Source organism: Vreelandella maris (assembly GCF_013371085.1).
Classification (GTDB): domain Bacteria; phylum Pseudomonadota; class Gammaproteobacteria; order Pseudomonadales; family Halomonadaceae; genus Vreelandella; species Vreelandella maris.
Window position 1 is genome coordinate 1 of record NZ_JABWCV010000004.1, and the last position, 57142, is coordinate 57142.

General features: G+C 54.5%; 54 protein-coding genes and 1 tRNA gene (1 of these 55 cut by a window edge). 32 read left to right on the forward strand and 23 right to left on the reverse strand.

Going from position 1 to position 57142, the window contains the following annotated elements; translation table 11 throughout:
* The first annotated feature begins 121 nt into the window (after positions 1-121).
* Both HUO07_RS03900 and HUO07_RS03905 read left to right on the forward strand, forming a co-directional pair.
* The gene (locus HUO07_RS03900; RefSeq protein WP_176302465.1) at positions 122-1078 is read left to right on the forward strand and encodes an MFS transporter; all 957 of its coding nucleotides are present in this window, start codon (positions 122-124) and stop codon (positions 1076-1078) included.
* A 93-nt stretch (positions 1079-1171) separates the two neighbouring features.
* Entirely contained in the window at positions 1172-2149 is a 978-nt protein-coding gene (locus HUO07_RS03905; RefSeq protein ID WP_176302466.1) for an XdhC family protein, read from the forward strand.
* 8 nt (positions 2150-2157) lie between these two features.
* On the opposite strand, the gene HUO07_RS03910 is transcribed toward HUO07_RS03905, so the two are convergent.
* The 8 genes from HUO07_RS03910 to paoA all read right to left on the reverse strand — a co-directional run bounded on the left by HUO07_RS03910 (position 2158) and on the right by paoA (position 11131).
* Positions 2158-2856: a DUF4405 domain-containing protein gene (locus HUO07_RS03910; protein ID WP_176302467.1), complete on the reverse strand. Its 699-nt coding sequence runs from the start codon at positions 2854-2856 to the stop codon at positions 2158-2160.
* Between the two features lie 15 nt (positions 2857-2871).
* Complete coding sequence (locus HUO07_RS03915) at positions 2872-3345, reverse strand: cytochrome P460 family protein (RefSeq protein ID WP_176302468.1); 474 nt, start codon at positions 3343-3345, stop codon at positions 2872-2874.
* Between the two features lie 163 nt (positions 3346-3508).
* Positions 3509-4570: an alpha/beta hydrolase gene (locus tag HUO07_RS03920; RefSeq protein ID WP_176302469.1), complete on the reverse strand. Its 1062-nt coding sequence runs from the start codon at positions 4568-4570 to the stop codon at positions 3509-3511.
* Positions 4571-4814: 244 nt separating this feature from the next.
* Positions 4815-5900 (reverse strand): alpha/beta hydrolase, encoded by a 1086-nt coding sequence (locus HUO07_RS03925; protein ID WP_176302470.1) that lies wholly within the window; start codon positions 5898-5900, stop codon positions 4815-4817.
* A gap of 109 nt (positions 5901-6009) precedes the next feature.
* Positions 6010-7215 (reverse strand): (R)-mandelonitrile lyase, encoded by a 1206-nt coding sequence (locus HUO07_RS03930; protein ID WP_176302471.1) that lies wholly within the window; start codon positions 7213-7215, stop codon positions 6010-6012.
* A 101-nt stretch (positions 7216-7316) separates the two neighbouring features.
* On the reverse strand, positions 7317-9518 hold the full coding sequence (paoC, locus tag HUO07_RS03935; protein ID WP_176302472.1) for an aldehyde oxidoreductase molybdenum-binding subunit PaoC: 2202 nt from the start codon (positions 9516-9518) through the stop codon (positions 7317-7319).
* Between the two features lie 3 nt (positions 9519-9521).
* Positions 9522-10472, reverse strand: a complete 951-nt coding sequence (locus HUO07_RS03940; RefSeq protein ID WP_176302473.1) for an FAD binding domain-containing protein — start codon at positions 10470-10472, stop codon at positions 9522-9524.
* Positions 10469-11131 (reverse strand): aldehyde dehydrogenase iron-sulfur subunit PaoA, encoded by a 663-nt coding sequence (gene paoA / locus HUO07_RS03945; RefSeq protein ID WP_176302474.1) that lies wholly within the window; start codon positions 11129-11131, stop codon positions 10469-10471. The genes HUO07_RS03940 and paoA overlap by 4 nt, the downstream gene beginning before the upstream one ends.
* 559 nt (positions 11132-11690) lie before the next feature.
* Between paoA and HUO07_RS03950 the strand changes: the two genes are divergently transcribed.
* From HUO07_RS03950 to HUO07_RS03960, 3 genes are read left to right on the forward strand one after another with little or no spacing between them, the layout of a single operon-like run.
* On the forward strand, positions 11691-12095 hold the full coding sequence (locus HUO07_RS03950; RefSeq protein WP_176302475.1) for a (R)-mandelonitrile lyase: 405 nt from the start codon (positions 11691-11693) through the stop codon (positions 12093-12095).
* 48 nt (positions 12096-12143) lie between these two features.
* A complete protein-coding gene (locus tag HUO07_RS03955) occupies positions 12144-12881 on the forward strand; it encodes an SDR family oxidoreductase (RefSeq protein WP_176302476.1) in 738 nt (245 codons plus the stop codon).
* A 17-nt stretch (positions 12882-12898) separates the two neighbouring features.
* Entirely contained in the window at positions 12899-13789 is an 891-nt protein-coding gene (locus HUO07_RS03960) for an aldo/keto reductase (RefSeq protein WP_176302477.1), read from the forward strand.
* 77 nt (positions 13790-13866) lie between these two features.
* Here the strand turns inward: HUO07_RS03960 and HUO07_RS22120 are convergent, their stop codons facing one another.
* From HUO07_RS22120 to HUO07_RS03975, 4 genes are all read right to left on the reverse strand, one after another.
* On the reverse strand, positions 13867-14094 hold the full coding sequence (locus tag HUO07_RS22120) for a BPSL0761 family protein (RefSeq protein WP_340162487.1): 228 nt from the start codon (positions 14092-14094) through the stop codon (positions 13867-13869).
* 76 nt (positions 14095-14170) lie between these two features.
* A complete protein-coding gene (locus tag HUO07_RS03965) occupies positions 14171-15124 on the reverse strand; it encodes a TraI domain-containing protein (protein WP_176302478.1) in 954 nt (317 codons plus the stop codon).
* Positions 15111-16331 carry a tyrosine-type recombinase/integrase gene (locus HUO07_RS03970; RefSeq protein WP_176302479.1) on the reverse strand — a complete coding sequence of 407 codons (1221 nt, stop codon included), beginning with the start codon at positions 16329-16331 and terminating at the stop codon, positions 15111-15113. The genes HUO07_RS03965 and HUO07_RS03970 overlap by 14 nt, the downstream gene beginning before the upstream one ends.
* Positions 16324-16563: a hypothetical protein gene (locus tag HUO07_RS03975; RefSeq protein ID WP_022520247.1), complete on the reverse strand. Its 240-nt coding sequence runs from the start codon at positions 16561-16563 to the stop codon at positions 16324-16326. The genes HUO07_RS03970 and HUO07_RS03975 overlap by 8 nt, the downstream gene beginning before the upstream one ends.
* A 104-nt stretch (positions 16564-16667) precedes the next feature.
* On the opposite strand from HUO07_RS03975, the gene HUO07_RS03980 reads away from it, so the two are divergent.
* A complete protein-coding gene (locus HUO07_RS03980; RefSeq protein WP_217908772.1) occupies positions 16668-16940 on the forward strand; it encodes a helix-turn-helix domain-containing protein in 273 nt (90 codons plus the stop codon).
* Positions 16941-17132: 192 nt separating this feature from the next.
* On the opposite strand, the gene HUO07_RS03985 is transcribed toward HUO07_RS03980, so the two are convergent.
* A tRNA-Met gene (locus HUO07_RS03985) sits at positions 17133-17209 on the reverse strand.
* Positions 17210-17479: 270 nt separating this feature from the next.
* Here HUO07_RS03985 and phbB point away from each other — a divergent pair.
* Positions 17480-18226, forward strand: coding sequence for an acetoacetyl-CoA reductase (phbB, locus tag HUO07_RS03990; protein WP_176302480.1), 747 nt, complete (start codon positions 17480-17482; stop codon positions 18224-18226).
* 99 nt (positions 18227-18325) lie between these two features.
* Here the strand turns inward: phbB and HUO07_RS03995 are convergent, their stop codons facing one another.
* Entirely contained in the window at positions 18326-21142 is a 2817-nt protein-coding gene (locus tag HUO07_RS03995; RefSeq protein WP_176302481.1) for a DUF349 domain-containing protein, read from the reverse strand.
* Positions 21143-21336: 194 nt separating this feature from the next.
* Here HUO07_RS03995 and minC point away from each other — a divergent pair, with 194 nt between their 5' ends.
* The 4 genes from minC to sbcB all read left to right on the forward strand — a co-directional run bounded on the left by minC (position 21337) and on the right by sbcB (position 24886).
* Positions 21337-22086 carry a septum site-determining protein MinC gene (minC, locus tag HUO07_RS04000; RefSeq protein WP_176302482.1) on the forward strand — a complete coding sequence of 250 codons (750 nt, stop codon included), beginning with the start codon at positions 21337-21339 and terminating at the stop codon, positions 22084-22086.
* A gap of 158 nt (positions 22087-22244) precedes the next feature.
* On the forward strand, positions 22245-23063 hold the full coding sequence (gene minD, locus HUO07_RS04005; RefSeq protein ID WP_008958738.1) for a septum site-determining protein MinD: 819 nt from the start codon (positions 22245-22247) through the stop codon (positions 23061-23063).
* Positions 23060-23317, forward strand: a complete 258-nt coding sequence (gene minE, locus HUO07_RS04010; protein WP_008958737.1) for a cell division topological specificity factor MinE — start codon at positions 23060-23062, stop codon at positions 23315-23317. The genes minD and minE overlap by 4 nt, the downstream gene beginning before the upstream one ends.
* Positions 23318-23392: 75 nt before the next feature.
* Positions 23393-24886 carry an exodeoxyribonuclease I gene (gene sbcB, locus HUO07_RS04015; protein ID WP_176302483.1) on the forward strand — a complete coding sequence of 498 codons (1494 nt, stop codon included), beginning with the start codon at positions 23393-23395 and terminating at the stop codon, positions 24884-24886.
* A 27-nt stretch (positions 24887-24913) separates the two neighbouring features.
* On the opposite strand, the gene HUO07_RS04020 is transcribed toward sbcB, so the two are convergent.
* Together HUO07_RS04020 and HUO07_RS04025 are read right to left on the reverse strand one after the other, a co-directional pair.
* On the reverse strand, positions 24914-27808 hold the full coding sequence (locus HUO07_RS04020; RefSeq protein WP_176302484.1) for an insulinase family protein: 2895 nt from the start codon (positions 27806-27808) through the stop codon (positions 24914-24916).
* Between the two features lie 8 nt (positions 27809-27816).
* Complete coding sequence (locus HUO07_RS04025) at positions 27817-28494, reverse strand: SOS response-associated peptidase (RefSeq protein ID WP_176302485.1); 678 nt, start codon at positions 28492-28494, stop codon at positions 27817-27819.
* A 191-nt stretch (positions 28495-28685) separates the two neighbouring features.
* On the opposite strand from HUO07_RS04025, the gene HUO07_RS04030 reads away from it, so the two are divergent.
* A complete protein-coding gene (locus HUO07_RS04030) occupies positions 28686-29300 on the forward strand; it encodes a TetR/AcrR family transcriptional regulator (RefSeq protein ID WP_101147675.1) in 615 nt (204 codons plus the stop codon).
* On the forward strand, positions 29297-29962 hold the full coding sequence (locus HUO07_RS04035) for a 1-acyl-sn-glycerol-3-phosphate acyltransferase (RefSeq protein WP_176302486.1): 666 nt from the start codon (positions 29297-29299) through the stop codon (positions 29960-29962). Before HUO07_RS04030 ends, HUO07_RS04035 begins: the two co-directional genes overlap by 4 nt.
* Before the next feature lie 23 nt (positions 29963-29985).
* Here the strand turns inward: HUO07_RS04035 and HUO07_RS04040 are convergent, their stop codons facing one another.
* Positions 29986-31260, reverse strand: a complete 1275-nt coding sequence (locus tag HUO07_RS04040; protein ID WP_176302487.1) for an HlyC/CorC family transporter — start codon at positions 31258-31260, stop codon at positions 29986-29988.
* Positions 31261-31364: 104 nt separating this feature from the next.
* Positions 31365-32162 carry a cytochrome C assembly family protein gene (locus HUO07_RS04045; protein ID WP_176302488.1) on the reverse strand — a complete coding sequence of 266 codons (798 nt, stop codon included), beginning with the start codon at positions 32160-32162 and terminating at the stop codon, positions 31365-31367.
* Positions 32163-32408: 246 nt separating this feature from the next.
* Between HUO07_RS04045 and ffh the strand changes: the two genes are divergently transcribed.
* The 11 genes from ffh (at position 32409) to HUO07_RS04100 (ending at position 43466) form a co-directional block, all read left to right on the forward strand.
* Entirely contained in the window at positions 32409-33836 is a 1428-nt protein-coding gene (gene ffh, locus HUO07_RS04050) for a signal recognition particle protein (RefSeq protein WP_071695239.1), read from the forward strand.
* A gap of 289 nt (positions 33837-34125) precedes the next feature.
* Positions 34126-34374: a 30S ribosomal protein S16 gene (rpsP, locus tag HUO07_RS04055; RefSeq protein WP_007111767.1), complete on the forward strand. Its 249-nt coding sequence runs from the start codon at positions 34126-34128 to the stop codon at positions 34372-34374.
* A 61-nt stretch (positions 34375-34435) separates the two neighbouring features.
* On the forward strand, positions 34436-34981 hold the full coding sequence (rimM, locus tag HUO07_RS04060; protein ID WP_176302489.1) for a ribosome maturation factor RimM: 546 nt from the start codon (positions 34436-34438) through the stop codon (positions 34979-34981).
* Between the two features lie 101 nt (positions 34982-35082).
* Entirely contained in the window at positions 35083-35844 is a 762-nt protein-coding gene (gene trmD / locus HUO07_RS04065) for a tRNA (guanosine(37)-N1)-methyltransferase TrmD (protein WP_176302661.1), read from the forward strand.
* A gap of 142 nt (positions 35845-35986) precedes the next feature.
* A complete protein-coding gene (gene rplS / locus HUO07_RS04070; protein WP_027957738.1) occupies positions 35987-36343 on the forward strand; it encodes a 50S ribosomal protein L19 in 357 nt (118 codons plus the stop codon).
* A 135-nt stretch (positions 36344-36478) separates the two neighbouring features.
* Positions 36479-37360, forward strand: coding sequence for a site-specific tyrosine recombinase XerD (xerD, locus tag HUO07_RS04075; RefSeq protein ID WP_176302490.1), 882 nt, complete (start codon positions 36479-36481; stop codon positions 37358-37360).
* Positions 37335-38114: a DsbC family protein gene (locus tag HUO07_RS04080; protein ID WP_176302491.1), complete on the forward strand. Its 780-nt coding sequence runs from the start codon at positions 37335-37337 to the stop codon at positions 38112-38114. Before xerD ends, HUO07_RS04080 begins: the two co-directional genes overlap by 26 nt.
* A 133-nt stretch (positions 38115-38247) precedes the next feature.
* Positions 38248-39564, forward strand: coding sequence for a homoserine dehydrogenase (locus HUO07_RS04085; RefSeq protein ID WP_101147680.1), 1317 nt, complete (start codon positions 38248-38250; stop codon positions 39562-39564).
* 5 nt (positions 39565-39569) lie between these two features.
* Positions 39570-40958, forward strand: a complete 1389-nt coding sequence (thrC, locus tag HUO07_RS04090) for a threonine synthase (protein WP_176302492.1) — start codon at positions 39570-39572, stop codon at positions 40956-40958.
* Between the two features lie 22 nt (positions 40959-40980).
* Positions 40981-42792, forward strand: a complete 1812-nt coding sequence (locus HUO07_RS04095; protein ID WP_176302493.1) for a single-stranded-DNA-specific exonuclease RecJ — start codon at positions 40981-40983, stop codon at positions 42790-42792.
* Between the two features lie 44 nt (positions 42793-42836).
* Entirely contained in the window at positions 42837-43466 is a 630-nt protein-coding gene (locus HUO07_RS04100) for a YitT family protein (RefSeq protein WP_176302494.1), read from the forward strand.
* Between the two features lie 95 nt (positions 43467-43561).
* On the opposite strand, the gene HUO07_RS04105 is transcribed toward HUO07_RS04100, so the two are convergent.
* From HUO07_RS04105 to HUO07_RS04115, 3 genes are all read right to left on the reverse strand, one after another.
* Positions 43562-45274 (reverse strand): pentapeptide repeat-containing protein, encoded by a 1713-nt coding sequence (locus HUO07_RS04105; RefSeq protein ID WP_176302495.1) that lies wholly within the window; start codon positions 45272-45274, stop codon positions 43562-43564.
* Between the two features lie 210 nt (positions 45275-45484).
* Positions 45485-48049: a heavy metal translocating P-type ATPase gene (locus HUO07_RS04110; RefSeq protein WP_176302496.1), complete on the reverse strand. Its 2565-nt coding sequence runs from the start codon at positions 48047-48049 to the stop codon at positions 45485-45487.
* Complete coding sequence (locus tag HUO07_RS04115) at positions 48046-48474, reverse strand: MerR family transcriptional regulator (protein ID WP_176302497.1); 429 nt, start codon at positions 48472-48474, stop codon at positions 48046-48048. Before HUO07_RS04115 ends, HUO07_RS04110 begins: the two co-directional genes overlap by 4 nt.
* 265 nt (positions 48475-48739) lie before the next feature.
* On the opposite strand from HUO07_RS04115, the gene HUO07_RS04120 reads away from it, so the two are divergent.
* From HUO07_RS04120 to HUO07_RS04155, 8 genes are all read left to right on the forward strand, one after another.
* Positions 48740-50092 carry an OmpP1/FadL family transporter gene (locus tag HUO07_RS04120; protein ID WP_176302498.1) on the forward strand — a complete coding sequence of 451 codons (1353 nt, stop codon included), beginning with the start codon at positions 48740-48742 and terminating at the stop codon, positions 50090-50092.
* A 163-nt stretch (positions 50093-50255) separates the two neighbouring features.
* A protein-coding gene (gene prfB / locus HUO07_RS04125) for a peptide chain release factor 2 (protein ID WP_101147687.1) occupies positions 50256-51354 on the forward strand; the annotation gives its coding sequence in 2 pieces (ribosomal slippage) (positions 50256-50330 and positions 50332-51354; 1098 coding nt in all).
* A gap of 33 nt (positions 51355-51387) precedes the next feature.
* Positions 51388-52899 carry a lysine--tRNA ligase gene (lysS, locus tag HUO07_RS04130; RefSeq protein WP_176302499.1) on the forward strand — a complete coding sequence of 504 codons (1512 nt, stop codon included), beginning with the start codon at positions 51388-51390 and terminating at the stop codon, positions 52897-52899.
* 83 nt (positions 52900-52982) lie between these two features.
* Positions 52983-53369 (forward strand): hypothetical protein, encoded by a 387-nt coding sequence (locus tag HUO07_RS04135; RefSeq protein ID WP_176302500.1) that lies wholly within the window; start codon positions 52983-52985, stop codon positions 53367-53369.
* A gap of 245 nt (positions 53370-53614) precedes the next feature.
* Positions 53615-55018: an MFS transporter gene (locus HUO07_RS04140; protein WP_176302501.1), complete on the forward strand. Its 1404-nt coding sequence runs from the start codon at positions 53615-53617 to the stop codon at positions 55016-55018.
* A 41-nt stretch (positions 55019-55059) separates the two neighbouring features.
* Positions 55060-55368 (forward strand): BolA family protein, encoded by a 309-nt coding sequence (locus tag HUO07_RS04145; protein ID WP_035564934.1) that lies wholly within the window; start codon positions 55060-55062, stop codon positions 55366-55368.
* Positions 55365-56243 carry a hypothetical protein gene (locus HUO07_RS04150; protein ID WP_176302502.1) on the forward strand — a complete coding sequence of 293 codons (879 nt, stop codon included), beginning with the start codon at positions 55365-55367 and terminating at the stop codon, positions 56241-56243. Before HUO07_RS04145 ends, HUO07_RS04150 begins: the two co-directional genes overlap by 4 nt.
* Positions 56233-56709: a GNAT family N-acetyltransferase gene (locus HUO07_RS04155; RefSeq protein ID WP_176302503.1), complete on the forward strand. Its 477-nt coding sequence runs from the start codon at positions 56233-56235 to the stop codon at positions 56707-56709. Before HUO07_RS04150 ends, HUO07_RS04155 begins: the two co-directional genes overlap by 11 nt.
* Positions 56710-56747: 38 nt before the next feature.
* Here the strand turns inward: HUO07_RS04155 and zapB are convergent, their stop codons facing one another.
* Positions 56748-56942, reverse strand: coding sequence for a cell division protein ZapB (zapB, locus tag HUO07_RS04160; RefSeq protein ID WP_008959905.1), 195 nt, complete (start codon positions 56940-56942; stop codon positions 56748-56750).
* A 134-nt stretch (positions 56943-57076) separates the two neighbouring features.
* Positions 57077-57142 carry the end of a 16S rRNA (guanine(966)-N(2))-methyltransferase RsmD gene (gene rsmD, locus HUO07_RS04165; protein WP_176302504.1) on the reverse strand. It continues 567 nt past the right edge of the window, so 66 of the gene's 633 nt are visible here — the last part of the coding sequence; the start codon falls outside the window, past its right edge; its stop codon occupies positions 57077-57079.

The following is a 57142-nucleotide window of genomic DNA, read 5'->3' on the forward strand; positions in this document are numbered from 1 at the left end:
TTGAAGGAAAAGCGTCGGCTTAATACGCGTTACGACAAGCTGGCCAGTAGTTTCAAGGCCATGGTGACACTGGCTTGCATTGAGCAATGCATGAGAGCCAACTTTTCAGACAGAACCTAGCTTGGGGCTGGTACTAGGGGGTGTATTTGCTGATCAGCTCTCTTGGCGAGTGGGGTTTTTTATGAATGTTCCCATTGGCTTGGCTCTGATTACCATGGCAATGCGCGTATTGAGCGAGACCTCACGACAAAAAGGGGCTTTTGACGTGGTAGGCGCAGTCAGCTCTACCCTCGGTATGGGGGCATTGGTTTATGCCATTGTTCACTCCACTGAGGTGGGCTGGTTGGCAATGAGCACCTTGGGAGTGTTAGCCATCTCGATTGGGTTGCTTGCACTTTTTATTGTTACTGAACAGCGCGTAGCTCAGCCAATGCTACCCTTAAGGCTCTTCGCCAGTCGTGAAAGGGTCGGTGCCTATTTAGGGCGTCTACTGTTTCTTGGGGCGATGGTAAGTTTTTTCTTTTTTTCCACTCAGTTTATGCAGCTCGTGTTGGGCTTCTCGCCATTGCAAGCGGGTATTGGCTTCTTACCTATGACCATACCCACCTTTGTCGCTGCACTTTCGGTGCCTATATTGACACGCCGTTTTGGCAACGGTGGCGTGTTATGCCTTTCTTTAGTGCTACTCACTGTGGGTATGTTTTGGCTTTCGCTAGCCGATGAGAATGCCAGTTATTGGTCTGGAATAGCGTTGCCCATGTTATTGATTGGACTCGGAAACGGCTCAGCATTGGGCCCGCTGACCGTCGCCGGTGTTAGCCAAGTCCACTCTGACGATCAAGGTGCAGCTTCAGGCATGGTCAACGTGGCCCACCAAATGGGTGGAACACTGGGGCTTGGTATCTTGATCGCTTTTTTTGCCCATGCCAGCAATGCACCTTTAACGGGAATCACTCTGCTCAGCCATCAAATCTCAGTGGCTGTTTTGGGAGGCAGCATTATGGTGTGCCTAGCCCTATTGGTGGCGCTATTCATGATCGTGCCAGCATCAAACGCAGCAACGAGAGCATTTAGTTAATCAGCAGTTTAACTAAATGACGTTTAACACGATGGCTTCTAGGTTTTGATGCATTGGCTGCCTTCCCTTTTAGCCAGTTGATGCGAGGTGAAAATGCAGCATCTTGATCTAAAGGTTATCGAGCAGGCACTTGCTTGGGCACGTGACGGTGCCACCGTGTGGCTATGCACGGTGATGGCAACCTATGGCTCCTCCCCACGTCCACCGGGCGCTTTATTCGTTGTCAGTAGCGAGGGGCAGTATGTTGGGTCGCTGTCAGGTGGGTGTGTTGAGGAGGACTTTCTTGAACGGCTGGCCGCGGGTGAGTTTGACACACCAATGACCGCTCTTCGCTATGGTGAGGGCGGTGCTGAAGGCGCAGGCGTTGTCCTTCCTTGTGGGGGTATTCTCGATGTTCTTATTGAGCGACTGCCACCTGAGCAAGATGCTTTAGCTCACCTTGAAGTATTCCGTGACACCTTGCTAGGCCAAAAAGCATTGGCGCGGTGTATTGAACTTAACAGCAATGCGAGAAGCTTCGTTGTTGATGATGGCATTGGGCCGCGAGTGACCTGGGACGCGAATACCAATGTGGCGCACATCCGTTTAACACCAGCTACCCGTTTAATTATTGCGGGAATATCGCCTGTCTCCGAGGCCTGTGCTCAATTCGCGCTTGGGTTAGGGTATGAGGTGATTATCTGCGACCCGCGTGAGGAGGTGCTAGCTGGTTTTGATGTGCCAGGTGTGGAAGTGCGTGCCCAGCTTCCTTCTGTATTCATTGCATCGGGCGGTTGTCATGCCGCTACCGCTATCGTCGCGCTGACGCATGATCCTCGCATTGATGATCTAGCCATGATTGAAGCCGTGCGCACTCCTGCTTTTTATATCGGAGTCATGGGGTCACAACGAACTTCTCACGCTAGGGCAGAGCGGCTTCGTCGTTCAGGTGGGCTCAACGAAGCTGAAATAGCAAGTCTGCATATGCCCATAGGCCTGTCGTTAGGTAGCAAAACACCTGCCGAAATAGCCCTTGCTGTGATGGCTGATGTATTACGCGTTCAGCGGGGTAAAACGCGTAATAGCCTCTGAATGTGTCTCTAAAAATGGGGGATTGACCTACCTGCCTTGCGTTTGCGCCACTGCAACCCTTGTGACGAGTAATAGGACAAGAGCATGAAGAGTCCGGCGATCGCTATGCAGTGAATGAAAAAGCCTGCCACTGATTCTTCGAAGTTCCACCAGACGAGTGTCATTTGCATGGATAACTTACTCCCAAGCCCCAGTTCAAAAGAACTCCACACACCATGTGCCGCAATCATTATAGCTATTAATCGAAGTACGACAGTTCGCGTACGGCTATCGCGTTGAAGGCCCAAAGCGTTACGAGCGAGTCCCATGAGTAATGGCCAGCGTAACCCGAGATGGATAGCCACGATGACGAGTGCCCAATAAGCTGCCATCGTGTGTATTTGCATCACTGTAAAGCCGCCATAAGCTGACATGACACTAGATAAAGCATTAGAGATCAGTATGCTAGTGACGATCAGTACCAACATCACAACCATCAGTATGAACGTTACAACGGTGTTGAAAAGCTCACGTGATGCACGCCGTGCCTTAGGGGTCGTGCGATACCAACGCCGATTAAAAAAGTTGTGAATAATAAGGAGAAGAAACAGTGCAGTCCCAGCTACTTCATGGGCAAGATTACCAAGCCACCAATAAGAAAAGCCAAACAGCAGCAGACCTGCCGCAGTGAGGTCAAATATCAGCCTCATCAAAAAAATTGAACTCACGTGGTGCTCCTAACATTACTCGACAGGTGAACCATCAAATCGGGGTATCCGATAGCCAGTAAACAGGTAATCACTCGACGCCTGTCGACGGTGGCAAGATTGGCAGCGGGCTGTATTTTCATCGGTATTAATTGATCTATCTGGCCAAAACCATTGAAACTGCCAGTCGTCGGTTCTACGTGACGTATCGTAGTCATCACCAAAGCCTTCGCCTTTCTCCATGATAAAGTAGCGATAGAGTTCGCCATCTCGATGGTCAACGAGCACAAAATGCGTTCCGTAGGGTATGGAACGTCCTTCCTCTACGGCTTCCATGGCTTCGGGGGTGGTCATGATATGTTCCATCACATTGCCACGCCTTACGGTTGTGTAGTGCACCAACTCATCAAGATCAGGAAACTGGACACGGTTTTCCTCGGCCTGCAGTTGCCCGCTGGGTAAATAGAGAATTGAAGCAAACAAGGCAAAATAGGGGGCATACTTCTTCATTTCAGTACTCAATAAGGGATGAAGTCAGGAAGTTAATGTTCGCCTACACTTGGGTATCACTGGTTCCTATAAGCCGGTTTCGATGTGATGACTGCAACACCTTCATTGGCCATATGAGCGAGTCGGGCCACAGATAGCAGCCCGACCGTGATGCAATTCTCTATTACAATGTTCGGGCATAGAATTCAGTCAGTTCATCGACGGCGCTATCGACATATTCGGGAACCCAGTAGGTTTCGATATGTGTCGCACCATCAACTAGGAACAATTCCTTATTCTCTGTGCCGGTGGCCATGCTGAATGCATCCTCGGTCATGTAGAGGGTTTCGGCCTCGCTACCGGCGATCATTAAGAGCGGCTGGTCGATCAATTCGATCTGGTCAGTAGCGTCCCAGCGCATCAAATCTAGCAAACTGCTCTGAGTGTATCGGGCAGTCGAGTTCGGATGTGCATGGGTTCTACCGTAATAGATAGCCCCCTGGCTATAGAGCTCAAAGGGAAGCTCTGCAATCTGTTCGTCAGTCAGTTCAGTGAAACCTTCAGCTGCATACAGCACTTCTCCGCCAGCCGCTTGCTGGTCGCGAGCTTCCGAAGCCTCCTGCAGTCGCTCTTGGATCGTGTCCATTTGCGAATCCACATAGCCATTGCGACGAACGCGGCCCGAGTTGAACATACTGAGCGTTGCAACTGACTGGAAGCGTTTATCCGTTTTGGCGGCTGCCAATGAATATCCACCACCGCCACAGATGCCGAGTAAGGCTAAGCTTTGCTCATTGGCGCCCGGATATTGAGTGATGAAATCCGCCATGCCATGGATGTCTTCAATGCGGTTTGTGGGCGTGTCCACATTGCGCGGCTCGCCACCACTCTCACCCTGATAGGCCGCGTCCGCGGCAATGGTGATGTAGCCCTGTTCCGCTAGGCGTTGTGCATACAAACCTGCCACTTGTTCTTTTATCCCGCCATTTGGGTGTGCCACTACTACCGTTGGATAGCTCTGTTCTGGATCATAACCAGCGGGGGTGTAGACGTTAGCTGCAATATCTACCCCATTGAGTTCATAGCTGACCGGGTGAATATTGACCTCGCCATTTACGTTTTCAGTAATCGCGTCCTCGTAGGTCAAGGTAAATGGATTGTCTTGGTAATCCGCCGCCCAAGCACCGCTCGCAGTGATACCGGTCATTGCCGCCATGACTGCAGCCTGTAATACAGTGTGTTTCATATAGTTCTCCAGATGATTAAACAAACGATACCCAGAGCGCACTATTGGTGATGAGCGCGCTTTTAATAGCAGCGTAAGGGAGTTGACTGATGAGAATAAGTCCAATATCTGGGATGAGCTGATGAGGTGAAATCATGAATACTTCGAGCAGCATTGCTGTCGGCTGCAGGGAGAACAGGACTTCCTTGTCCTGTTGCGATATTAATGCCGATGCCGATATTAACTAGCGTTGAGTTGGCAAGCGTTAATCCAATCCTTTCTCGGCCAGAAACTCAGAAACCTGATCCGCAATTTCGACGTTGTTCAGATCCGAGAAGGGGAAGTGGGTATTACCCTCAATGCCAATCTCAGGCAGGTGAACGAGTGTAACGTCGCCCCCATGTTCGTTGACGGCATCTCTCCACTCACGCGCCATCTCTAGTCTTACCCGCCAAGCGTCTTGGGTGGGGATATCGGTGGGCTCTGCAGGAATATTGTCGCCATAAAAAATAATAATGGGGATCTCGGTTAATTTTTCGAAATCTTCCATTGGAATCGCTACCCCTTCCAGCGTATCGAAGGAGCTTTCTTTAGGAGCAGGTACTTCACCTTCTGGGAAGACAAAGTTACTGCCTGGCTCAAAGGCAACGATGGCTTCGATATCATCATTCTTGATGGCTGCAGACCATCCCATGCCGCCACTGTGAGAGTGTGTAAACAGGATGCCTTGGCCAATCTCGTCAAACAGGGCTGAGACGGCGTCGGACATGATGTCAATATCGAATGGACCGGTATCGGGTGTCATGGAACGGAAGTACTGATCGAGCGTCTCCTCATCGGTCGGGAACTGTACGCCTTCGAAATAATCTGGCCAGACGCCCACGCGAAACTGCCCAAACCAAAACTGCTCATCAGGGGTGGGGTTGATTTCGGTACCGACCGTGCTGCGTCCAGCGTTACCACGACGCGGTTGGTCAATTACATAAACCGGGTATTGGCGACGAAGAAAGATATTTTGGAAACCCTCACGCCCATCCGGGGTGGACTCCCATGTCTTGGAGAATTGCCCAAAGCCGTGCCACATAACGATAGGCAGTTGCCGAGCTTCGTCTGGAATCTGGTAAAACGTATAAAGGTGGTCTCCTCGAAAGGTTTGACCATCAGGTTGAGTAGGGTTCAGTGGGTCAAACTCTCCTGGCTCAGTTGTTATGGTACCACCCACGGTGAAACTGCCTTGCTCCTGGATCACCAGAGGTTCTTGAGTATCAGGTTCGGCCGCGAGGCTAAACGGTGAACTCAAAGCACTGACAATAAAGGCAGCCGTTAATGGCGTTGTCCATCTAGATTTCATACAAGCCGACTCCTTAGAACGTTGTTATCTGTATAACTCCTCCAGCGCTTGATGGAGGAGCTTTTGATGGGATTATTCGTGCGATGGCTGAGTCAATCCGATCACCTATTTAGACGTTGCACTTACTCTCAGCGCTCTCTCCTTGTGCATACTCTTCGTCAGTGACGAGTTCCATCCACGTCACCGAGGTGCCATCCTGCGCTTCTGATACGGCAAGGTGAGTCATCGCTTCAGACGCAGAAGCACCATGCCAGTGAGGCGTATTCGGTGGTATGACAACGATGTCGCCGGGCTTAACCTCTTGGACAGTTTCGCCTTCACTTTGCACCCAGCCGCATCCGTCGGTGATATAAAGCGTTTGACCGAGAGGGTGGGTGTGCCAAGCCGTTCGTGCGCTCGCCTCAAAGCTCACTACGCCTCCCCCGAGGCGGGCGGGTTGGGGGGCAGAAAAGCGTTGGCTAACCTCAGCTACTCCCGTGAAATTATCCTCACCGCCTGTCGTGGTTTCTGCATTCGTGCTGGGCACAACCGTAATGTTGGCTGACGTCTCGGCTTTCTCACGCGCCGACAATACTTCTTCAAGCACCGGGACTGCGGAGACCGCGTTTGGCCATCCAGAATAGTAAGCGAGGTGGTGAATTGCTTCCTTCGCTTCAGCTGGTGTTAGCCCATTATCCAGCGCTCGGTTGAGGTAGGCGGGGAGTTGTTCGGCCTTACCGGTAGCGGCTAGGGACGCGATAGTCACCAAGCTACGGTCTCGGGTGCTGAGCGTGGGTCGACGCCATAAATCGTCAAACAGTACCTCATTGGTCGCCTTTGCGAGTTGTGGCACTGTCGCAGTGATGCCATCCGACATGTCACGCTGACGCGCCGCTTCGGCCTCAGAGTTAAGTTCCAGTGGTGTGCCATCGGCCTCTACTGGCATCTCAATACCTTGATCCTGAAAGACCTCGTGCATCTCATAGACAGCGGCGATGGCATAGGGCCAACCAGCGTAGAAAGCCAGATGGGTGGCGATTTCGCCGATTTCAGCGGGGGTGAGGCCATTTTCCAGGCCGATGCGTGTATGACTACCTACCGGCCCGGTTTGCCCCATGGAAATCAGAGCGGACAGCACGACGAGGCTACGATCTCGGGGGGCGAGGGCCTCGCCGGGCCAGACGCGCCCGAACAAGACGTCATCCGTGTATTGGCCTAGACCAGGCGCTACTTCGTAGACCTCGTCCGGCGCGATACGGCCTGAATCAGACTCTTGTGCCTCGGCGTGAGAAAGCGCGGCGAAGGAAAATAGGAGTGGAAAAGCAAACTTCATCATACGGCGACATCCTTTGCATTAAGGGTTGTTATATACACGGATTTCATACTGCTCAGAATTGTGCTTGGAAGCTAACGAGGCTTCCGGGATTGCTAAATGTTTCAGGCGATTTCCGGTAGACGGTCTAGGAACTTATCGAGTGTTATGGGGTAGTCGCGGACTCGCGCACCGGTAGCGTTATAGACCGCGTTGGCGACAGCTGCGCTGACCCCACAAATACCGAGTTCGCCGACCCCTTTGGCCTTCAGGGGTGTCGAATAGGGGTCTTCGCCTTCAAGGAAGATTACCTGCTGTTCGGGGATGTCGGCATGCACCGGCACCTCATAGCCAGCGAGGTCATGGTTGACGAAGAAGCCATGTCGGGTATCCACCGCCAGCGATTCCATCAGAGCTGCACCCACGCCCATGGTCATCGCTCCTATCACCTGGCTACGGGCGGTCATGGGGTTAAGAATGCGCCCTGCATCACAGACCGCCAGCATTCGTCGGACGCGGATTTCACCCGTCGTCGCGTGGACGGCCACTTCGACAAAATGCGCGCCAAACGTGGCCAGTTGATACTCTTCACTTCGAAAATCGCCAAATTCAATACTGTCTTCAGCCGTAATAGAGCCAGCAGATGCGAGCTCGCTGAGCGCTGTTTGCTGATCGTTATAGCGAACATAACCTTCTGAAAATTCAAGTGCCTCAGGATCAACAGCTAAACGCTCTGCAATTTTTTTGCGTAACGCTAAACAGGCGGCATAGACCCCTGCCGTCGAGCTTGCCGCACCCCATTGGCCGCCTGAGCCAGCAGAAACAGGATGTCGAGAATCCCCTAAATCAACGTTAACCACCTCCAACGATACGCCCATCATTTCTGCCGCCGTCTGAGCGATGATGGTGTACGAACCGGTGCCAATGTCCGTCATGTCCGTTTCCACCCGTATAGAGCCATCGGGTCTTACACTGACACGCGCCCCTGAGGTTTCTGCAGGGGCATCGCGATAGGCGCCTGCCACACCATGCCCAATTAACCACGCCCCTTCACGTCGCGAGCCTGGGGCTTTGTTGCGAGATGCCCAATTGAAGACTTCGGCGCCGCGCTGTAAGCACTCAATAAAGTGACGCTCCGAAAACTGACGTTCAGGATGACTAGGGTCGACCTGCGTATCGTTAATAATCCGAAACTCGACAGGATCCATACCTAGCTTCTCAGCCATTTCATCCATCGCAATTTCTAGCGCCATCAGGCCTGCTGTTTCGCCGGGTGCGCGCATCGCATTGCTTTCTGGAAGATGAATTTCCAGCGCTCGATTAATGAGAAGCCGGTTTTCACCTGCATAAAAACGGCGAGTGGCCCTGGCGCCGTTTTCACCATCACCACCGGGAAGCGTGTTGGTGGCGTTATCGTGCCCGATCGCGGTGATTTTTCCCTCTTGGGAGGCTCCAATGCGTATTCTCTGGATCGTCAAACCGCGATGGGTCGTGTTATTTGCGGACATTGGCCTAGGGAGCGCGAGCTTAACCGCACGCCCGACCTTTCTAGCAGCAAGCGCAGCCATCACCGCATCGGCGCGTAAAAATAGCTTCACCCCGAAACCACCGCCTATATAAGGCGAATCGAGACGAAAGTTTTCGGCGGGCAAATCAAACGTGGTAGCGAGTGCTTGACGGCTCCACTCAATCATCTGATTCGATGTCCAGAGGGTCAGATGATCTCCATCCCATTGGGCAATGGTCGCGTGTGGCTCCATTTGGGCATGGCATTGCCCTGGGGTGGTATAGGTGGCATCAAGTGTCACCTCAGCTGACGCATAGGCGCTTTCGAAGTCGCCAATATTATCAATGGGTTCTACGTCATCACTTAACCGCTCTTGCCGTACGGCAGCTAGGTCGTAGGTGGCATCTTGGTCTTCCTCATACTCGACGCGAATCAAGGCAGCTGCGGCGCGGGCTTCTTCGAAACTGTTAGCAACCACCACGGCAATTGCCTGGTGATAATGCTGAATCTCGCGTCCGCCGAAGAGATACGCCACATTCCAGTCGACCTTGGGAAGGCGCTCCATTTCCAAGGTGGTGACAATGCCCACAACCCCCGGTGAGGCTTGCGCTTCATCAATATCCATCGAGACGATACGGCCTTTTGCGATGGCCGAGCCAACGGGGTAGCCGACGAGCTGATCTTTCGCCACACCATGACGCTCGTAGGCGTAGGGCGCCATACCGGTGGTTTTGAGAGGGCCGTCGATCCGACGTAATGGTTGCCCAAGCACTTTCATGCGATCGGACACGTTCTGTTCAGCGGGACTGTCGAAACGCATGGCTTACCCCCTGGCTTCGGCGAGCACGGCGGTAAGCGTACGCTCAGCCAATGTCACCTTAAATTTGTTATCTTCAGTGGGTGTCGCACCCTCCAAAAGACGTGATATGACGGCTCGGGCACCGTTTGGCATGGCGGCCTCGGCGGCCTCATTTCGCCACGGTTTGGGGGCCACGCCACCCAGTGCGATGCGACCGGAGCCATCCGGCTGAATCACAGCGGCAACCGATACTAAAGCGAAGGCGTAGGATGCACGATCACGTACCTTGTGGTAGAAGTGCTGCCCGCCAAGTGGCCTGGGAAGGACAACGGCGGTGATGAACTCGTCTGGTGCGAGTACTGTCTCGATATGCGGGGTGTTGCCAGGAAGAAGGTGAAAGTCAGCGAGGGGAATGGCGCGAGTGTCGCCCTCGGCATTCACTGTCTCCACCACTGCATCGAGCACACGCATGGCGATTGCCATGTCACTTGGGTGAGTAGCGATACATACTTCGCTGCCGCCGATGATCGCGAGTTGACGGCTGTAGCCTCCTTGCGCGGCGCAACCCGTTCCTGGGGCGCGCTTGTTGCAAGCCATGTTGGTGTCGTAGAAATAGGGACAGCGTGTGCGTTGCAGCAGGTTACCACCCGTCGTTGCCTTGTTGCGTAGCTGGCCCGATGCCCCCGCGACGAGCGCACGACTCAGGACACCATAGTCACGGCGCACGCGTTGGTCGGCGGCAAGATCAGTATTGCGTACTAGCGCGCCAATGCGCAGGCCTCCCTCTGCCGTCGCTTCGATGGTATCGAGCCCTAGTCCGTTCACATCGATGAGATGCGAGGGTGTCTCGATTTCCAGCTTCATCAGATCAAGAAGGTTTGTCCCGCCAGCGATGAACTGGGCTCCTTCCTGCGCGGCCGCTGCTGCGGCTGCTTCTTGGGGCGATCCTGCTCGTTCGTAGCTAAATGCTCTCATGCCTTCTCCTCCGCGACGTGCTCTATGGCATCAAGAATGTTCGCGTAGGCGCCGCAGCGGCAGAGGTTACCGCTCATACGTTCGCGTATCTCAGCGGACGTGATTTGTATCTCTCCGGTGATATCTTCAGTCACATGGCTTGGGATGCCAGCCCGGATTTCTTCGAGTGTTGCCTTCGCCGAGCAGATTTGACCAGGGGTGCAGTAACCACACTGATAGCCGTCATGTTCAATAAAGGCGACCTGCATCGGGTCAAGACCCTCTGGTGTGCCAAGCCCCTCAATCGTTGTGATTTCATCACCCTCATGCATTACCGCAAGGGACAAACACGAGTTAATACGCCGACCATTGACCATAACGGTGCAGGCTCCGCATTGGCCATGGTCGCAGCCTTTTTTCGTGCCGCTTAGTTGCAGGCTTTCGCGCAGTGCATCAAGAAGGGTGAGGCGATTATCGGCAGTTAACTTCCGGGCCTCGCCATTCACAGTGAAACCGACCTCTGTCATTGCTGAGGCTGGAATAGTGGTTACTGAAGAAGCTTGCCCCGTATTTTTTCCCTGGGCGAAGGAAAATTTAGGCAAGGCAAGAGAGGCTGTGGTCGTGGCGCTCCCGATCAACAGGTTGCGCCTGGTGATTTCGAAGTCGCTTAGCTTTGACATGGGGCATCCCTATCGCTAGCAAGTCGGCATGAAAGTCGATCCAAATGACATGGTGTCTTTGGGAAATGAGTTCATAACGTTCATTTGTCTTCAGCTACCAACTTAGCTAAACCAAATCCATTCAACTATCGCTAAAATCCGGATGAGCTTATGTGCTCAATTCATTAATCAGATGATGGCTTTGGGTTTCTATGCGGTTAGGCAAGTTGGATATTCCTTGAAAGCTTCGCTACGAGTTCAATCAGTTAACGGTGATAAAGCCATTAGGGCGTATGCCCAGTAGCAGTAGGGTTGCCAAATAGCTTAAACCGTTATGGAGAACATATCTTCCATACAGCTAGTAAGGTGCGTCATAAGCGTCACCCTTGATGGGGCAAATGGACGAGAAGGAGGGGTAGGTTGGTTTGTGGATTAATGAATTTTAGACATAAGACCAAGTCATTATAAGCCTCTAATCATATCCATGTGAGTGTCCTAAACTGTGAGACACGCTACTCCCTCTTGACCTCGCTGTCTGTTCCAGGCTCGTCAAAACACTCCAATGACCAAAGGTATTCTCATGGATATCCAGCGCAACGCCTCCAAGTCATCTGCCCAAGGCCCCGAAGAATATTTCACTGGGGCAGTGCGTATTGATTCGCCTTTCCAAGCCCCTGAACCAGCTAAAACCGGCGGAGCTATCGTCACTTTCGAACCTGGAGCCCGAACGGCTTGGCATACCCATCCACTAGGGCAAACATTGATTATTACGGCCGGGCTGGGTTGGGCTCAGCGGGAAGGTGAGCCAAAACAAGAACTACGCCCAGGCGACGTGGTGTGGTTTGGACCAGACGAGAAGCATTGGCATGGCGCCACTGATAGCAACGCTATGACGCATATCGCGATTGCTGAATCGGAGAATGGTTCGCCCGTCACTTGGATGGAAAAAGTAGCGGATGAGGATTATCTCAGCAGCGTTTCTTAAGCAAAGAACCAACTAGAGTCATTACTTTATTTAGAAGGAGAACTCACAATGGAAGGTATCAAGGATAAAGTCGTTGTCATCACAGGGGCTAGCAGTGGTCTTGGCGAAGCGACCGCACGCCGATTGGTGAATGGGGGCGCAAAGGTAGTGCTCGGCGCGCGTCGTATGGAGCGTTTACAGTCGCTGGCCCAGGAGCTCGGCCTGGATGAGCAGGCGGTGGTTAAGACCGATGTCACCCAGCGGGATCAGGTGGAAGCGCTGGTAGAGCGCGCCATCCAGCTGCATGGTCGTATCGATGTCATGCTCAATAATGCCGGTGTGATGCCGCATTCGCCTTTAGAGCGCCTGAAGGTCGAAGAGTGGGATCAAATGATCGACGTCAATATCAAGGGTGTGCTGTATGGCATCGCGGCAGCAATGCCGCATATGACCGCCCAAAAGAATGGGCAGATCATCAACGTTTCATCGGTCGCTGGCCATAAGGTTGGCCCTGGCAGTGCTGTTTACGCGGCCACTAAGCATGCCGTTCGTGTCATCTCCGAAGGACTGCGCCAAGAGGTCAAACCTTACAATATCCGTTCGACGATTATCTCGCCTGGCGCTGTCGATACAGAACTACCGAATAGTATCTCGGAAAATGACGTGTCCGAGGCGATCCATGATTTCTATGAACAGTATGCGATACCCGCCGACTCGTTCGCACGCTCAGTGGAATTCGCCATGAGCCAGCCCGAGGACGTGGATATTAACGAGATTCTATTCCGGCCGACCAGCCAAGTGCTATAAAGAAGATAGGAAATGCTATGACCATACCCCTTCTTACCTTGAACAATGGTGTTGAGATGCCTGCCTTCGGACTGGGCGTTTATCGCTCTCGTCCTGAGGAAACTACCGGCGCAGTGTTGTCTGCGTTTGAGGCGGGCTATCGCCATGTCGATACTGCCGCCGCTTACATGAATGAACAGCAGGTGGGTGAAGCGTTCCGATCAAGCGGTCTCGCTCGCTCAGACGTGTTCATCGAGTCCAAGCTCTGGCTCTCAGATTATACCTATGACGGTGCGATGCATGGGTTCGAACGTTCGCTACGCAAGCTGGACATGGAACACATCGATCTCTATCTGCTACATCAGCCAGCTCCGACAGAATTCGAACGAACCTTGGGGGCATGGAAGGCGCTCTGTGAGATTGTGAAAAGTGGCCGTGCTCGTGCAGTTGGTGTGTCGAACTTCAACGAAGAAGAGCTTAAGCGCATCATTGATGAGACCGGCGTGGTTCCTGCGGTAAACCAAGTGGAGCTGCATCCGTTTTTCACTCAGAAGAAACTGAGTCAATTTCACCAGGAGCAGGGCATTCTGACTCAGGCATGGTCGCCCAGTGGCGGCGTTAATCGTTACTTCACTGAAGACCCTAAGCCGGAAGACGACCCGCTGACGCATCCCACAATAATACGGATTGCAGACCAGCACGGTAAATCACCGGCCCAAGTGATTCTGCGCTGGCATATCGAATGGGGCCATTCAGTGATCCCCAAGTCGGTACACACTGAACGGATCAGAGAGAATTTCGATATCTTCGATTTTTCGCTTTCCACCGAAGAGGTCGCTTTGATCGACGCACTTGATACTGGGCGCCGTGGCGGGCCAGACCCCAAATCGCTCAGTACTAAAACGGTAAATTTTTCTATACCAGAGTGATGCCGTCGTTTAGATAGAAGATAAGAACCGAGCTTTGCTCGGTTCGACGTCACCCCCTGATTGAGTAGCGCTACACTTTAGAGTCTCTCAATCGCAGAGCTGAAAATAGGCTGGAATATAGTCCCATCAGTAAGGTGCTCTTCCAGTTGGCCAGCGTCTAGCATCTCTATCTGTGACGGGTAATGCCTTAATAGCTGCTTTGCTTGCCTGCGGGTGGTTTCTGGAAAGTTAGTGTTACGGCTTAGCTCGATCAGGAATTCTCGGGTCTGGATGACCGAACGTGTGCGTTCACTTGGCATGGTCATAAAAAAGTTCTCCAATAGCTTGGTAAAGCCGACGCACAAAAAGCTGACGGCTCCGGTCGAAAAGTATAAGTGTGCTTCAGTGTGATGCCGCTGCAGATAACTGAGGCTGCCAAAAAAGGTTTTGCCCGAGTCGGCCAAATCCCTTGTTAGTTTGACGGCGAAAAGCTCGCTGTTGGTTATCGGCCATCGCGCTTTGCCCATCCGCGTCACGAATATAACGGGCCAACGTCATTGCTGCGGGTTGTCCGTAACGAGCGCTTGGCGAAGCACATGTCCACAAATGGCGAAGTGTCATCGCAATGTCGGGTTCATGTGCATCCAAGTATGTAAGCCCGTAGGCACAAGCCTCTAGCGTAAACACGTCATGGCTACAGAGCTTCCAGGCGGCATTTGGCTTGCCCTTGGAGTCATAAGTATATGTCTTACCAATATCGTGCAATAGTCCTCCCACGAAACAGGCTTCCTGCATGAGTCGAGGCATGGTCGGCTCGTTAAGGCGCAGCATAGCCACTGAGTGGTTGGCAACTTCCAGCGAGTGCTTTAGCAAACCACCTGGATACGCATGGTGATAATTGACGCTGGCCGGCGCATTCAAAAAAGCTTCAAGACGATCCTTCCGTTCCAGTACCCGTGTCAAAAACACTCGAAGGCAGTCTGATCGAAGCGACTGTACGGTCGCGACTAACTTGTCGAATACCTCTGGCATCGGGGAGTACACCCGTGGCAACGATTGCAGGGTATCCATAGAGGTCACTTCATCCCGGGACGCCCTGCGGAACTCATCGAGAATGAATTGGCCTGATAAACACTTCACGCCGGAGGCGGTAACAAAATCCAGATGGCCGATGCGCTCAGGTACTGTTGTTTTGCTCAAGTTGAGCATCGCGATTTGATCCCCCACGCAATCGCTTAGCCGCAGCCTTAAGAAAGGCGTTTTCGCGTTGTCGAACTCCACCACGCGCCCAGTAAGGCGATAAGTGCCCGTGAAGGTACGAGACAGGTGAGTAGGGGCGTTATCAAGCCGTTTCATGATGCTGCTCCTTCTGGGGCTTAGTGGGCGTGGTGTTGCCTAACAAACGCTCAAAGGCAGAGCCATCCATACGGGTGGCATTGGGGACGTAACGCGAATAAACCTTGAACAGCATTTCGGTGGAACTGTGACCCAGCATGCGCGCTACCCATTCTGGGTTTTCACCAGAAGCCAAAAAGAGTGTCGCGGCAGTATGGCGTGTTTGATAAGGACGGCGTTTGGTCAGCCCAAGAGACTTGAGCAAGGGATACCACACGCGCTTCGTCACATTATTGTGATCAAGTGGCTGCCCCAACTGATTGCAGAACACGTACTTACTCATATGCCCAGTGGCGGCGTACTGCGTTTTGAGAGCGTCGTGCACCTGCCCGAACATGGGTATTTCTCGTTGCGACCCATCGGTCTTGGTGTATTCCGTTTCACCATTTATCAATGTTTCGCGTACTAAGATTTCCCGCTTAGCAAAATCAATATTTTTCCACTTCAACCCATCGACCTCACCGGTGCGCATGCCGGTAAAGAAGCGCACCGTGTAATAGTTGCAATAGTCTGCGCGGACGTTATCGATGATGCGTTGCACCTCATGTAGCGAAAACGGCTCGATGTGCGTCTTCTGGAGCTTTAACGGCTTAATATTTTTGTACGGCGTCTCGAAATCGAACCGCTCGGCCGCTTCATCGAGCACCATACGCAAAATGGACATATGGCTGTTGATCGTTTTAGGCGATACCAATCCAGTGGCACCACGGCCCCTGCGCTTGGCTAGTTTGGTGCGGAACGCAAGGATGTCAGCCTTGGTGATATCTCCGACGTGTTTTTTCCCAAACGCTGGCTTCAACGAGCTATCCAAGATCGAACTCACATTGCGGACGTGGGAAGCACGCCACTGGATTTTGCTCTCGTCGAACCACTGATTAGAAAAATCATTAAAGAGCGGTGTGTCTAAATCGCTGACAACTTGAAGTTTAGCTGTATTGGTAGGCTGACAAGTCTTCAATTTCTGCAAGTTGCTGCTATTAGGAAAGAATTCTGCATAATTGAATTCGCCGAGCAGCATTTTTGCTTCCATGCGCTGTAAAAGCTGCTCCAACTGCTTACGATTTTTTGCGTTGTCGTCTAGAAGCGTTTGTTCACGAAAACGTTGCCCGTCATACCTGAAGTCGATAAAAAGCTTTTTGCTCTCTTGGCGGACGCGAACCTTACCCATGGCATACGCCTCCGTTCGCCATTGGAATGGCGATTGCTTGCTCACGAGGGGTCGCTTTCAGCATTTCTTCCTGAATAGTTTCCCAGATATAAAGGATTTTCCGACGCCCAAAGGGGCGGATATAATGAGTGCCTTCAATGAGCACACTATCTTTGAGTTGCTGGCGGATAGTACGCGCATCGTACTTGATAAGTGATGCTAGCTCTTCTGTTGTCAAAAAAGTGCAGGCCATGAGACTATCTCCTTGATCAAGTGATCATTTGATAATATTTTTAATCGTTCGGTTATAAATATAAACGATCAAATGATTATTTCAACACCTTTTTGATAACTTTAATGATCATATTGGACAAAGAGATGATTCGGTATCACTTAAAAGAGCTGATTGCGGAGAAAGAATTTGAAGAACGGCGCAGGATTACGATAGGCGAGATAGCAAAAGAAACGGGTATTAATCGGATGACGTTGTCTAAGATCATCAACCATCCAGGGCATAGTACGGTGACGGATAACCTAGATAAGCTCTGCGACTACTTTGATTGTGAGATCGAGCAGCTGGTAACTCATATCAAGGAGGCTAAAGATAGATCTACGCCATTGTCCGACTAAGAACGTAGTATGGAAATTAATGGTGAGGTAGGAATTTGCCGTCAGGTGCCTGAAGGTCATGCAAATTTTTGATCTTCAGGGGCAATGAAAATATTGGGCACGGTGTGGGCACAATATGGGCACAGAGGAATTTGAAAAGGCGGGCAACAAAAAAGGCAGACCAGTAAATAACTGATCTGCCTTTCAAAATATTGGTAGCGGGGACCGGATTTGAACCGATGACCTTCGGGTTATGAGCCCGACGAGCTACCAGACTGCTCCACCCCGCATCAACGTGTGGCGTATTCTACAGAGATTTCTCATGAAGTCAATAAGGGGATTAACACGTTCGGCTTATGGCAGTAGCGAGCATCCTGCTGCAACATAAAAGGAGTGCAGCTATGCTTAGGTAGCTATAACAAAAAGCTTACGTTGGTGCATTGCTCAAGCCAGTAATGCACTAGGGTAATACAAGCGCAACCGCGCTTATTCACAATGGCTTGTGATACAAACTATATGCTTTTAGACCCAAGCCGTTTGTCATTTCAGGGAGGTAGTCAATGGCCAATCAAGCCCCCGTCGCCTGGGTAACTGGTGGAACTGGTGGTATCGGTACGGCAATTTGTCGTTCGTTGGCAGATGCGGGATATTTGGTCGTCGCGGGTTACCACAACCCCGATAAGGCCAAAACCTGGCTAGAAACACAACGTGCTGACGGCTATAACAATATCGAATTGTCTGGTGTCGACCTTTCTGACCACAACGCCTGCCTGGAAGGTGCCCGCGAAATTCATGACAAGTATGGCCCCATCAGTGTGTTAGTGAACTGTGCGGGGATTACCCGTGATGGCACCCTGAAGAAAATGTCTTACGAGCAGTGGTACGAAGTGCTCGATACCAACCTCAACAGTGTTTTTAATACCTGCCGTAGTGTTATTGAGATGATGCTTGAGAATGGCTATGGCCGGATCATCAATATTTCATCCATCAATGGCCGTAAGGGGCAGTTTGGTCAGGTGAACTACGCGGCAGCGAAAGCCGGCATGCACGGCTTGACCATGTCGCTGGCACAGGAAACGGCGACCAAGGGGATTACGGTTAATACTGTATCGCCTGGTTATATCGCTACCGATATGATCATGAATATTCCAGAAAAAGTGCGCGAAGCCATTCGGGAAACAATCCCAGTGAAGCGCTATGGCAAGCCAGAAGAGATTGGCCGCTTGGTCACTTTCTTAGCCGACAAGGAATCAGGATTTATTACCGGTGCTAACATCGATATCAACGGCGGTCAGTTTATGGGCTAGTGGTTCGCCATCGGCTGATAAACACTAGCTCCTTTACTCAGAGGAGAACGCAAACGGGAGGCGCTCAGCCTCCCGTTGTTATTGATATTTCGTCATTTGTTAAGGCAGGGGAATTCTTGCCAAGCGGCTTAGCAGGTTATCCAGCTCTTCTACTTCTTCAGCCCATAGTGCGGCAGGCATCGGTCCCAGTGCCAAAAGCGCGGCTAGAATGTCGGTGACTTCTTCATCACGACTGCGCTCCTGGCTGAAACCCTCGTTCAAGCGTTCTACCTGGATGGCTAGCCGCAGCGGCTCATCGCTTTGCCGCACGCTACCAACGGCCAACATAGAGAGATGTACCCTCAAGCGGGCGAGAGACTCCGCCAGCTTGGCATAGTCATTATCAGATAATGGCACCGCTACACGATGGCGCTGCTGATTGCGGATGGCGTGTGCCTCTTTAAAGGCCGCCGGAAGGGAGGCGCTGAGTAACGCTTGCACATCTACCTCGTTGGGAGTTCCGTCGCTCAGGTAATTCTGGTCGGCGGCCAAGTGAGCATTCACTAGCGGCATAATCGCGTGCCACTGCTGAACCGTATTGACGACGGCGAGCCGATTTAAGCGTTCGCGACGTGCCCGCACAATGCCGCTCATGCGTCGCTGCATGCCTTCGCTGCGACGATTGCGTGGCAGCGGCTCGAGCTGGTTGGCCTGGTTTAGAAAGTTATCCAATGTGGCGGCTTCGCTGGCCTCAATGGGCTGCCAGCTATCCATTTGATCGATGAGCGTTTGCATCTCATCAAGCTGCTGTTGTTGGCGTGCCGCTTGCTCATTTTTATGCGCATCGCGCTGGGCAAAAAGCTGGTCGCACTCATGCCGAAAGGTTTGCCACAACGTTTGCTCTTCGCCTTTGGGGGCTCGCCCGAGCGCTCGCCACTGCTGTTGTAGCTGCTTGGTGTGGTGAATGCGTTGTGCCAACGGTTGGCTGTCATCACTGCGCAGTGCAGTTACCTGACTGATCAGCTCCCGTTTCTGTGAGGCAATCGTGTCGGCGCGCTGATCAATTAGCGCCTGTAGCTGATGACGAATAGTGCCAAAGCGGCGACCAACGGCTTCTGAGCGGTCACGGGGCACTGGGCTGTAGTGACGCCATTGGTGGCGTGCCTTGTCGCGAATTTGCCGCAGTACATCGGGGTCGGCGTTTTCAGCTGGCTGGGCCAGCAAGCTTTCGAGTTGATCGCATAGCGCTTCGCGGGCTTGAAGGTTGATCTCGCGCTCTTTGCTAAGCTGATCCCGCCAAGGAGCGAGGCGCTCATGAATACGGTCCGAGGCGCTGCGAAAACGAGCAGACTGTTCGCGGTTGGCCGCTGCATCACCTAGTGATTTCCACTCTTTAACCAACTGACGATGGTGACGGTCAAGCGCTTCTTCCGCCATATGCTGATCGTTGGCTAGCGCTTCAATGCTGACGCAGAGCTGCTCACGCTTTGGTCCGGCGACAAATCCACGCCAATCGCGTAACTCCGCTAGCCGTGCTGCTAAGTGCTTCAAGCGAGTTTTGAGCGGTTGAGCGGCAGCGCTTTCTAGCCCTTCGATACGAGGTTTAAGCCGCTGGTGAAGACGGCTGGCACTTTTGAAGGCGCCACGTTCTAGCAAGTGTTCAAAGGAGTTGAGTTCGCCCGCATAGGTCGTGAGTGTGGCTTGATCTTCCGCCGGAGGCGATGGGGCGGTAGTTTCGTCGCTAAGTACCGCATGGGCACGGCCCAGTAGCGCGGGGGGCGTTAACGTGTCGGGCCATTGGCACTCGCTAACCTGTGCCGCCAAGGTGGCGTGGTCACCATTAGCCAGCGCTGTTTCCATATTGGCGCTAACCACGCACCAGCGTTGCCAAGCTTCCAGGCATTGATCGTAGTGTTGAATCGCTACTGTATAACGCTGGCGTATAGCGTCGCTCGGCGGATGCATATCGGAAAGCGTTTGCCAGCGCTGGCCGAGTAGCTGGCGCTGAGCGCGCAGGCTGTCTATGTCCTGTACGGTCATGGCAGACGCGTGACGTAGGCCGTCGAGGGTTTCTTCAATTCCTTCAAGTAACTGTTCGCGCGTGTTTTCGGCTTCGTCGCGGCGCTCTGCGCTCTGTTGGCGAGCCTGCTCTTGAGTCTCATGATCGTGCAGTGTTTTGCGGCAATTGAGCAGCGCCTGGTGAAAACGCCGCTCCTGCTCAATGCTTGGCGGTTGAGTGAGTTGTTCCCATTGCCGTTCAAGATGCCGGAAACGGCCGCCGTAAAGTGGCTCCCACGGCGCGCGGGCATGCTGTTCAAGTTGGCTAAGCAGCGTTTCACGCTGCTGTGCTTCAGCTTCTAGCCACTGTGCATCGCTACGTAAGCGGTTAAGGCGTTCCCGCGCTAAACGAACCACTTGGCGGTCACGACGTGCTTCTTTCAATAAGCGTTTGAGTCCCTCTTCATCCTCAATGCGCTCAGCAGCCTGGTGACGAACCGCGGCCACGCCGTTATGGCAGGCCTGATGTATCAGGTCGTTCTCATCAGTAAGCTTGCTCAATGCCATTAAGCGTAATGTTAGATTGTCGGCCTGTAAGGCCACTGCGTTTAACGCTCGCGGCTCTTCAACAAGCTCAACCAGCGCTTGACGCTGCTGCAGGTCGGTATGGCCTTCACGGCCGCTTAGCCGTTGGCAAACCGCATTGAACCAGGCTTCATTTTGCTGATGATGCGGATAAGCATCGACTAAGCCTGCGCAGTCATCCAGCGCCAGTAGCGCAGCAAGGCGTATCTGGCTATCGGGATCTTGAGAGAGCGACTGCAGCGCTTGGCGCTGTTCTGATTGTTCAGGGTCGAGTCGCTGGAGGGCCTGACGACGTACTTCGGGGTCGGGATGCTGCCACCGAGGTGCGAACAGGCGTCTTAACAGTCCGTGCATGGATCATCCTGCTGGTGCGTAGCGTGAAAAAAATCGTTAGTCAGCAATGCGGCGGTTGCAGTCACCGGCGCTGTCGCTTAGCTTGGCCTTACTATCTTGTAATAAGCATGGTGTGGTAAGCGACTATTTTCTAGACCACAATGCATGATAGTACGCTACCTTTATCTTATCTGAACATGACAGGGAGTTCGGCCATGAGCCTTAACGTGGATAGTGCCGCAGTGGCCTTTACCTTCAAAGGCGGCATGCTGCCGATGACCGTCATGGAGCTAAGTAGCGCTGACCCGGAACGAATCCGGCAGCAGTTGGCTGGCAAACTTTCCCAATCGCCTGCTTTCTTTCAGCATACACCGGTTGTGCTCAGCGTGGAAAAGCTAGATGAACCGCACTTAGCTCTGGAACGTATTTGCGCCGTGTGCCGCGACCATAAGTTGTTGCCGGTAGCAGTGCGCGGTGGCGCTGAGCCTGTGCGTCAGTCGGCTTGGGCGCTGGGGCTGGGTTGGTTCCCGCCAGTCGAAGAGGGGCGCCCGCGAGTACTCGAAAGCGTTAATAGCTCTCCCATGCAGGAAGTCAGCCGTGAAGAGGCTCCCATAAGCGACGTAGACACTCAGGCACTTGCCACTCGCCTATACCGTGGTACCGTTCGCTCGGGGCAGCAGGTTAGTGCTTCTGAGGGGGATTTGGTCGTGATTGGTGCGGTAAATGCAGGGGCAGAAGTGCTAGCAGCTGGCAGTATTCATGTTTACGGCGCGCTGCGTGGCCGTGCTCTCGCGGGTATCCATGGCAACACTCAGGCGGGGATTTACTGCCGTGAGCTGGAAGCCGAGTTGCTGTCAGTGGCAGGCAATTACAAACGTTCGGAAGATATTGATGCACAGCTTCTGGGGCGTCCCACAGAAGTTCACTTTACAAAAGAACAGCTTGAAATTAAGCCATTAGGCTAATGTATTGGTATGAGGCTGCGTTGGTGTTTCATGACTAGCGACGCCGAAGACGCTATCCGTTACAGTATGGCTTGTTGATGACATTGACGTTCCCGTTATGCGCAGAGCGGCATAATGACTCGCGCTCGCGAAGAACGACTTCAAGAAGGAAGTGACTCTTGGCCAAGATAATTGTAGTGACCTCTGGTAAAGGAGGGGTCGGCAAAACCACCAGTGCGGCGGCAATTTCCACAGGGCTTGCGCTGCGCGGTAAAAAAACCGTCGTCATCGATTTTGATGTAGGTCTGCGTAATCTTGATCTCATCATGGGCTGTGAACGGCGTGTGGTATATGACTTAGTCAACGTGATTCAAGGCGAAGCGGGGCTTAATCAAGCGCTGATTCGTGATAAGCGCGTCGAAAATTTGTTTATTTTGCCGGCTTCTCAAACCCGCGATAAAGATGCCCTGACCCAGGAAGGCGTCGCGGAAATTCTCGAGAAGTTGAAAGAAGACTTCGATTATATTCTTTGTGATTCACCCGCTGGTATTGAGCGTGGTGCTCAGCTGGCGATGTATTTTGCCGATGAAGCCATTGTGGTTACCAACCCTGAAGTATCGTCAGTGCGTGATTCTGACCGTATTTTAGGGCTGCTGGCCTCTAAAACCCGGCGTGCGGAGCAGGGCGAAGACCCTATCAAGGAGCACTTGCTGGTCACCCGTTATAACCCGGAACGCGTCACCTCCGGTGACATGCTGACGCTGGACGATATTCGCGAAATCCTGGCGATCAACCTGCTGGGCTTGATTCCTGAGTCAGAAGCCGTACTGCGCGCTTCCAACCAGGGCGTGCCAGTGACTCATGATATTGCGAGTGACGCGGGCCAAGCCTATAGCGACACCGTATCGCGCCTGCTCGGTGAAGACATGCCGCTGCGTTTCCACGAAATGCAACGTAAAAGCCTGCTGAGCCGCATGTTCGGGGGAGGTCGTCGATGAAACTGCTGGAGTTCTTGAAGCGTGAGCGCAGGAAATCCGCCTCGGTAGCCAAAGAACGTTTGCAAATTATTGTGGCGCATCAGCGCAGTCAGCGCGGCCAGCCCGACTATATGCCGCTGCTTGAGCGCGAACTGCTTGAGGTGATTCGCCGTTACGTGCATGTAGATGACGATGCCATTCAGATTTCATTGGATAGCGAAGACAACTGCTCCGTGCTGGAGCTAAACGTTACGCTTCCCAAGAGCGGATCTTAAGAGCGTAAGACGCGGCGAAAGGGGTAGCGGGTGTGCTACGCTTGGGCTTTTCATTGCCCAGCGGAGTGTTTGTTCATGGCGCCACCCAATGCTGCCCCTGCCAGTTTTCTCTGGCATGACTATGAAACCTTCGGGGCTGACCCGCGTCGCGATCGGCCTGCCCAGTTTGCAGCCCTGCGCACTGATGCCGAATTGAACGAGATCGGCGAGCCGATTGAGCTTTACTGCAAACCGGCCGATGACTATTTACCACACCCCGCTGCCTGTTTGATCACCGGTATTACCCCTCAAAAAGCGCAACGCCATGGCCTGCCTGAAGCAGAGTTCGCGGGCGAGATCCAGCGCCATATGAGTGAACCGGGCACCTGTGTGGCGGGCTACAACAGCCTGCGCTTTGATGACGAAGTGTCCCGCCACCTGTTTTACCGCAATCTGCTCGACCCTTATTCCCGTGAGTGGCAAAACGGCAATTCCCGCTGGGATTTGATTGATGTGGTGCGTGCTTTTTATGCGTTGCGCCCTGCGGGCATTGAGTGGCCGCTGCGCGAAGATGGCGCGCCCAGTTTTAAACTTGAGCACTTAACGGCAGCGAATGGTATTGCCCATGAAGGGGCTCATGACGCAGTGGCCGATGTGCGCGCAACAATCGCCTTGGCGCGTCTTCTCAAAGCACGCAATGCGAAACTGTTTGATTACTTGCTCGGCCTGCGCGGTAAGCGCGCGGTGGCTAAGCAGCTCGACTTGCCCAATGCCAAACCGCTGCTACATATTTCCCGTCGTTATCCTGCTAGCCGTGGCTGCAGCGCCTTGGTGATGCCGTTGGCTGAACACCCGACCAACCCCAACGGGGTCATCGTTTACGACTTAAGCGTTGATCCTAGCGATATGCTCAGTATGTCGGTAGAACAGATTCGTGACCGTGTGTTTGTTAGCCAGCAAGATTTGGCAGAAGGCGATGTACGCATTCCGCTGAAAGTGATTCATATCAACCGCTGCCCGGTGGTCTTTCCTGCCAGTGCCTTAAAAGATGTCGATGGGCCGCAAAAGGGTGAGTATGGCTCTATCGTTGAACGTTTAGGCTTGGATGTGACTGCCTGTCGGCAGCATTGGAAAACCCTGCGTGATGCCAGCGGCGTGGCTGAAAAGGTCGCAGAGGTATTTAACGCTGGCTATGAAGATGCGCCACAAGACCCGGATCTAATGCTCTATTCAGGCAGCTTCTTTTCCGCCGCTGACCGCCAGCAAATGGAGCGTGTGCGTGAAATGGAGCCGTGGGACTTGGTGGGGCAGCGTTTTGCATTTCAGGATCCACGCTTGGAAGAAATGCTGTTTCGCTTTCGTGCGCGCAGTTACCCCGACACCTTGGAAGGCGAGGAGCGTGAGCAGTGGGATGCGTATCGCTGGATGCGCATTAATGACCCTGCGCTAGCGGGTTTTACGTTAAAGGCGTTTGCGCGGGAGATCGCTCAGTACAATCAGCAAACGCTCACTGATCGCGAGCGGCAGATTCTGGAAGAACTAGTCATGTTCGTGGAAGCTATGATGCCGGCTCAGGCGTTTGATGCCTGAGCCGCTATCAATAACGAGTCGTTACGATTAAGTGTTACGGGGCGGCTTGCTGTTCAGCACGTTGGGCAGTGGTGAGCGGGCCTCCCGATAATCGCTGACATCGCTGGGTTCATCGCCTGGATTAAAACGCACCTCTAGCATGTGTTCGCGTAGCGATGGCCAAAGGGCCTTGATGTCATCAAGGCTAACGTTAAGCACTAAATCCGCCAGTTGGTCGCGGCGGTCAAAGCGCACGTCTTCCAGGGCCGTTGCCTGCCAGTAGCGGTTGGCCATTCCTGATAAGCTCGTGTCGCGCTGGCGCAGCTGGTCGTGAACTGCTTGGCGGTGGGGCGCTAACGCTTCGTCGCTTAACTGATCGAGACGCTGGCCAGCGTCCTCAAGAAACGCATCCATCCGCTCGGCAATCGTATCGCTGTCGGCATCTGGCGATTGCACCACTAACGCAATGCCTGGTGCTTCTAGAAGGGGCGAATAGCGAGCGTTAACGATGTAGCCTAGTTGCTGTTCAGTACGCAGCTGCTGGTAGAACGGCGTATCCAGCCACTGAGCAATCACGCTGGTCGTTGCTTGCTCTTCAGGGGTTTGGTCACGAGCTTGCAGGTAGCGCAGCACCAACGATTCATCTCGCGAGCTATGAGGGTGTAGCACGGTGTGCTCTTCATTTACCGCCAGTGGGGTTAGGTTGGGTATCTCCTCGCGGGTTAAACGTGGGCGTAGCTCAGCGCGTATCAGCTCTGCTTGTTCCCGAGCCAGCTCGGCATCAAGATTGCCGACTGCCATGGCATCGACATAGAGGTCATCCAGAAAACGTTGGCGAAAATCCTCTAGGTGGTGACGGTCAAAGCGTTCGCTGGCGGCGAGCAGTTCAGCAGTGGACCACTGCGGTGTGAGCAAGGCTTCGCCCAGTGTTCGGCTGGCTTGTCCATACAGCGATGACTGAGGGGCATTGCGCCATTCACGCTGCAGCTGGTAACGCACACGCTCAAAAGCGCCGTCGTCAATCTCTGCATTTTTAAGCTGCTCAATCGCCTGTTCGATCAGGGGCGTTTGCCCATCCCGCCAGCCTGAGAATGAGAGCGTCATGCCACGGGAGTGCGGGTAAGCGCTAAACGATTGGCCTGCCAGCCACGCCGGGTAGAGAGATTCATTCAGGCTATCGTTAAGCCAGCTGGCGAGCAGCCGGGTAAGTACCGCTTCGTGGGCGGAGTAGCTGGCGGTTGGATTTTGCAGGCTGACACGCCACTCGACGCTGGGGGTATTAAAGCGCGCAGCCTGCATGTGCCAGGCGGTAAACGATGGCGTATCGATTAGCAGGCTAGGGTGATCATCCTGGCCTTCCAGCAAGGTTAAATCATTGGCGATAAAGGGGTTGGGGCCGGGCAGTGCTAAGCCGCTTAAGGCTTGACCCGGCTGGTCGGGTGCTTGCTCGCGCCACTCAGTGTTAAACCAGGGGGATACAGTATCGCTCTCTACGTCCGGCGCTGAGTAGAAGCGCAGCATATTATCCGCCGTTAGTGCGTCCAGGTACTCTTGTTGACGCTCGACATCAGGGCCATCCATGCGGTAAGCCGCGTACTGCACATCTTCTACCGGGTAGCGCGATAGGTTCATGGAGAGGCGCGTCGCTTCCTGCTGAGGTGCGCCATGCTGCTGGAAACGGAACCCCTGCTCGTTAAGATCTGCCTGCTCCTCGTAGCGCCACTCGGCGAGACCGTCGTTACGCAGTTGCTCAATGGCCGCCAACAGGGTGGCTTCAATATCGTCCAGGCGCTCGGCGCCCGCCGGGGTCAGGCTGATGGAAACAGTGAACAGTGCCTCGTTTCCGTCGCCCCGGCCAACGCCAGCGGAAAGACCGTCGGCAAGCCCTGCATCGCGCAGTACCGCCAGCAAGCTGCCATCGCCTTCATCGCCGAGTAAGTGGGCGATCAGTTGTGTTGGCTTTGTACGGTAGTCGTCGGTGGGGTCGGGCACTGGGAAGTAGAAGCGTAGCTGGCGTCGGTTTTGCAGCGATTGGCGTTCGATATAGCGGGGCAGGGTATCTGCCTCCACTAATGGCGCTTCTATGGTCGGCACACTCAAGTCGTTGTCGGGAATAGCGGCAAAGCGTTCAACGACCCACTCTTCCAGCTGATCCAGTGGTTGGGGCGCGACAATGGCCAGATTCATGACATTGGCGTCGTAATGCCGGTGATAAAAGTCAATCACTCGCTCGCGCAGAGGTGTTTCGCCCTCAGGTGGGCTGGCTAATGTCTCGCGGCTACCGACGGCAAAGCCGGTGGTGGGATTATCAGGATTGAGTAGCTGATTGAGGACATCGTTTTCACGCCGCGATTCGTCACGGATCCGCGCCATATACTCCGAGTGAACAATATTGCGCTCGCTTTCCAGGTGGTCCGCATTGAACAGCGGTGAAAGGAAAAACTCGCTGAAGCGGTCAAGCGCGCCCTGCAGTGCCGATGGCTCAATATCAAAGAAGTAGTTGGTGTCCTGCTGCGCGGTAAAGGCGTTATGAGAACCGGCGTTATTGGAGATGTAGCGCTGGTAGCCGTCGGATTCTGGATACGGTTCGGTGCCTAAAAACAGCATATGCTCCAGAAAGTGTGCCAAGCCCTGAAGATCATCAGGGTCTTGCGCGCTGCCCACACGGACGTTCATTGACGCTGCTGCTTTATCTGCCTCGGGGTCGCTGACCAATAGCACATTGAGACCATTTTCAAGCGTCAATACGCGGTAGTCGCGGCTGTCATAAGGACTGGTGATCGGGGTGACTGTTTCTTTAACAGCGTCCACTGCGTTCGTGACGGCAACGGCCTCAGTGTCGGCGGCTAACGCAAGCGGCGCTACCCATAGGCTTATGATGACACCGAGCAGTGCACGCTGAGGCAGGTGATGCCAGTGCTTGAAACAAGGGGATTGCAACATTACAGCTCCTAAGACACAGCCCAGCGCAGCATCGACCCGGTGGGGTGGGCACAAGCCGATGACTGATAGGCGGGATTATTGACATATTTAGATACCGGAAAAGCGCCCAACAGTTCCAAAGGGGCGGGCGCTAGTAGTGAATTAAGCGTTTCAGTATCGGTATCGGGGTTGAGCCAAGTGGATAGCGCATGATTGGGAATGACCACTGGCAGACGATCCGTTAGTGGTGATAGCAGAATATTAGCGGGCACGGTAATTAAGGCAGTGGAATCGGTGAACGCCGTTAAGGTAGTGTGATAGCGGCACCACAAAGCGCCCAGCAGTAGCGGTGCCCGGGACACCTGAGTCACTAAAAAAGGCTGTTTGCTGCGTGGCTGGGTTTTCCATACATAGAAACCGCTCACCGGAATAACGCAGCGGCGTGCGCCGAAAGCATCGCGAAACATCGCCCGAGATTCTAAGGTTTCAGACCGGGCACAGTGGGGGGCGTGATCCAGCACTTCCAGCCAGGGTGGTGTCAGCCCCCAGAAAACCGACGAGAGCCGATACTGGCCCTGCTCAAGGCGAATCGCCGAAATGGGCCGTCGAGGTGCTAGGTTCGGGGATTCAATCAGCGGATCCTGGAGTCCAAGCGATGGCAATAAACGGGTTAGCGGTAAGTTTTGCACATGCAATCGTCCCGTCATGCCTATCTCCTTAAGCAAAATCGTCGTGGAAGTGGTCCTAGATGTGAGGGACTTCGCGCAATTAAGCACGAATTGTAGTGTTTTAGTGTCGAAAACAGTGTTCGATGTAAGGTATCCTATAGTAACCCTTGCTCCCGCTAAAGTGCAGTGAGGCATTCCTCCTCGTTTGCCGTTGACCTTAAGAGATCGCCATGGCCCGTCCTAGACAGCATGCGCCCGATGCCCTCCATTCGCAGGTCATGCACGCTTGTGATGAGTGGTTGGCTGAGCAGCCAGTCCATGGTCTTTCACTGCGTGCCCTGGCCAGGGAAGTCGGCTGCGCCCCCAGCACGCTACTCAAACTATATGGCAGCTTCAATAACTTGTTGCAGCACGTCAATGTGGAAACGCTGGCGCGCTTGCAGCACACCATTACTAGCTTAGTGGATGATGAGCCTGAACCATGGTTACGTTCGCTAGCCCGTGCCTACTGGCTTTTCGCTGAACAAGACTGCTACCGCTGGCAGCTACTTTTCGATTACCCGTTAGCGAAAGAGGGTGAGCTTGATCAGCGTCAGAGCGATTTGATTGAAGCGCTGTTTACACAGGTGGAAGCATCGCTCAAATCCTATCAGCCTGCGTTGGATGACCTTGAGGCGCGTCGATTGGGGCGCACTCTGTGGGGCAGCGTACACGGACTCGTTCAGCTTGGCCTTAATGAGCGCTTGGGCTACTGGCAGGGGCAGCAGTTAAAAGTGGATGAGTTGCTCGACCAGCTGATGAGCACCATTCTGGCTGGCTTACGCCACCGTGAGGCGGCAACGTGACGGGGTGGGTCAATGTGACTCGCCAGGTGCTGCGCTGGCTGATTTTTATCTCCATGCGCCTTTGCTACCGGCTGCAGGTTCATGGGCGCCACCATATTCCCAAACACGGCGCGGCGCTGGTGGTGTGTAACCACGTAAGCTTTATGGATGCCTTGGTGCTCGGCGGTGCTAGCCCTCGGCCACTGCGCTTTGTTATGGATCAGCCGATTTTTGATTCCCCTTGGCTGAAGTGGTGGTTCCAACTGGTGGGCGCAATTCCTATTGAGTCTGAGCGCCGCAGCCCCGGCGCGCTCAGACGCGCCTTGGATGACGTTAGCGCAGCCCTTCGTCAGGGTCAGGTCGTGATGGTATTTCCTGAAGGTCGATTGACCCCCGATGGTGAGATTCACGCTTTTCGCCGTGGCTTGGAGACAATACTGGCGCGGGACGATGTGCCGGTAATCCCAGCTGGATTGGCGGGTCTATGGGGTTCCTGGACGTCTCACCATGGTGGTAAGGCGCTGAAGAAATACCCCAAGCGGTTTCGTGCACCGGTCAGCTTGCACTTTGGCCCACCGCTCAATCGTCTGGATGCTGATGATATGGCGCTGCGGCGGTTTCTTGAGGCAAGAGTAAGAGCGTTAAAAGCGGCGGCTGACCAGGATCTGGCCAACCTCCATTAACTCGCCTGTAACTGAGTAACTGACTAGCGGCGTGGCAGACGTATTTTTTGCCAGCAGCGTGCCGAGGTGATGAGGTTGTCTCGGATCTCTAGAATCTCCATGCGCATATTGTCGATCTGTAGGCACGCAGGGCCTTCCGGAAAAGCTTCAAGGTGTTCAAGGATTAGCCCGTTAAGCGTCTTGGGGCCATCGGTAGGAAGCTGCCAGCCGAGCATCTTATTAATTTCGCGAATATTGGCGGTGCCTTCGATCACATGGCTGCCGTCGTCCTGCTGGTGAATCTCTTCATCTTCAGAGACATCGGTGGTGAACTCACCGACGATCTCTTCGAGAATATCTTCCAGCGTGACCAAGCCCTCAACATCGCCATACTCATCTACCACGATACCAATGCGACGCTTCTGCTTTTGAAAATTGAGCAGCTGGGTATGGAGAGGTGTCGACTCGGGAATAAAATAGGGCTCGCGGGCTTCCTGAACAATGGATGCCTTGGTGACTTCATCCCGAGAGAGAAAGCGTGCCGCATTACGCAAATGCAGCATGCCGATAATATTATTGATGTCGCCTTTATAGACCGGCAGCCGGGTGTGCTGGCTGGTACGAATCTGCGTCAAAATGTCTTCAAGCGTGTCATCCAGGTCGATACCCAAAACCTCATGGCGAGGCACCATAATGTCATTTACGGTGACGTTCTCAAGGTCAAGAATCGACAGCAGCATGGCGCGGTGACGGTAGGGAATCAACGTGCCAGCTTCGTGAACCACCGTGCGCAGTTCATCACGCGTTAGGCTGTCACCGCCGTTATCGACGCTTTTAACGCCCACTAGACGGAGCAGGCCGTTAGACATCACGTTAACCAGCCATACCAGCGGGTAGAGCAGCTTCAGCAGCGGTTCAAGGGCATAGGAAGTCGGGTAAGCAATCCGCTCGGGTTTAATCGCGGCATAGGTCTTCGGCGTCACTTCGGCGAAAATCAAAATCGTGATGGTCAGCAGGGCGGTGGAGATAGCAGGCCCTGATACGTCACCAAAGAAGTGAATGGCAATAATAGTGGCAATCGACGCTGCCAAGTTATTGACGAAGTTATTGCCGATCAGGATAACGCCGATCAGGCGGTCTGGGCGTGTGAGCAGGCGCATGACCCGTTTGGCTCTGCGATCCCCGCTATTGGCCTGATGGCTCAAGCGGTAGCGGTTGATCGACATCATACCGGTTTCAGAGCTGGAGAAAAAAGCAGAAAGCAATATTAGTAAGGCTAGCAGGCCGAACAGTAACCCCAGGGGGAAGTCGTCGCTCAAGTCGAAAAGTCCTTTGTGGCGTATTAGGCTTGATTTGTAGAAGGTAGCGAGTGGTGTGTCAAGACAACCAAAGGCGTGGTGACGCCTAGTTAGCGGTTGAGTAGCTATCGATTGAGTACAACCTCAAGTACGAACTTACTGCCAAAATAGGCCAGTACAAGGAGGCCGCAGCCACCGAGTGTCCAGCGCACGGCACGCATGCCGCGCCAACCAAAGCGATAACGACCAATCAACAGTGTCGTGAAGATTACCCAAGCCAGCAGCGAAAGCACGGTTTTATGCGCCAAGTGCTGGGCAAAAAAGTTATCCAGAAAAATAAGGCCGCTCGCGATGGAGAGCGTTAATAGAATGATGCCCGCCCAGACCAACTCAAAAAGCACGCGCTCCATCGTGGTCAGCGGCGGTAACGACTGCACAATGCCGCGAATATGATGATGGCGTAGCGCCTGGTTTTGCAGGCCAACCAGCACGGCTTGAGCGGCGGCAATGGCCAATACGGCAAATGCCAGGGCAGAACTCACCGCATGTAGCAAAATACCGGGCGTAAGCCCTGTATGGCCGCCTTGATTCGGTAGCCAAGTGGCGGCAATGAGCGCAATACCTGCTAGCGGAAACAGCGCAATGCCCGCATTAAGCACCGGTTTAAACAGGCTGGCGACCAACACAACATTAACTGCCACCGCCATCAGTAGCGTGGCGCTGGTGGTAAAACCGGGCAGAAACCCAGGGGATTGGCCGACTAATATGACCACCACAGGAATATGCAGCAGCAAGCCCAACACGGCGAGCAGGCGCACCATGCCCTGGCGGGGCGGCACGCGCCGGAACAGCGTCATGCCCTGCCAAATGGCAGCGGCAACATAAAAAACAAAAGCAATCGTGGCGAAAGGGAGCGCCTGCATGATGCTATCCGTGCGCCTTGCAGCGCGTTGCTGTGAATAAATAAACGAATTAAGTGTGATTGCGACGAGAATCTATCCAACTACTATAACTAATCCAAGCGGCGTCGCCCAGCAGGGCAAACGTAGGAAAATAGGTATGGCGCTCAATGCATCCCATGGAGACTCTAAGCGTGAGCGCGTATAATCTTTTTACTAATTAGTCCAGGGCGTGCGCGCCGACGGCAGTGACGGAGGCAGAGAGGCCCCATGTTTCAGAATCTAAGCGAGCGTCTTTCCCAGACGTTAAAGTCGATCAAGGGTCAGGCTCGCCTGACTGACGACAATATAAAAGACACCCTGCGCGAAGTGCGCCGCGCACTGCTTGAGGCCGATGTAGCATTGCCGGTCATCAAGGAGTTTATCGAGCGCGTTCGCGAGCGGGCGGTAGGGCAGGAAGTGTCCAAAAGCCTGTCGCCTGGCCAGCAGTTCGTCAAAATCGTCCAGCAAGAGCTGGAAGCGATTATGGGCGAAGCCAACGACGGCTTTGTGCTTAAAGGCTCCCCCGCTGTTGTATTGATGGCCGGTCTACAGGGGGCGGGTAAAACCACCTCTGTGGCCAAGCTGGCCCGCTACCTGCGTGAGCGCGAGAAGAAGAAAGTCTTGGTGGTGTCTGCCGACGTCTATCGCCCGGCGGCTATCGATCAGCTCGAAACCCTGGCAAAAGAAGTCGAGGTGGATTTCTTCCCCTCACGCTCTGACCAACAGCCGGTAGCGATTGCCGAAGCGGCCATCAAACACGCCAAAATCCAGTTTCACGATGTCGTGCTGATCGATACCGCCGGTCGTCTGGCGATTGATGAAGCCATGATGGCGGAGATTCAGGCACTGCATAAAGCGGTCTCGCCTCAGGAAACGCTGTTTGTCGTTGACGCCATGACCGGCCAGGACGCCGCCAATACGGCTAAAGCGTTCAGTGAGGCGCTACCCTTAACCGGTGTCATTTTGACCAAGGCGGACGGTGATGCCCGCGGCGGTGCGGCGCTGTCGGTACGCCACATTACCGGCAAACCGATCAAGTTTATGGGTGTCGGTGAAAAAGTCGATGCCCTAGAGCCTTTCCACCCAGATCGGGTTGCCTCACGCATCCTGGGGATGGGCGACATGCTGTCGCTGATCGAGGAAGCCGAGCGCACCGTCGATAAGTCCAAAGCCGAGAAGTTGGCCAAAAAGGTCAAGAAGGGTGATGGCTTTGACCTGGAAGATTTTCGCGACCAGCTCCAGCAGCTCAAGAAGATGGGCGGTATGGGTGGCCTGATGGGCAAATTGCCGGGTATGGGGCAGATGGCTGAGATGGCTCAAGGCCCAGGTCCTGAGAAAGAGCTCGGCAAATTAGAAGCGCTGATCAACTCCATGACGCCCAAAGAGCGCCGCAAGCCGGATATTATCAATGGCTCGCGCAAGCGCCGTATTGCCTCGGGTGCCGGTCTGCAAGTGCCTGATCTTAATCGTCTGCTTAAGCAGCATAAGCAGATGCAGAAGATGATGAAGAAAGCGGGCCAGAAGGGCGGCATGCAGAAAATGATGCGCGGCATGTCCGGCATGATGGGCGGCGGTGGCCCAGGCGGACCCGGAGGTATGGGTGGGCCCGGCGGCATGGGCGGTATGGGTGGCCCAGGCGGATTGCCGCGGCGTTAAAACACTAACAGTAACGTGCTGATGCGCTTGGTGAGGTTGACGGCCTGTGAGTTTTCTGGCTGTCAGGCTTTCCAAGCCGAGCGCATTTGCGTAGAATGCGGCCTCTTCATGCGTGGGTGTTGCCTAAAATACGTTAAAAACGTAGCGGTAACAGTCTCAGTGAAGGCCTTAATGGTACTAAGCATGCCTTATGTGGGCTTAGCGCCAAGAAAACAGCACGAAGAGTGTTCCGATAGCGGTTTGCGCTAACAACATACTCTCGTAACCTCAACCGAAGGATAGTTATCGTATGGTTACCATTCGTTTGGCCCGTGGTGGCGCCAAGAAGCGTCCCTTTTACCACCTGACCGTTACTGACTCTCGTAACGCCCGCGACGGTCGTTTCATCGAGCGTATCGGCTTCTTCAACCCGGTTGCCCGTGGCCAGGAAGAGCGTCTGCGCGTTGACCTAGATCGCGTTGTTCACTGGCAGAGCCAAGGCGCCCAGTTGTCTGGTCGTGTTGCTGAGCTGGTTAAAGAAGCACGCAAACAGGCTTAAGCCTGCATTGTGGGTTCTGTAGTGTGATATTAGATGAATGCTGGGTTAGCTGAGGTCGTCAATGACGCGTTTTGAAATAAGCCAAACTGACGACACGCATGTGGTGCTAGGCAAGCTGACTAGCCCTTATGGGGTGAAAGGTTGGCTCAAGGTGTACTCCTACACTAGCCCGATGGACAGCATTCTCGAATACCCGGAATGGTGGGTGCGCCAAGGCGAAACCCTTAAGCGCATAAACATTGTTCAGGGACGTCGACAGGGCAAGGGAATTGTAGTGCAGCTTGAAGGGGTCGATGACCGTAGTGCGGCGGAAGTATTAGCCCAAACGGACATTCTGATGCCCAAAGAAACACTACCTAAGCTTTCTGACGGCGAATACTATTGGCATGAGCTTGAAGGCATGACGGTCTTCACTCAGGCCGGCGAGCGGTTAGGGCGGGTAAGCTACCTGTTTGAAACCGGCGCCAACGATGTCATGGTGGTTCGCGGCGATTCAGACGCAATCGACAAGCGCGAGCGACTGCTGCCATTTTTGCCAGATGATGTCATTGTTGAAATCAGTTCCCAAGAGGGCCGCATGGTCGTCGATTGGGATCCTGAGTTTTGACCAAACTTATGAACAGTTTGAGTAATGATGCATCTTCCGACTCAACTGAGTTGGATAGTGGCAACGCTCCGGCAACGGAGAGTGAAGCAGTAGCGCCTGCAATGTGGATTGGTGTGGTGTCGTTGTTTCCCGAAATGTTCGACGCGTTAACGCAACAGGGCGTGGTCGGGCGAGCGGTAGAGAAACAGCGTATCGCACTGGAGTTTTGGAACCCGCGGGATTACGCCACTGACCGCCATCGTAGCGTAGATGACCGCCCTTATGGCGGTGGTCCAGGGATGTTGATGAAAGTCGATACTCTGCGCGCAGCGATCTTTGCGGCTCGTGAGCGGGCGCAACTAGCCACCGGTTTAGTGCCGACGGTGATCTATCTATCGCCTCAAGGGCGAAAGCTGGATCAGCAGGGCGTTCAAGCACTGGCTTCCGCCGGGCCTTTAGTGGTCGTGGCAGGTCGCTATGAAGGCATTGATGAACGCGTGGTGGAGAGTGACATTGATGAAGAGTGGTCGATTGGTGACTATGTACTGAGCGGCGGTGAGCTGCCGGCGATGGTGCTGATCGATGCAGCGGCAAGGCTGATACCCGGCGTGCTGGGCCATCAGGATTCCGCTGTCGAAGACTCGTTTAATGACGGTCTGCTAGACTGCCCGCACTATACCCGTCCGGAAATAATTGACGGGCGCCAAGTGCCAGATGTGCTGTTAAGCGGTAATCATGCAGCTATCAAGCGTTGGCGATTAAAGCAGTCGCTAGGCCGGACATGGCAACGCCGTCCAGACCTATTGGAAGGGCGAACGTTAGATGCCGAACAGCGCAAGCTGTTAAATGAGTTTATCGAGGAACACGCTCTGTCCACTAATTAGGCCAGAGCGGCGGTGCAGGGCGAAAAAGCGCACCTGTGTCACCCATAACGACTCCCGCGTAGCTCGTTTCGAGCGCCGGGATCACGGCTTCCGCCACCCATGATTGAGCGGTCAAGCCAACACGTTATTCAGGAGTATGATGATGAGCAGCAAAAGCAAAGTGATCCAGGCGATCGAATCTGAGCAAATGGGCAAGGAAATTCCTCCCTTTGCCCCCGGCGACACTATTGTCGTTCAGGTAAAAGTAAAAGAAGGCACCCGCGAGCGTCTGCAGGCGTTTGAAGGTGTGGTCATCGGTAAGCGTAACCGTGGCCTGAACTCCGCGTTCACCGTGCGTAAAATTTCTCACGGCGTTGGTGTTGAGCGTACCTTCCAGACTTACAGCCCGCTGGTTGACTCGATTGAAGTCAAACGTCGTGGTGATGTGCGTCAAGCCAAGCTTTACTACCTGCGCGAGCGCAGCGGTCGTTCTGCACGTATCAAGGAAAAGCTGGCTTAAACGCCACTGTTCCGTGGGCGTACGCTGTGCTTCTATAGGCGTGGCGCCCAGATACCAAGACCCCGTCACCGCTTTGCGGGGCGGGGTTTTGTTTATACAGCTGCTTGATAACAAACAGCCGGAGACTGCTGCCGTATGAGCGTGATTGATGCTTTTCTGGATGCCCTATGGCTCGAGCAGGGCGCCAGCGATCATACGCTAGCTGCCTATCGGCGTGATTTAACCGCGTGGCAACGTCATTTGGAGAGCCATGGCGAAGCGCTGCTGGCGCCACCACCGGAACGGATTAGCGAATGGTTTGCCAGCCGCCGGGAACAGGGCTACCAACTGCGTAGCAATGCTCGGCTATTATCAACGCTGCGAAGCTTCTATCGTTGGGGGCGTTTAAACAACCAGGTGGCGAGCGACCCGCTCACTGATATCAAGCTGCCGCGCGTCATTCCCGGCTTGCCTAATACGTTGGAAGAAGACGAAGTAGAGCGCCTGCTGATGGCGCCGGATACGGAGACGCCTTTAGGCGTGCGCGATCGTGCCATGTTGGAGTTGCTTTACGCCTGTGGCCTGCGGGTCTCAGAACTGGTGGGGCTGACCGGCGATGCCGTCAACCTTCGCCAAAACGTGGTGCGGGTGCGCGGTAAGGGTGATAAAGACCGCCTGGTGCCCATGGGTGAAGAGGCCGCGGATTGGATTGCGCACTACATGGAGACCGCGCGATTGGCGTTGATGAGTGACCCAACGCGCCCAGCGCTGTTCCCAGGCCGGGGCGATAAAGCCATGACTCGGCAAACGTTTTGGCATCGTATTAAGGTACATGCCATCACAGCAGGGATTACCCGGCCACTGTCGCCGCACACACTTCGCCATGCATTTGCGACCCATTTATTGAATCATGGGGCCAATTTGCGGGTCGTACAGCTGCTGCTGGGTCATAGCGATTTATCGACGACCCAAATTTATACCCATGTGGCCCAAGCGCGCTTGGAAAGCCTACATGCAGAACATCACCCACGAGGTTGAATTGATGATGCGTCAACGCCGTTTTTTAGTATTTCCGTTATTAATAGCGGGTAGTCTATTACCTGTTGCCGCTCAGGCTGATGCGATAACAGACCGCCTTTCAGAATCCCTTAGCGTTAATGGTCAGGCGATGCCGGTGGAAACGGTGACGGAGACGCCCATGAGTGGCGTTTACCATGTGCGGCTGGAGAGCGGCGAATCCTTCTACTCCAATGCGGACGGTAGCCACTTTCTTGTCGGCGATCTGTATGAAAATGCCGATGACGGTTTGGTGAATTTGACCGAACAAGAGCAGAATCAAGAGCGTGCTGATGCGTTAGCAGCCGTGCCGGAAAGCGAGCGAGTGATTTTCCGCGGAGCTGATGAGCCGAAGGCAACTGTCACGGTGTTTACCGACCCCACATGCCCTTACTGTGCCCGCTTACACGAAACGATTCCCGACCTAAATGAGCGCGGTATCGCCGTTCATTATCTGGCGTTTCCTCGTGCGGGCATGGGGAGCCAAGCCGCCAACACGCTGAAGCAGGTGTGGTGCTCAGATAATCGCAGCGAAGCGATGACTCAAGCCAAAGAAGGCGAGGCTATTTCCAGCGCGGCAGACTGCGACAATCCGGTAGCTGGCCAATATGAGCTGGGTAAAGCCCTGGGCGTGCAGGGGACACCGGCGATTATTTTGCCCGATGGGCAGTTGGTCCCTGGATTTGTGCCACCCGAGCGGCTCACCGCCATGTTAGGCTTGGATGACGAGGAGTAGTGCCGCAACGATTAGACGGCATACAACGCTGAGATACTGTCTTAACGCGTGTGGTTAAGAGCTTATAAAACCGCTTTTAAGACTAAATTTAAGACCAGCACCACCAGGTGCACGACACGAAAGGGGAAGTATTTTGAAACCGGTAAGAGTAGGTATTTGTGGTTTAGGCACTGTCGGTGGCGGCACCTTTAACGTATTGACCCGCAACGCTGACGATATTGCGCGTCGTGCTGGCCGTCCTATTGTGATTGAGCAGGTTGCTCACCGCAGTATTCATCCTGACTGCGATATTACCGGCATCAATGCCACCTCTGATGTGTTTGAAGTTGCCACCAACCCCAATGTCGATGTTCTGGTGGAGCTCATTGGCGGTTACGATATCGCTCGCGAACTGGTGCTGACGGCGATCGCCAACGGCAAGCACGTGGTCACCGCCAACAAAGCGCTGATTGCCGTGCACGGTAACGAAATCTTCAAGGCTGCCCACGAAAAGGGCGTTATCGTGGCATTTGAAGCCGCGGTCGCGGGTGGTATTCCGGTGATTAAGTCGTTGCGCGAAGGCTTGGGTGCCAACCGTATCGAATGGGTAGCGGGCATTATCAACGGCACTGGCAACTATATTCTTACCCATATGCGCGACGAAGGCCGTGCCTTTGAAGACGTGCTCGCAGAAGCCCAAGCGTTGGGCTACGCCGAATCCGATCCCACTTTTGATGTGGAAGGTATCGACGCCGCGCACAAGCTGACGATTTTGGCCTCGATTGCTTACGGCGTGCCGCTGCAGTTTGAGAAAGCCTTTACCGAAGGCATTTCGCGGATTACCGCGGAAGATGTCGAGCAGGCCGATAACCTTGGCTATGTGATCAAGCATCTGGGGATCTCCAAACGCACCGACCAAGGCCTGGAGCTGCGCGTGCACCCCACGCTGATTCCTAAAGAGCGCCTACTGGCCAATGTGCATGGTGTGAAAAACGCCATTGCGATCATGGGCGACGCAGTTGGCCCGACGCTCTATTACGGTGCTGGTGCGGGCGCAGAGCCGACTGCTTCAGCGGTCGTGGCCGATCTGCTCGATGTAGCGCGGGATATCTCTACCGATCACCACTACCGCGTGCCTTACCTGGCGTTCAGCGGCATTGACGAAGATGTCAGCCAGCTACCCATCATGCCGATGGAAGACATTACCACCGCCTATTACCTGCGCCTGCTGGCGGTAGATCGCCCCGGTGTGCTGGCGCGAGTGGCAACGATTCTGGCCGAGCAGGGCATCTCTATCGAAGCGCTGATTCAGAAAGAAGCGACCGAGGGTGAATTAGTGCCGATCATTCTGCTGACCCACCGCACCAAAGAGAAGCAGATGAACGAAGCGATTCGTGAAATTGAGTCGATGGCCGATATCGCCGGGCCGCTAACACGCATTCGCGTGGAAAGCCTGGACGAAGGGGAGTAGCCCAGATGCGCTATATCAGCACGCGTGGGCAGGCGCCCGCGCTCTCTTTTGAAGAAGTAGTGCTTACCGGCATGGCCAGCGACGGCGGCCTCTATGTGCCGGAAACACTGCCTGAATTCTCCCGCGAAGAGCTCGTCGAGATGGCCGGGCTCTCCTATGCGGAGATCGCCTTCCGGGTGATGAAGCCGTTTGTGAACGGTGAAATCGACGATGCCACGTTCCACAGCATTGTGACCGAAGCCTACGCGACGTTTAATCACGATGCGGTCGTGCCGCTTAAGCAGCTAGATGCCAACCACTTCCTGCTTGAGCAGTTTCATGGCCCGACGCTGGCGTTCAAAGATGTGGCGCTACAGTTGCTCGGTCGCTTGCTGGATCACTTCCTGAAAAAGCGCGGCGAGCGCGCAGTGATCATGGGCGCGACCTCAGGCGATACCGGCTCCGCGGCGATTGAGGGCTGCCGCCACTGCGACAACCTGGATATCTTTATTCTGCACCCGCACAACCGGGTCTCAGAAGTTCAGCGTCGTCAAATGACCTCGGTACTGGCCAATAACGTCTTCAATATTGCCATCGGAGGGAATTTCGACGACGCCCAGGCAATGGTCAAGGCAAGCTTTGCCGATCAAACGTTCCTGAACGGTACGCGCCTGGTGGCGGTCAACTCGATCAACTGGGCGCGCATCATGGCTCAGATCGTTTACTACATCGCCTCAGGCGTCGCGCTAGGCGCGCCGCATCGTGAAGTGAGCTTCTGCGTACCGTCCGCCAACTTTGGCAACGTGTTTGCGGGCTATATGGCCTACAAAATGGGCCTGCCGGTGAAGCAGTTCATCATCGCCACCAACGCCAACGATATTCTGCACCGCACCCTGGCCGCCAACGACTTCTCCAAAAAAGAGCTGGCGGCGACGCTGGCGCCTTCCATGGATATCGTGGTGTCGTCTAACTTCGAGCGGCTGCTGTTTGATGCTTACGACCGCGACGGTATGGCCGTGGCAGCCCTGCTTGAGCGCTTCCAGCAGGAGCCCTCTGCTCTGGCCGATGCGCCGCTGGCCAAGCTGCGCGAGAAGTTCTCAAGCTATAGCGTGGACGATGCAACGATTCTGGAAGTGATTCGTGACGCTCATAAGCGCACCGGTGAGATGCTCGATCCGCATACCGCGACCGGTTATATTGCCGCTGAGCGCGCCCGGGCTGATCAGTCAACGCCGGTGATTACCCTGGCGACTGCGCATCCGGCCAAGTTTGCCGAAGCCGTGGTGAAAGCGGGCTTCTTAGGCGTGCCGCTGCCGCCGCATATGGAAGACCTGCTAGAGCGCGAAGAGCGTTACACCGTGCTGCCAGCAGAGCTTGCCGCTGTGCAGCAGTATGTTGCGGAAAACCGGCGTTGAATGCCCGTTCGTTGAGACAGCAATGACCTCAGTGACCGATTTACCCCAAAGCGCGCTGTCGTCTAGCAAGAGCGAACCGCGTTTAGAGCCTCGTCCTGTGGACGAGGCGCTTTATGCCCGTGCCCAAGCCGAAGGCTTAAGCGAACTGCAGGCACGGCTGCTGGCGTCCCGTTTGCCCGGCTACAGCGGCGAGCTGTTGCCGTTAATCTCGCCTAGCCTGCGCTATCTAGCGCATCCCGAGAAGCTTGCGGACGGTAAGCGCGCCGCCGAACGTATTGCTCAGGCGGTGGCAGAGGGCGAAGCGATAGGTATTCTTACCGACTACGATGTGGACGGCATTACCTCCCATGTGGTGATCCGACGCACGCTGGTGGAGCTGTTTGGGGTGCCGGAAGGCAAGCTGCACAGTCTAATCGGCCATCGTATTCACGACGGCTATGGGATTAGCCTACCGCTGGTAGAGCGCACCCTTGCGCAAAAGCCGTTTCCAACTCTGGTGATTACCGCCGACTGTGGCAGCTCCGATGAGCCACGGATCGCGCGCCTAAAAGCGGCGGGTATCGATGTGGTGGTCAGCGACCACCATGCGCTGCCTATCGAGGGGCCACCATCTTCTGCTTATGCCTGCGTAAATCCGACCCGCTCGGACTGTGACTACCCTGACAAAACCATCGCTGGCTGTATGGTGGCGTGGCTGTTGATGTCACTGGCGCGCGGTGTGCTGATTGAGTGGGGAGCGCTGTCAGAGTCGACGCCCAAACTGTCGCCCTGGCTCTCCTATGTAGCTTTGGGCACTGTGGCTGACTGTGTGTCATTGGGTGGCAGTCCGGCCAACCGCGCGGTGGTCAACCAAGGGTTAAAGCTGATCAATCGGATGGATGCGGCGTGCTGGCGCGCCATGGCCACGCGGCTAGGTGCCGACAGCGTGCCGTTTAACGCCGAGACGTTAGCGTTTCAGATGGGGCCGCGCATCAACGCCCGCTCGCGGCTGGACGATCCCTACGCGGCGCTGCACTTTATGCTGGCCGAGAACGATGGTGTCGCCAATCGTCAGCTCGACGTGCTGGATCAGGATAACCAGTCCCGCAAAGCGATTGAGGCCGATATGGCTGCCGAGGCGCGTACCTTGGCGGCGAGCGCCCTGAGTGCCGACGAGCCCGCCGTGGTGGTGCTGCTGGAAGACGGGCACCCCGGCGTACAGGGTATCGTCGCCTCACGGTTGGTGCAGGCCTACGGTCGCCCGGCGCTGGTGCTAACCCAAGCGTCGGCACCGGGCATGCTAACCGGCTCTGGCCGCTCGATTGACGGGCTGCACCTGCGCGATGCCCTTCAGCGTACCTTTGAGCTTGCGCCCCAGGCGTTACCACGCTTTGGTGGTCATAGTGGCGCGGCAGGGGTGGGCGTGCCACGGGATCAGCTTGAGGCCTTTAAAACGGCTTTCTTGCAGGCAGTGGGCGAGCAGTTAGAGGGACGAACGCTCTATCCGCGCCTTTGGACGGATGGTGAACTCTCCACGGCGCAGCTTTCGCTGACGACATTAACGGAGATCGAAACACTCGGCCCCTACGGGCGTGAATTCGACCCACCGCTGTTTGAAGGCCGCTTTATTGTTGAGGCGCTGCGCCCGGTGGGAGCTGATGGCGCGCACCTGATGCTAGAGCTTTCCACTGGCCCCGTGACCTGCAAAGCGATTTGGTTTCGTGCGTTAACACCGGGGGAGCTGCCAGGGTTTAACGTGGGTGATACGCTGCACTGTGCCTATAAGCTCAATCGCAATCGTTGGCGTGGCCGTGAGACGCTGCAGTTAATGATTGAGCACGCTAGCGCTATCTAAACTAATCACTTGATAACCTCAACAGCCTAAGTAAGGACGCTCCCATGCGTGTTGAAGATTTACCCAAGGATCAACATCGTCCCTATGAAGATGTGATGGCGATGCTGCTGGGCACGTTCTTTGTCGCGCTAGGGGTGACCTTTTACACCCATGCGGTGCTATTGACCGGCAGTACGGCAGGCTTGGCGCTGCTGCTCAGCTATATGACCAGCAGTGTTACCGGTTGGGGCTTTGGGGTGTACTTTTTTGCTATCAATCTGCCATTTTATTATTTGGCAGTTAGACGCATGGGCTGGAGTTTTACCCTGCGCACTTTTGCTGCCATCGGCTTGGTCTCGCTGTTTTCGGAGCTAACCCAAGGCTGGGTGCAGTTTGCCAGTGTGCCCTCAATCTACGCTGCGTTAATGGGCGGCGCACTAATGGGCATCGGTATGCTGATGCTGTTTCGCCACCGCACGAGCCTAGGCGGCATTAATATCCTCGCGCTCTACCTGCAGGATAAACACGGCTTTCGTGCAGGTTACGTTCAACTGGCGATAGATGGCGTTATCCTGCTGATTGCGCTGACCCAACTACCGCTGGATCGCGTGGGTTATTCAGTGCTAGGGGCGCTGACGCTCAACCTGATTATTGCCCTGAACCATAAGCCAGGGCGCTATATTGGGGTGAGCTGATAGGTTTTGCGCTTGAGTGGGCCGCTCCCGAAGCGAGTTATGAGCTAAAAAATTAATAGGGTTAGGGGATCAATAGCTCTAATTTCGAGGGCTAGCTATTTCAATCGGAATCGGTTTCGCAGCCCAAGGCCAAGAAAAAATAACAGCACCACGCCCGAAACGGTCTGCATTCCTGCCAGTAATGAGAGCCACGGGCCAAGCTCTGCTATGACTTCTTGAAAATATAGCCGGTTAAGACCTAGAAACGCAAAGAGGTTTGCGAAAGACAAACCGAACGATCCAAGCACCGACATATCAGCAAGCGCAGGCAGCTCCGAATTGGCTGCGATGATCTTTTCGGCATTGCGTTGCAGGTAAAGATAGCGAAAAAGGTAGGCAAAACCAGATATCAGCCAAATGAGAACCAGCCCCACTGCTGGCCGCAACACGGAAATCCCGCTGCCGGCCAACCAGCGATACCCCTTGAATACCCATTTATCAAGGCCTTGAGCAAGTGTCTCTTTGCAGCGCATTTCTTGGCGCAGGAAAAAGTGTTCAAGGTCGGGGTTATGGTTATCTGCCGCAATTTGGCGAAGCCGCGTATAGGCTTGCTTACCTGCTTTTGCGCTGTCGGAAGTGATCTTGGGCCAGTGCTTGGGGGTATCACTGAAAGTCGTGTCCTGATGCATTTCGCGCTGATAGTATTTTGGTACCTGAGTTTTGAAAGTGGCTCCGTCGAATGATGTAAAGGCTTTAAAAGCACCGTCTGAGAAATCGGCAAGCCCAGTGAAGTCCGCTCGTTCGAAAAAAGCATCCCTGGTGAAATGCGCTTCTGGAAAAAAGACATCTCCTGTGAAATGCGTATCTGGGAACATGGCATGTTCGGCAAAATGCACTTCTTGGAAACCTGCACCATCGGTGAAATGCGTTTTTAGGAAGAGAGCATTCCCGGCGAAATGCGACTTCAAGAAACTGGTATGCGCAGAGAAAAGTACCTTATCAAAATCGGCATCCTTGGCGAAATGCGTCGATTGGAAATTGGTCTCTCCAGCGAAATGGCTATCTTGGAAATTAGCGACCTCGCCGAAATGTACCCGCTCGAAGCCAGCGCCCCCTTTGAAAAGAGTTTCTTGAAAATCTATAGGCCTGACAAAACTTGCTCCTGTGAAATCTGCTGTTCCCACGAAATGGCTCTCTTGGAACAAAGCATGTCCTACGAAATGCGCTTCTTTGAACTCGGCAAGCTCACCGAAATATACCTTTATAAAATTAGCGCGCCCGGCAAAATTGGCATCTGGGAAAAATGCTCCCTCGGAGAAATGTGTCTCTTGAAAATTGGCAGAATAGGAGAAATGTGCTTTGTCGAAATCAGCAAACCCAGCAAAATGCACATGTTCAAATAAAGCAGGACTAGAAAAATAAAACTGCTCGAATGAAATATCGTGAGTGAGGTTAACGAGCTGGAGATCAGCAGCGTGATCGGGGTTTGGTAACGTTTCGTGAATGGCTTTTTTAGGAAAGTTAGTTTTGAAACGAGCCCGGATTTGCTGCATTTCCTCGTCGCTTAATGGGGCGAGTTCCTCCTCGGGCATGCTCATTTGGAGTGCAAGAGCCTTGCGTTCATCTGCACTCATGTTCTGACACATCCAGCCATTCCAGAATCGACGATTCTTGGCGGAATGCTCCCCAGTCACTGTTGCCAGTACATACCACGGATTTTGGTTTGCTGGGGTCAGTTTTACACCGTCATTACGCAGCGCGCTGCCATCATCAAAGGTTTCGACAAGCGCGCCAGGTGGCATATCCGGATTTTTCAGTGCGTCGCTCATGCGGCAAACTCTAATATGAATTTAGCTATCGTCGCATATGCAGTAAATAACCGGAAGATTCCCTATCGTTTACCTTGGCGCACGCTGCGTTACTAAGTAGGAGTAAGGTGATCGTCTGGCAATATTGCCAAGGTTATTTGACACTGCCAAGCCAGAACCACCACACAATCAGTGCGATAAGCCCCAGGCCTGCCAAGTTGATCAGTAAGCTCATGAGGATTCCTCCTGGCTAGCTTTCCATAGCCGCAAGCGGTTGGCATTACTCACCACGGTGATGGAAGAGAGTGACATGGCAGCGCCCGCTATCATCGGTGAGAGCAGCATGCCGGTGAGCGGGTAAAGCACCCCCGCCGCGATAGGAATACACAGCAGGTTGTAGCCAAAGGCGCCCACCAGGTTCTGTTTGATATTGCGCAGCGTGGCGCGACTGATCTCTATCGCAGACGCCACTCCGTGCAGCGAGCCACGCATTAGCGTGATACCCGCGCTCTCAATCGCCACATCGGTGCCTTGGCCAATCGCAAAGCCCACATTCGCTCGGGCCAGCGCTGGGGCATCATTGATGCCATCGCCCACCATGCCAACGATTTCCCCTGCCTTTTGACGGCGCTCAATCTCGGTGTGCTTGTCTTCAGGCAACAAGCCCGCGCGAAACTCATCGATGCCCACCTCCCGGGCAATGGCTTTGGCGGTGTGCTCGTTATCCCCGGTTAACATAACGATGGTTAAGCCGTCTTTCTGAAGGCGCTTGATCGCGGCCACCGTGTCGTGGCGAAGCGGGTCGCTGATGCCAAAAAGCGCGGCCAGTTTTCCATCTACCGCTAGATAAACCAGCGTGCGGGCCCGCTCCTCCAGAGCACGAGCCTGCTCTTCACCTGCTTTGAGATCCACACCGGCCTCGCTTAACAGGCGCGCATTGCCCAGCAGCAGCGCTTTGCCATCAGCGGTTTGGGCTTTTACCCCGCCACCGGTCACGCTGTCGAAACCATTAACCTCGGCAGAGGGGGCGTTGTGTTCATCTGCGTAGTTCATTAACGCCGCTGCTAGGGGGTGTTCGGAGCCGCGCTCAAGCGCGTTCACCAGCGCCAGCACGGTAGATTGCTCCACGCCAAACATCTGTGCATCAGTAACACTGGGCTTGCCCTGGGTGAGCGTGCCGGTTTTATCGACGACTAGCGTGGTCAGCTTGCTCGCGGTTTGCAGCGCCTCGCCGCTGCGCACAAGCACCCCGTGCTCCGCTGCTTTACCGACGCCTATCATGGTCGAGATTGGCGTGGCCAGGCCCAGCGCGCAGGGGCAGGCAATGATCAGCACGGTGGTCGCCGTCACCAGCATATGGATCACTTGGGGAGCGGGCCCTAGGTTGAACCACACCAGGGCAGTCAATACGGCAATGATCATTACCGCAGGCACAAAAACGCTGGAGACCTGGTCGGCGAGCTCGCCAATCGGAGGCCGCGAGTTCTGAGCGCTTGCCACCTGCTCGGTAATCTGGCCCAGCCGGGTGTCGGCGCCTACTCGCGTTGCTTTATAGACCAGCCCGCCACGGCCATTCACCGTGCCAGCGCTGACTTCATCCCCCTCACGCTTCGCTACCGGTAGGGGTTCGCCGGTAAGCATCGACTCGTCGATATGGCTTTCGCCTTCGGTTACCCGGCCATCCACAGGCAGGCGTTCGCCGGGCCGCACACGAACGTGGTCGCCCGTTTGCACGGCATCGATCTCAACCTCCTGCTCTTGACCATCGCGAATAACCCGCGCTGTTCGGCTCTGTAGATCAAGCAGGCGCTTTAAAGCATTGCTAGTGCGCCCCCGGGCGCGAAGCTCCATGGCATTGCCGAGCAGAATCAGCCCGATCACCATGGCGGAAGCTTCAAAATAGATGCCTTGAGCGACTTCCGGTAACCATGGTGCGAACAGCACCACCGTCATGGAGTAGAGCCAGGCAGTGCCGGTGCCCATGGCAACCAATGTATCCATATTGGCTTGGCGATGCTTAAACTGCTTCCAGGCGTTGACAAAAAAGTGCCGCCCTGGGAAGGCCATAATGCCCAGGGTTAATAGACCAATCAGCAACCAGTAGAGACGCCCTAGCCCCATAGGATGAGGGTGGAAAAACAGCATGCTAACCATGAGGGGGATCGCCAATGCCAGCGAGATAGCACTGCCGCGCAGCCGTTTTTGGTAGGTCTTGGCATCCTGCTCTACCCGGGTGCGTTCGGCTTCTCGCATATCCACAATTGGCTCGGCACCGTAGCCCGCTGACTCAACGGCGGCGATCAACGCTTGGGTCTCGGCACTGCCAAACACTTGGACGGAGTGGGTGCCAAAATTGACGCTGGCGGTGTCCACACCCTCGGTACGTTCAAGCGCTTTTTGAACGCTTTTGACACAGCTGGCGCAGGTCATCCCGCTAATCGCCAAGCGCTGCTTTTTGCCCTGGCCATGTCCTTGAGAATGGGAAGGGTGACTTGCAGCCTTTTCAGCTTCAGCGGGTGGCGCGTTATCTGGCTGCTTATCAGCAGCGTTTGGGACTGTTGGCGGATAGCCCGCCTCGGTCAAGCATTGATCAAGCTCGGCGTCGGTTAACGTCGAAACCACCTCAAGGCGTTTTTCGTTAGGCGTGCCGATCACGTCAGCGTCAGGGTCGATAGTTTGAATCGCCTCGCGCATACGCTTAACGCAGCCCTGGCAGCTCATGCCGGGGATGGTTCGTGTGGTGGCGTCATTGGCAGTGCTGACGCCTGAGGCGGCTTCGGTAGAGGAGTCACTCATGGGGCCTCCTTGGTAGACGTGGAGTCAGGAAAACTCTCAATCAGGCGGCACACGCTGTGGCCGTCGGGAGACCCGTCGGGCATTTTCTGCCAGCTCTCCATGGCCTGTTCCATTCGTTCGGCTAGCGCTTCGAGCTCGGCAATGCGTGCGCGTACTTGTGGTAAACGGCTAGCGAGTAGGTCGCGTACTAATGGGCAAGGGGAGTCACCTTGGTCGGCGTGGGTCAGGATGTCGCGAATCTCCGCCACGCTAAAACCTAATTTGCGCGCCCGTTGAATAAAGCGCAGCCGCTCTAAGTCGGTATCGGAAAATAGCTGATAACCGTTATCGGGGTGCCGCTGGGGGGCAAGCAGCTGTTCACGAGCGTAATGGCGCACGGTCTCCGCGGTGACGCCGCCTCGTTTGGCAAGCTCATTAACTTTCATGACCTGTTCTCCCAGCTTGTTAACTAATGACTATCCAAGTGTAGAACCTATGGGTAACCCATAGGTCAAGGGTGTCTTTGGCTATCAGCCAAAATGACTAAAACACTGATTTAAAACGGCCGTGCGACTAATGTATAAGGCAAAAATTAAATAAAACGAACGTTTGCCCTTGAACCTTTGGCCCAGGTGCGAGAAAACAGTCATGTAAAAAATAAAGAGGGTGGATCGTCGGTATCCACTGGATCATCGGGAAGAGAGGCCCACTATGAATAATAAATTTAATAAGCTCAACCTGGCTGCTGCCATCACAGCAGCCTTCGCCAGCCAAGCCCATGCGGGCGGGTACCAAATTAATGAGCAGAGCGTTAGTGGGCAGGGCTATGGCCATGCAGGCCGAAGCTCGAATGTGCATGATGCCACCATCGTATACGGCAACCCGGCGGGTATGTCGTTTTTAGACCGGGCGCAGATTACTGCAGGTGCTACTTATCTAAACGTTAGTACTGATATTTCTAACGCCGAAGCTTCTCGTACTTTAGACTCAGGTTTGGCCACTGGTGTAGGGCCAAGCGGTAGCCAAATTCCTGTAGGCAGTATCCCTGGGGGTAATGATGGAGATATGGTGCCGGGTACAGCGATTCCCTTTGCTTTCTATGCGCACCCCGTCAATGATCAGCTAGCGTTTGGTTTTGGTGTATATGCGCCGTTTGGCTCTAAAACTGATTATGAAGATGATTTCCAAGGCCGCTATTTTGGCAATTACACCGAGCTGACGGTAGTCAGTGCCCAGCCGACGGTTGCTTATCGCTTTAATGAGCAGTGGGCGGTAGGTGCGGGTGTGACTTACAACCAAGTAGAAGGTGAGCTTCGTCGTCAAGTTCCGAGTGGTCTTAATTATGACCCCGCTACGGACATTGATGCACGTGTTGAAGGTAAAGATGAAGCATGGGGCTATAACTTAGGTGTTATCTATCGCCCGGTACCCGAAACTACGTTGGGTCTAACTTACCGTTCGAAAGTTGACTATGAGCTTGAAGGTGACTATAGGGCCATTGCTCCGGATGGCACAACAGCCCCAAATCCAAGTACGGGTGCTCCTCTTCAAAGTAACGCTAATTTAGATTTAACCACACCTGAAACAGTTAATTTCTCACTAACTCAACAGATGACTGACCGCCTTAAACTGATGTTTGGCGCCTCTTGGGTGCGCTGGAGCCAGTTTGAAGAAATTCGGGTTGTGAATGATCAAGGTGGTCTTATTACCCAAGAGCCGCAAAACTATGAAAATGTTTGGGCCTTTGCCACTGGCGGCGAGTATCAGCTAACACCCACATTGGCGCTCCGCGCTGGGGTAACACTAGACTTTACGCCATCTAATGATGAAGACCGTAGCGTACGCATTCCCTCTGATGATCGTCGTATATTCTCTCTGGGCGCAGGCTGGAGCCCTACGCCTGATATGACGTTAGACTTTGCTTACTCCTATCTAACCGAGCGTGGCACTTTTGTAGATCAGCAGCGTAATGATTCGCTAAATGGAGCAGGTGGTGCCACTTACTCCGCAGACTACAAAAACGAAGCTCACGGTTTTGGCGCGCAGTTAACCTATCGCTTTTAAGCCTTTAAGAGCCCGTTACCAACGAAACCCGGCGCCCGCCGGGTTTTTTATTGCCTTGTGACAGGCCATTGGATGCGGGGCGTGTCGGCTTTCGTTACACTATGCGCTTTTCTGATCGATACACCTCTGTACGACCAGATACAGACAAAGCTAGGGCGATCCCATGTTGGAAACCAACCCGATTCACAACCAGATCAAGGACCTGTCTGAGCGGACAGACGTTCTTAGGGGGTATCTTTGACTATGCCGAGAAGAAAGATCGGCTAGAAGAGGTTACCCGCGAACTGGAAGACCCCAATGTCTGGAATGATCCAGACTACGCGCAGAAGTTAGGCAAAGAGCGCGCCTCCCTCGAAGCCATCGTGGCCACTATTGACGATCTTGAGCAAGGCCTTGGCGATAGCCGGGATCTGTTAGAGCTGGCTGAAATGGAAGAGGACGAAGGTACCGTTGATGAGGTGCGCCAAGAGCTGGACAGCATGCAAGCCGCGTTAGAAAAGCTTGAGTTTCGGCGCATGTTCTCCGGCGAAATGGACCCCAATAACGCCTACCTGGAAATTCAGTCCGGTTCCGGTGGGACGGAAGCCCAGGACTGGGCCAATATTTTGCTGCGCATGTACCTACGCTGGGCGGAGAGCCACGGCTTTAAAGCCGATATCACCGAAATCTCCGCAGGCGAAGTGGCAGGCATAAAGTCGGCCACCGTGCATGTTCAGGGCGATTACGCCTTCGGTTGGCTACGTACCGAAACCGGTGTGCACCGCCTAGTGCGTAAAAGCCCGTTTGATTCCGGCGGTCGTCGGCACACCTCCTTCGCGTCGGTATTCCTGTCCCCGGAAATTGACGACAGTTTCGAAGTGGAAATTAATCCCTCGGACTTGCGCGTTGATACCTACCGTTCCAGTGGCGCGGGCGGCCAGCACGTTAACACTACCGATTCAGCGGTGCGGATCACCCACGAACCGACTGGTATTGTCGTGGCCTGCCAGGGACAGCGCAGCCAGCATGCTAACCGCGACTTTGCCATGAAGCAGTTAAAGGCGCGGTTATGGGAGCATGAGATGCAAAAGCGCAACGCCGCTAAGCAGGAAGCCGAAGACTCCAAGGCGGATATCGGCTGGGGCAGCCAGATTCGCTCTTACGTGCTGGATGATCAGCGCATTAAAGATTTGCGCACCAGCGTGCAGTCCAGCAACTGCGATAAAGTGCTCGACGGGGATATTGATCAGTTTATCGTCGCCAGCTTAAAGCAAGGTTTGTAATTTTTTAGCGTTTGAACATGAACAGGGTGCCCCATGGCTAACCAAGACGTGTCTCCTGCAGACAACGAAAACCACCTGATCGCCGAGCGCCGTGCCAAGCTGGCCGCTCGCCGCGAGCGCGCCGCTGAGCAGGGAAAAAGTGCGTTTCCCAATGACTTTCGCCGCGATAGCTTAACCGTCGAGCTGCAAAACACCTTTGGCGATAAAGAAAAGACCGAGCTTGAAGCGCTGGATCACCACGCCGCTGTGGCAGGTCGTGTGATGCGTCAACGTGGGCCATTTATCGTTATTCAGGATGTGGCAGGGCAAATCCAGCTCTACGTGGATAAGAAAGGCTTACCCGCTGACGTGCTTGAAGACGTTAAAAGCTGGGATATCGGTGACATCGTCGCCGCTCATGGACCGGTACATAAATCCGGCAAGGGCGATCTGTACGTGATGATGAAAGAGGCTCATCTGCTCACCAAGAGCCTGCGCCCGCTGCCCGATAAGTTTCACGGCCTGACCGACATGGAAGCCCGCTATCGTCAGCGCTATGTGGATCTGATCATGAACCCGCAGTCGCGCAAAGTATTTGAGACTCGCGCAGCGGTGATCAGCTCCATGCGTCGCTTCTTTGAAGCCCGTGGCTTTATGGAAGTGGAAACACCCATGCTCCAGCCGATCCCCGGTGGCGCGGCGGCACGGCCTTTCATTACGCATCACAATGCGCTGGATATCGACATGTATCTGCGTATTGCGCCTGAGCTCTACCTCAAGCGTTTAGTGGTGGGCGGCTTTGAAAAAGTGTTTGAGATTAACCGCAATTTCCGCAACGAAGGGTTATCAACGCGGCACAACCCAGAATTCACCATGGTGGAGTTCTACTGGGCGTATGCGGATTACCGCGACCTGCTCGACATGACCGAAGCTATGCTGCGCACAGCGGCTGAAGAAGTGCTGGGCAGCGCGGTGATTGAGTATCAGGGCGCGAGCTATGATTTTGGTCAGCCGTTTACCCGCTTGACGCTGCGCCAGGCAATTCTTGATCACGGCGACGGCATTGCCGATGATGATTTGGATTCGCTGGACGCTGCGCGGGCCATGGCTGAAAAACTGGGTATCAAGGTCAAGGAGAGCTGGGGTCTAGGCAAGGTGCAGACGGAAATCTTTGAAGAAGTGGCCGAGCACAAGTTGGATCAGCCCACCTTTATCACCGAGTACCCGGCTGAAGTCAGCCCGTTGGCGCGGCGTAACGACGCTAACCCCTTCGTCACCGACCGCTTTGAGTTCTTTGTCGGTGGGCGTGAAATTGCCAACGGTTTCTCGGAGCTCAACGACGCCGAAGACCAAGCAGAGCGTTTCCGCGCCCAGTCAGCGGAAAAAGACGCTGGCGACCTGGAGGCGATGTACTACGATGCGGATTATGTGCGGGCATTGGAGTACGGTATGCCGCCTACCGCGGGAGAAGGTATCGGTATTGATCGCCTGGTGATGCTGTTTACCGACAGCCCTTCCATTCGTGATGTGCTGCTATTCCCGGCGATGCGCCCCGAAGTGGTTTAAACCATTCGATAGCGGATGAAAAGTTGGTAAGGGCCCGTTATAGCGCCCATAATGGTCAACGTTTCGACGGCGAGGAGAATCCCATGAAACTGCTTAACCGCTCCGCACTGAGCGTCAGGCCGACCCAGTCCTTTGTGGACTGGATCAACGCGCTGGAACCCACCATGGGAGACGACGACCTGACCCTGGACGACGTCGAACGTGAAAGTACTATTTATCTGATTCCAGAGATGGATACTCCGGAGGCGCTGGAAACGTTTGTGCGCGAGCGCTGCGTGGAAATTCTCGAGACTGAGTTGCGCGCTTGGGAAGAGGATGAGCGCCAGTGGCCAGACAAGATCGATTGGGCACTGTTTCAAGAATTTGTGCGCGTTGAACATAGCTACTTAGCAATTGATTTGGACGACGAAACAGCCCTTGAGATTTCCGAAGTGGATGATGCATTGTTATTAGACAGTGAGCAGGATTAGCGTGCTAATATTTTAGGCAAGCTCAGTGCTGCCTGCGCGGCTGTTTGATACGGCTATTTAGCGCACAAAGAAACCGGCTTAGGCCGGTTTCTTTGTTTTCAAGCTCATGGTTTTCAAGTTAATTGTTTTCGAGATAATTGTTTTGAAAACAATAGTTTTGAAGACGGCGGTTTTGAAAATAAGCATTCTGAAAATAATGGTTTTAGCCGTTTCGTTTAAAGAAATCTCTTCCCTAGGACTTCGCTATGCGACTTTTTGAAACTCGCCCTGGCGACGATGGCCTGCCTGGGCCTGAGCGTGCCTTGGCCGTGCTGGCGTTGGTAACCGGTACCTTGATGGCGGTGGTGGACACCACCATGATCAATCTGGCGCTGCCCACCATCGCTGCGGATCTAAATGTGTCGGCATCCCGAGCGGTATGGATCACCAACCTCTTTCAAGTGGTCTGTGCGGCTTTTTTGCTCGTCTTCGCGGGCATTAGCGAGTTGATCACGCGGCGCAGGCTTTACCTGTTCGGGCTGGCGACCTTTGTTACTGCTGCGCTGGGGGCAGCGCTATCGCGTAACCTGGAAACGCTGCTGGTGTTTCGCGCTTTCCAGGGGCTGGGCGCCGCCGCGACGCTCTCCATTGGTCCGTCGCTGTATCGGGCTATTTTCCCTTCGCGATTGCTGGGTAGCGCGCTGGGCTTGAGTGCGTTGGTGGTGGCCGGTGGCTACGCCGCGGGGCCCACATTGAGCGGGGTGATCTTGTCGTTTGCCGACTGGCCCTGGCTGTTTGCCTTAAATGTGCCGCTGGGCCTCTGCTCGCTATGGTTGGCCAAGCGTGCCTTGCCCCAAGACGAGCGGCGAAAAGGCAGCTTCGATGTGGCTGGGGCATTGCTCTCGATCGTTATGCTGGCCAGCTTCTTTATTGCCATGGACGCCGTGAGCCACGCCGCGCCGATTTGGCAAAGCGGTGGCTGGGCGCTACTGGCGGTGCTGGCCTGTGCCGGTTTTATTGCCCGCCAGCGTCGTGCGCCTTATCCATTACTGCCGCTTAGCGTATTTGCCGAGCCGCGCTTTACGCTGGCCGTTTCTGCCTCTGGGCTTGCCTTTATTGGCCAGGGTCTTACGTTTGTTGCCCTGTCATTTTTCTACCAGGAACAGATGGGGTTTTCACCGCTGGAAACCGCTTGGCTATTCACTCCCTGGCCGCTGGCTATCATGTTCGTTGGCCCTGTGGCCGGGCGCCTAGCCGACCGAATTAATCCCAGTATTCTTTCCAGTACAGGGCTTAGCTTGCTGATCATTGGCCTGATTGCGCTGGCGTTAGTTGATGAGTCGACCGGAGTAGCCGGCAGTTTATGGCGCACCGCGTTATGTGGCATTGGCTTTGGGCTGTTCCAGCCGCCCAATAATCGCGAAATGATGGGCAGCCTGCCGCCGGAGCGCAGCGCTAACGTTTCAGGGGTAATGAGCACCACGCGCACGGTGGGGCAGTCGTTCGGCGTCGCTCTGGTCGGCGCCGCCCTGGCGTTGGGGTGGCCGGTGCAGGTAACGCTCTGGTTGGGGGCGGTAACCACGCTGCTAGCGCTATTGGCAAGCGTTGCACGTATGCCACTGGCAAGGCGTGCATTACACGCTCGTCGGGCATCGTCTGCCGGGCAGTAAGCGCGTACAATAAAATGGTTTGTAATCTCAAGGAGACCCCCATGACGCTGCAGACACAGATTGAGCAGAAGTTAGCGGCACTCGCGCCCGATGTGCTGCAGGTTGAAAACGAAAGCCATATGCACAGCGTGCCCGCGAACTCTGAAACCCACTTCAAAGTGACGCTGGTAAGCGATGCCTTCGACGGCATGATGCCGGTGAAGCGCCACCAGCAGATTTATGCGCTGCTGGCCGATGAGCTGTCAGGGCCGGTGCATGCCCTGGCGCTGCATCTTTATACGCCCGCCGAGTGGCAGGCGCGTGGCGGAGAGCGTCCGAATTCGCCCAACTGCCGTGGCGGCGGAAAGTGAACCAGGAAGTTATTCGGCGCCACTATCTGGACGCCATGGGCATTACCGCCTGGGGCTCGCGCTACCAACTACCCAATGCACTGCCTACTGAAGCCTGCGATTGGGACGATGTTGCGCCAGCCCCTACGCCACCCCGGGAGCGGCTGCAGGCGCTGTTGGATGATGCCCCCGCTCCAAGGCGGAACGCGCCTGAACCTCAGGCGTCAGGCGAGGCGATAGCCTCGCCTTCGGCAGTACGCGCGTTGTTGCTGAAGGATAAGCCCAGCTCAGAAAAATCGGACCAAGCCAAACAGAGCCAAACCAAGCAGGTTGGCGCCCAATCCGATAAGGCTGAGCCTACTGCTGATGCAACACTTGCTACGCCAGCCAAGCCCCTTAAGTTCTCCCTCTCCTGTCTATGCCTTAATGGCCGCTGGTTAGTGCTGCAAGCGGGCGAAATGCGTGCACTTGAGCAGCAAATGTTGGCTAATCTACTTCAAGCAGCGGGTATTCAGCAGAGCGCATTGCCGGAAGTAACGCACTTTACTTGGCCGCAAATGACCAATGCCTTTGCTGTTGAGGACCCACTAGATGAAGCGCGCGAAGGGTTAGCAGCCTTTATTGCAGGCCAAGTAAGTCGGCAGGAGTGGCAGCTAACCCGGCTGCTCTGGTGGGGCGAGCTGGGCGCTGGCCAAGCGCCGCTGGATCGTATACTGAACGTGAACGAAGGCCAAAGTCACACGCTCTCGCTACCTGTCTGGCAGGGGCCAGCGCTTGCCGCCCTTCTCGACGGTACCCATAGTAAGCGCGCTCTGTGGCCAGAGCTGCAGGCCTTAAACCAGCAGTGGACGCGCGATAGTTCAACCGTCGCTGAGCCAGCAGTTAATGATCACTGAGCTTAGCGTTGAGCATCTAGCCTTATTGACGGCTCTTGAGGGTCAGGCGCAAAGCGGTACCTCCGACTCACAAATGCTGGAAGCACTGGGCAGCCAAGACACCTGTGTAGTGGGCTGGTGGCAGGGTGAAAAGCTGCAAGGTTATGCCATCGTGGCGCGACTGCCGTTTGAGGCGGAGCTGCAAGCGATAGGGGTTGTGCCTGAGTGCCGCCGCAGTGGGGCGGGCTTGGCATTGATGGAAGCCGTTTTAACGCAAGCCCAACGCTGGTCAAGCGAGCGACTGTTGTTGGAAGTGCGAGTGGGGAATCTAAGCGCTATTCGGCTCTATCAGCGCATGGGGCTTACCGAAGACGGGTACCGGAAAGGATACTACCCGGCTCAGGCCGCTCATTCGGCCCCAAGCGACCCAGCTGCACAAAGTACCGCTGGGCGCGAGGATGCACTGCTGATGTCGCGGACACTCTAAGCTGGTCGTGAGACTCTGTCGGCCGCGAGTGGCGTCGATTAAGAGGCGCTGGACGTGTCGAGACTATCGAATTTGCTGAGTAGGCTATTGAGGCGACGCTCCCACTCTTCGCGCTCCTCTTTCAGCTTGGCGTTTTCGCCACGCAGCTCTTCATTTTCCAGTTTCATCATTTCCAGCGCATCAACAGTATCGGTGACTTTCTGTTCAAGCTGATTAAATAGTTCCAAGCTCATGTATATCTCCCTAGCGTAAAAACGAGACCAAAAAAACGGTAGTAAAAAAGTACCCAAAAAAACAAGCGGAAAGCTTGCCAGCAGGGACGAATGAAGCGAGCGTAACGCCACCACCGCGTGGCGGCAAGCGCTGTTTACCGCTGGTGACGTTGATAGAGCCGTGCGGTGCTTTCACCCGCCTGGGTTTCGCGGTGTAACTG

What these genes read in the sequence shown, in the direction of transcription:
- HUO07_RS03970 (WP_176302479.1), bottom strand. Translation starts at nt 16,331, where the DNA reads ATGGGTAAGGTTCGCGTCCGCCAAGAGAGCAAAAAGCTTTTTATCGAC.
- rimM (WP_176302489.1), top strand. Translation starts at nt 34,436, where the DNA reads ATGACGCGTTTTGAAATAAGCCAAACTGACGACACGCATGTGGTGCTA.
- minE (WP_008958737.1), top strand. Translation starts at nt 23,060, where the DNA reads ATGAAACTGCTGGAGTTCTTGAAGCGTGAGCGCAGGAAATCCGCCTCG.
- HUO07_RS04115 (WP_176302497.1), bottom strand. Translation starts at nt 48,474, where the DNA reads ATGAAAGTTAATGAGCTTGCCAAACGAGGCGGCGTCACCGCGGAGACC.
- HUO07_RS03930 (WP_176302471.1), bottom strand. Translation starts at nt 7,215, where the DNA reads ATGATGAAGTTTGCTTTTCCACTCCTATTTTCCTTCGCCGCGCTTTCT.
- paoC (WP_176302472.1), bottom strand. Translation starts at nt 9,518, where the DNA reads ATGCGTTTCGACAGTCCCGCTGAACAGAACGTGTCCGATCGCATGAAA.
- HUO07_RS03915 (WP_176302468.1), bottom strand. Translation starts at nt 3,345, where the DNA reads ATGAAGAAGTATGCCCCCTATTTTGCCTTGTTTGCTTCAATTCTCTAT.
- HUO07_RS03975 (WP_022520247.1), bottom strand. Translation starts at nt 16,563, where the DNA reads ATGGCCTGCACTTTTTTGACAACAGAAGAGCTAGCATCACTTATCAAG.
- HUO07_RS04080 (WP_176302491.1), top strand. Translation starts at nt 37,335, where the DNA reads ATGCAGAACATCACCCACGAGGTTGAATTGATGATGCGTCAACGCCGT.
- trmD (WP_176302661.1), top strand. Translation starts at nt 35,083, where the DNA reads ATGTGGATTGGTGTGGTGTCGTTGTTTCCCGAAATGTTCGACGCGTTA.
- HUO07_RS04110 (WP_176302496.1), bottom strand. Translation starts at nt 48,049, where the DNA reads ATGAGTGACTCCTCTACCGAAGCCGCCTCAGGCGTCAGCACTGCCAAT.
- phbB (WP_176302480.1), top strand. Translation starts at nt 17,480, where the DNA reads ATGGCCAATCAAGCCCCCGTCGCCTGGGTAACTGGTGGAACTGGTGGT.
- ffh (WP_071695239.1), top strand. Translation starts at nt 32,409, where the DNA reads ATGTTTCAGAATCTAAGCGAGCGTCTTTCCCAGACGTTAAAGTCGATC.
- thrC (WP_176302492.1), top strand. Translation starts at nt 39,570, where the DNA reads ATGCGCTATATCAGCACGCGTGGGCAGGCGCCCGCGCTCTCTTTTGAA.
- HUO07_RS04100 (WP_176302494.1), top strand. Translation starts at nt 42,837, where the DNA reads ATGCGTGTTGAAGATTTACCCAAGGATCAACATCGTCCCTATGAAGAT.
- HUO07_RS03955 (WP_176302476.1), top strand. Translation starts at nt 12,144, where the DNA reads ATGGAAGGTATCAAGGATAAAGTCGTTGTCATCACAGGGGCTAGCAGT.
- paoA (WP_176302474.1), bottom strand. Translation starts at nt 11,131, where the DNA reads ATGTCAAAGCTAAGCGACTTCGAAATCACCAGGCGCAACCTGTTGATC.
- HUO07_RS03950 (WP_176302475.1), top strand. Translation starts at nt 11,691, where the DNA reads ATGGATATCCAGCGCAACGCCTCCAAGTCATCTGCCCAAGGCCCCGAA.
- HUO07_RS04155 (WP_176302503.1), top strand. Translation starts at nt 56,233, where the DNA reads ATGATCACTGAGCTTAGCGTTGAGCATCTAGCCTTATTGACGGCTCTT.
- HUO07_RS03940 (WP_176302473.1), bottom strand. Translation starts at nt 10,472, where the DNA reads ATGAGAGCATTTAGCTACGAACGAGCAGGATCGCCCCAAGAAGCAGCC.
- HUO07_RS04120 (WP_176302498.1), top strand. Translation starts at nt 48,740, where the DNA reads ATGAATAATAAATTTAATAAGCTCAACCTGGCTGCTGCCATCACAGCA.
- HUO07_RS04030 (WP_101147675.1), top strand. Translation starts at nt 28,686, where the DNA reads ATGGCCCGTCCTAGACAGCATGCGCCCGATGCCCTCCATTCGCAGGTC.
- minC (WP_176302482.1), top strand. Translation starts at nt 21,337, where the DNA reads ATGAGCCTTAACGTGGATAGTGCCGCAGTGGCCTTTACCTTCAAAGGC.
- HUO07_RS03925 (WP_176302470.1), bottom strand. Translation starts at nt 5,900, where the DNA reads ATGAAATCTAGATGGACAACGCCATTAACGGCTGCCTTTATTGTCAGT.
- HUO07_RS03920 (WP_176302469.1), bottom strand. Translation starts at nt 4,570, where the DNA reads ATGAAACACACTGTATTACAGGCTGCAGTCATGGCGGCAATGACCGGT.
- sbcB (WP_176302483.1), top strand. Translation starts at nt 23,393, where the DNA reads ATGGCGCCACCCAATGCTGCCCCTGCCAGTTTTCTCTGGCATGACTAT.
- lysS (WP_176302499.1), top strand. Translation starts at nt 51,388, where the DNA reads ATGGCTAACCAAGACGTGTCTCCTGCAGACAACGAAAACCACCTGATC.
- HUO07_RS04140 (WP_176302501.1), top strand. Translation starts at nt 53,615, where the DNA reads ATGCGACTTTTTGAAACTCGCCCTGGCGACGATGGCCTGCCTGGGCCT.
- HUO07_RS03960 (WP_176302477.1), top strand. Translation starts at nt 12,899, where the DNA reads ATGACCATACCCCTTCTTACCTTGAACAATGGTGTTGAGATGCCTGCC.
- HUO07_RS03995 (WP_176302481.1), bottom strand. Translation starts at nt 21,142, where the DNA reads ATGCACGGACTGTTAAGACGCCTGTTCGCACCTCGGTGGCAGCATCCC.
- HUO07_RS04105 (WP_176302495.1), bottom strand. Translation starts at nt 45,274, where the DNA reads ATGAGCGACGCACTGAAAAATCCGGATATGCCACCTGGCGCGCTTGTC.
- HUO07_RS22120 (WP_340162487.1), bottom strand. Translation starts at nt 14,094, where the DNA reads ATGACCATGCCAAGTGAACGCACACGTTCGGTCATCCAGACCCGAGAA.
- HUO07_RS04145 (WP_035564934.1), top strand. Translation starts at nt 55,060, where the DNA reads ATGACGCTGCAGACACAGATTGAGCAGAAGTTAGCGGCACTCGCGCCC.
- HUO07_RS04020 (WP_176302484.1), bottom strand. Translation starts at nt 27,808, where the DNA reads ATGTTGCAATCCCCTTGTTTCAAGCACTGGCATCACCTGCCTCAGCGT.
- HUO07_RS03965 (WP_176302478.1), bottom strand. Translation starts at nt 15,124, where the DNA reads ATGAAACGGCTTGATAACGCCCCTACTCACCTGTCTCGTACCTTCACG.
- rplS (WP_027957738.1), top strand. Translation starts at nt 35,987, where the DNA reads ATGAGCAGCAAAAGCAAAGTGATCCAGGCGATCGAATCTGAGCAAATG.
- HUO07_RS04025 (WP_176302485.1), bottom strand. Translation starts at nt 28,494, where the DNA reads ATGACGGGACGATTGCATGTGCAAAACTTACCGCTAACCCGTTTATTG.
- HUO07_RS04045 (WP_176302488.1), bottom strand. Translation starts at nt 32,162, where the DNA reads ATGCAGGCGCTCCCTTTCGCCACGATTGCTTTTGTTTTTTATGTTGCC.
- rpsP (WP_007111767.1), top strand. Translation starts at nt 34,126, where the DNA reads ATGGTTACCATTCGTTTGGCCCGTGGTGGCGCCAAGAAGCGTCCCTTT.
- xerD (WP_176302490.1), top strand. Translation starts at nt 36,479, where the DNA reads ATGAGCGTGATTGATGCTTTTCTGGATGCCCTATGGCTCGAGCAGGGC.
- HUO07_RS04135 (WP_176302500.1), top strand. Translation starts at nt 52,983, where the DNA reads ATGAAACTGCTTAACCGCTCCGCACTGAGCGTCAGGCCGACCCAGTCC.
- HUO07_RS03980 (WP_217908772.1), top strand. Translation starts at nt 16,668, where the DNA reads ATGATCATATTGGACAAAGAGATGATTCGGTATCACTTAAAAGAGCTG.
- HUO07_RS04095 (WP_176302493.1), top strand. Translation starts at nt 40,981, where the DNA reads ATGACCTCAGTGACCGATTTACCCCAAAGCGCGCTGTCGTCTAGCAAG.
- zapB (WP_008959905.1), bottom strand. Translation starts at nt 56,942, where the DNA reads ATGAGCTTGGAACTATTTAATCAGCTTGAACAGAAAGTCACCGATACT.
- HUO07_RS03905 (WP_176302466.1), top strand. Translation starts at nt 1,172, where the DNA reads ATGCAGCATCTTGATCTAAAGGTTATCGAGCAGGCACTTGCTTGGGCA.